Origin of the sequence: Pseudomonas mendocina (assembly GCA_037482215.1) — a bacterium.
Lineage (GTDB): Bacteria > Pseudomonadota > Gammaproteobacteria > Pseudomonadales > Pseudomonadaceae > Aquipseudomonas > Aquipseudomonas mendocina_E.
Genome location: CP148074.1, coordinates 1,267,129 through 1,324,799, shown reverse-complemented (window position 1 = coordinate 1,324,799; position 57,671 = coordinate 1,267,129). Strand labels below are relative to the sequence as shown.

The window sequence follows — 57,671 nt, the reverse complement described above, 5'->3', positions numbered from 1 at the left end:
GCGCTGGCTATGACTTCCTGCTGCTGCGCGAGAGCGCCGGGGAACAAACTGGCGGCTTAGGTGACTGGTGGACCCGCTATCAAGATGTCAGTGATAGCGAACGCCGCAACATGATTCGCGACCTGAGCAGCAAAGACGAATCCGCCAGCGGCCCACGCAAACGCAAGCGCAGTAACAACAAGCGCAAGCGCAATCCAGCCAGCGATAACAGCACCAGCAGCGGCGAATGATGGAACGCGTTTATATCGGTCTGGGCAGCAACCTGGAAACCCCGTTAGAGCAGCTGCGCAGTGCGCTGGCTGCTCTGGCCGAGCTGCCGCAAACCACCCTGAGCGGGCAATCCTCCTTTTATATAAGTGATCCGCTCGGCCCGGCAGACCAGCCGCGCTACGTTAACGCCGTTGCGGCCCTCGACACTGAACTGAGCCCGCTGCAATTGCTCGATGCCCTGCAAGGTATTGAGCAAAATCAGGGCCGCGTGCGCAAAGCCGAACGCTGGGGGCCCCGTACACTGGATTTGGATATTTTGCTATTTGGCCAGCGCCAACTGAACGAGGCGCGCTTGGTGGTACCGCACTACCATATGCATGCCCGTGCATTTGTCTTGTATCCACTGGCGGAGTTGGCCCCACAGTTACATCTGCCAGACGGGCGCGCCCTGGCAGAACTCCTTGCAGCCTGCCCTTTTGAGGGGCTGGAACGACTGAACTCAGGCCCACAAAGCTAGTTTCAGTACCTTTTAACAACGTGACCGCCACACGCGGACGTAACGCTTACTATGTCAGTAATCAGCAACAGCAGTACCCAGTGTGTAGCGGGTAACGCAGTAACAAGCCGGTAACACTCGCAATTGACTTACTGTGCCCCCATCAGGACTATAGGCGTCCCGTTGCACTTAACTGGCACAAAAAGAGGCCCATGCAGGCCAATTTGAAGCATAGCGACTGCTGACTGAATGCCTGAACGAGGACAGTTTTCATGCCTGATGTAACCCTGACCACCCTGCAAAGCCTCAAGCAGAGCGGCGAAAAAATCGCCATGTTGACCTGCTATGACGCCACGTTTGCTCACGCCGCCTGCGAAGCCGGAGTAGACGTACTGTTGGTGGGTGACTCCCTCGGCATGGTCTTGCAAGGCCATGACAGCACATTGCCAGTCACCGTAGATGACATGGCCTACCACACGGCCAGCGTAAAGCGCGGTAACAAGGGAGCCCTGATCCTCACCGACCTGCCCTTTATGGCTTATGCAACCACCGAACAGGCACTCGAGAACAGCGCCGCATTGATGCGCGCTGGCGCACACATGGTCAAACTGGAAGGTGCTGCCTGGCTTGCCGAGCCCATTCGCCTGCTGGCTGAGCGCGGTATTCCTGTTTGCGCTCACTTGGGTCTTACCCCTCAAGCGGTCAACATCCTGGGTGGTTACAAGGTGCAAGGCCGCCAGGAGGCTCAAGCACGCCAAATGCGCGCTGATGCCATGGCCTTGGAGCAAGCTGGGGCCGCGATGCTGCTGTTGGAATGTGTGCCAACTGAGTTAGCCGCTGAGATCAGCCAGGCCGTTAAAATTCCAGTTATCGGCATCGGTGCAGGCGCTGGAACCGATGGCCAGGTTTTGGTACTGCACGACATGCTGGGTCTGTCCCTAAGTGGCCGCACGCCTAAGTTCGTCAAGGACTTCATGCACGGCCAAGGCACCATAGGCGCTGCGATTAGTGCTTACGTAAAAGCCGTCAAAGATCAAAGTTTCCCTGCAGCCGAACACGGGTTTTCTGCATGAATACAGTAAAAAGCGTGCGTGAATTACGCGCCGCTGTTGCTCAGGCACGCGCCGAAGGCAAGCAAATCGCCTTAGTACCAACCATGGGCAACCTCCATGAAGGTCACATCGCGCTGGTCGAAAAAGCTGTGCAGCGGGCTGATTTCGTTGTCGCCAGTATCTTCGTGAACCCCCTGCAATTCGGCCCCAGCGAAGACCTGGACGCCTACCCGCGTACCCTGATCGCCGATCAGGAAAAACTCGTCAACGCTGGCTGCCACCTGCTGTTCACCCCAGATGTGGATGAAATGTACCCACAAGGCATGGGCAACCAAACCCGTGTCAGCGTACCCGGCGTCTCGGAGGGCTTGTGCGGCCAGAGCCGACCTGGTCACTTCGAAGGTGTAGCGACTGTTGTGAGCAAACTGTTCAACATGGTGCAACCTGATCTGGCCTTCTTCGGGCAGAAGGATTTTCAGCAACTGGCTGTGATCCGCACCCTAGTTCGTGACATGAACATGCCTATTCAGATTTTCGGGGAGCCAACCGTGCGTGCCGAAGATGGTTTGGCGCTGTCTTCACGCAACGGCTACCTCAGCCCGGAAGAGCGCGCGAAAGCACCGCTGTTATACCGGACACTATGTGAAATGGCTGAGGCCATTCAAGCGGGTGAGCGTGACTACGCAAAACTGATCCAAGAGACCCAAGCCAAACACAGCGCAGCCGGTTTCCGCCCGGACTACCTGCAAATCTGTGAGGCAACAACACTGAAGCCTGCCACTGCAGATGACCAGCAACTGGTCATTCTGCTGGCCACCTATTTGGGTAAGACGCGTCTGATCGATAACCTGACTGTCGACCTCAGCCGCACCGTCCAATAGACGAAACTGACAGGCTATTACAGGCTCTCAGCTACAGTTAAACTCGGAGGCCCGGACCACATGTCCGGGCCTTTTTGCAGACATTGCACGCCAGGACAAGGAACTAGCCCCATGGCTTATTACCAACAGCCGCATGACGTTACCCGCTTACCGGCATGGCAAGCACTTGGGGAGCACCGTGCGCGGATGAACGCTTTCAGCATGCGTGAGGCATTCGCCAATGACCCTCAACGTTTCTCACGCTTTTCTCTGAATCAGTGCGGCCTGCTGCTCGACTATTCAAAGAACCTGATTGATGACACCACGGTTCAACTGCTGATCCAGCTGGCCGAAGAAGCCGGGCTTAAAGACTCTATCGCGCGGCTGTTTAACGGCGAGCAGGTCAACAGCACAGAGCACCGTGCAGCTCTGCATACAGCCCTACGCAGCCCAATTGGCCGCAAGCTGGAACTGGATGGCGTCGATTTGATCCCTCAGGTTCACCGTGTGCTGAACCAAATGACCGAGCTGGTTACCCAGATTCATAGCGGCTTGTGGCGCGGCTACACCGATAAACCCATTACTGATGTGGTGAATATCGGCATCGGCGGCTCCTTCCTAGGACCAGAGTTGGTCTCTGAGGCACTGCGCCCCTTTACCCAGCGAGGCGTTCGCTGCCATTACCTGGCGAATATCGACGGCAGCGAATTCCGTGAACTGACTGCCGTGCTTAACCCGGAAACCACGCTATTTATCGTGTCCTCCAAGTCCTTCGGCACGCTGGAAACGCTGAAAAACGCACTGGCAGCTCGGGACTGGTATCTGGCCTTGGGCGGCCCGGAAAACGAGCTGTATAAGCACTTCATCGCGGTTACCAGTAACCCCGAGGCGGCCATTCAGTTTGGCATCAAAGCCAAGAACATCTTCCCGATGTGGGATTGGGTAGGCGGACGCTACTCGCTGTGGTCCGCCATCGGCCTGCCGATTGCTCTGGCGATCGGCATTGCCAACTTTAAAGAGCTGCTCGCTGGCGCTTACGCAATGGACCAGCACTTCACTCAGGCGCCGCTGGAACAAAACATGCCGGTGCTGATGGCCTTGCTCGGTATTTGGTACGGCAACTTCTGGGGCGCTAAGAGTCAGGCGATTCTGCCCTACGACCACTACTTGCGTAACTTCACCAAACATCTGCAACAGCTGGATATGGAGTCCAACGGTAAGTCCGTGCGACAAGACGGTACGCCTGTCGACTTCAGTACAGGCCCGGTGATCTGGGGTGGCGTGGGCTGTAACGGCCAGCACGCCTACCACCAGTTGCTGCACCAGGGCACAGAACTGATACCGGCTGATTTCCTGGTACCGGTCAACAGTTTCAACCCGCTGGCCGACCACCACCAGTGGCTATTCGCCAACTGCCTGTCGCAAAGCCAAGCGCTGATGCACGGTAAAACCCGTGAAGAGGCGGAAAAGGAATTACGCGACCAGGGTATGGACGAAGCCGAAGTGCAACGTTTGGCACCGCATAAGGTGATTCCGGGTAACCGTCCGAACAATATGTTGGTTCTCAACCGGATTGACCCGTCCAACCTCGGTGCCCTGGTGGCGCTGTACGAGCACAAAGTGTTTGTGCAGAGCGCTATTTGGGGCATCAATGCTTTTGACCAATGGGGCGTGGAATTGGGTAAAGAGCTGGGCAAAGGGGTCTATCAGCGTCTCACCGGCCAGCTCGATCAACCGGCCAGCGATGCCTCCACACAAGGGCTGATTGACCACTTCCGTGATCGCCATCGCGGTTAACGACGAGGTAGCTCTCAAGCAGCTATCACTCAGGGCTTGAACCAAGCATTCGCTTGGTTCACCCTAACGAACATCGCGGAACACAACAATAAGGACACCGCCATGTTCGAGATAACCCGTCACCCTGTGACTGCTGCCGTGCGCCAGCGTGCCCATCTGAACAACGATGACTACCTGCGCCTATACCAACAATCCATCGAGCAACCCGACTCATTCTGGGCCGAACAAGCCTCAAGCTTTCTCAACTGGTACAAACCGTGGGACAGCGTGCGCAGCGGCGACCTGCTGCAAGGTAACGGTGCCTGGTTCAAAGGCGGCCAACTCAACGTCAGCTACAACTGCATCGACCGCCACCTTGAAAAGCGCGGCGATCAAATCGCCTTTATCTGGGAAGGCGACAACCCCAGCGAATCAGCGCATATCACCTACAAAAAACTGCACCACAACGTCAGCCGCCTGGCCAATGTGCTGAAAAGCCGTGGCGTAAAAAAAGGTGATCGCGTGTGCATTTACATGCCCATGATCCCGGAAGCCACCTACGCCATGCTCGCCTGTGCCCGCATCGGTGCAGTGCACTCGGTCGTGTTTGGTGGGTTCTCTCCAGACGCCTTGCGTGACCGCATTCTGGACGCTGACTGCCGCACAGTGATCACCGCCGATGAAGGCGTACGCGGCGGTAAACATATCCCGCTCAAGGCCAATATCGACAAGGCCCTGCTGAGCTGCCCGGACGTCTCCACCGTTGTTGTGGTCGAGCGCACCAAGGGCCAGGTCGACTGGGTCGAAGGCCGTGACATCTGGTACCACCAAGCGCTGAGCACTGCGTCTGATGACTGCCCGCCAGAGCCGATGGACAGCGAAGACCCGCTCTTCATCCTCTATACCTCCGGCTCCACCGGCAAGCCCAAGGGTGTGCTGCACACCACCGGTGGCTACCTGCTGATGGCTGCCATGACACACAAGTACGTGTTCGACTATCACGAAGGTGACGTGTACTGGTGTACGGCTGACGTCGGCTGGGTCACCGGCCACAGCTACATCGTCTACGGACCACTGGCCAACGGTGCTACCAGCCTGATTTTTGAAGGTGTGCCGAACTACCCAAGCGCTTCGCGCTTCTGGGAAGTGATCGACAAGCACCACGTTAATATTTTCTACACCGCCCCAACAGCCCTGCGCGCCCTGATGCGCGAAGGCACCGCACCTGTCGAGAGCAGCTCACGCAAGAGCCTGCGTTTGCTCGGCAGCGTCGGTGAACCGATCAACCCAGAAGCCTGGGAATGGTATTACCACGTGGTCGGCGAATGCCGCTGCCCGATTGTGGACACCTGGTGGCAAACTGAAACCGGCGCCATTCTGATCACCCCACTGCCCGGCGCAACCGACCTCAAACCCGGCTCAGCAACCCGACCATTCTTCGGCGTGCACCCTGTACTGCTTGACGAACAAGGCAAGGAAATAGAAGGGCCAGGTGCGGGTGTACTGGCGATCAAGAGCAGCTGGCCAAGTCAGATTCGCAGCGTGTTCGGTGACCACCAGCGCATGATCGACACCTACCTGAAGCCTTACCCTGGCTACTACTTCAGCGGTGATGGTGCTCGTCGTGATGAGGATGGTTATTACTGGATCACCGGTCGGGTGGATGATGTGATCAACGTCTCCGGCCACCGCATTGGTACCGCCGAGGTCGAGAGTGCACTGGTCCTGCACGATGCTGTTGCAGAAGCGGCAGTGGTCGGCTATCCCCATGACCTTAAAGGCCAAGGTATCTACGCGTTTATCACCCCGATGAAAGGTGTAGAGCTGACCGATGAACTGAAGAAAGAGCTACTCACGTTGGTGGGTAAAGAAATCGGCAGTTTCGCCAAGCCTGAACTGATCCAATGTGCCCCCGGTCTACCGAAGACTCGTTCGGGCAAGATCATGCGCCGCATCCTGCGTAAGATCGCCTGTAACGAGTTGGAAAACATGGGTGATACCTCGACCCTGGCTGACCCAAGTGTCGTCGACAGCCTGATAGAACAACGCCTGAACCGCTAAAACATGCCGGGTAGCCCCGGTGGTTGATCGAGTCTGTTTGGAATGGAAGTGCTACGCCGCCGTATCGAAAGCCAAGTGTTAAGCCTCAGCGGTGTTGCACTGGGGCAAATAGATTTCGAAAACCCTAAGGGTGATCCGGGCCTGTTCGGGCCGGACTCAGTGTGCTGGAAAGTCCACGGCGACTTTTCCAGCATGCTAATCGGCGGCATCAGCGCCCTGCTCTTACAAGCCTTACACCCACTGGCTCTGGCGGGTGTTTGGGATCACTCCAACTTCCGCGAAGACTTGATCGGCCGCTTGCGCCGTACCGGCCAGTTTGTCTCTGGCACCACATTCGCCGCCCGCGCAGATGCAGACTGGCTGATCGACAAGGTGAAGACCATTCACCTGCGTGTTACCGGCACCGCACCGGATGGCCGGCCCTACGCGGCCAGTGATCCTACCCTGCTAACCTGGGTGCACGTGGCCGAGGTATACAGCTTTCTGCAAGCGCACCTGCGGTACCGTAACCCACACTTGTCCGGTGCTGACCAAGACCGCTACTACGCTGAAATCGCGCTGGTTGCCGAACGCCTCGGTGCCACCGACATACCCCGTTCGCGCCGGGAAATTGAGGATTATCTGAGCCGCATGCGCAGCGAATTGCTATGCGATGAGCGTTCTCTGGAGATTCTGCGCATTTTGCTCAATGCACCGGCACCCAGTGCACTGGCTGCACCAATGGGCAAACTGTTCATGCAAGCAGGTATCGACCTGTTGCCCGCTTGGGCACAATCTATGCTCGACCAGCAGATCAGTCCGACCCGCAGCCGCCTTATCCAAGCAGGTGTGAACCGCTTGGCGCCAATACTGCGCTGGGCCGTTCGCAGTGGCGCTATTCACCGTGCACGAACTCGCATGGGCATGGCCGCTTACGACTTAAGTTAGCCATCAAATGCTGGCTGCTGGCCAAACCCATATGCCAACATAGTTGTCTTTCGCGCCTGGGGGCGCATTTCACTGTAAGGATTGCGTTATGCAAGACGTCGTTATCGTTGCTGCCACACGAACTGCTATTGGTAGCTTTCAAGGTTCCTTGGCGAACATCCCTGCGCCAGAGCTGGGAGCTACGGTGATCCGTCGCCTGCTGGAACAAACCAAGCTGGACGGCGCACAGGTAGACGAAGTGATCCTCGGCCAGGTACTGACGGCTGGTTCGGGCCAAAACCCGGCGCGCCAAGCGGCCATCCTCGCAGGTCTGCCCCATGCCGTCCCGGCCCTGACCCTGAACAAGGTCTGCGGCTCAGGTCTGAAAGCCCTTCATCTAGCGGCCCAAGCCATTCGCTGTGGCGACGCGGACGTAGTAATTGCAGGCGGCATGGAAAACATGAGCTTGTCACCCTACGTCATGCCGGGCGCCCGCACCGGTCTGCGCATGGGCCACGCTAAAGTGATCGACACCATGATCACCGATGGCCTGTGGGATGCCTTTAACGACTACCACATGGGCATCACTGCCGAGAACCTGGTGGACAAGTACAGCATCAGCCGCGAAGAACAAGACGCCTTCGCTGCTGCTTCTCAGCAGAAAGCCGTAGCCGCCATCGAAGCGGGTCGCTTTGCTGATGAAATCACCCCGATCATGATTCCACAGCGTAAGGGCGACCCTGTTGCTTTCGCCACCGATGAGCAACCACGCGCAGGTACCACCGCAGAGTCCCTGAGCAAGCTCAAACCAGCCTTCAAAAAGGACGGTACCGTCACTGCCGGTAACGCCTCTAGCCTGAACGACGGCGCCGCCGCCGTACTGCTGATGAGCGCCAGTAAAGCCGCTGAGTTGGGTCTGCCAGTCCTGGCTAAAATCGCCAGCTACGCCAATGCCGGTGTCGACCCAGCCATCATGGGCATAGGCCCGGTTGGCGCTACGCAGCGCTGCCTGAGCAAAGCTGGATGGCAACTGAGCGATCTGGACCTGATCGAAGCCAACGAAGCCTTCGCGGCTCAAGCGCTGGCTGTAGGCAAAGAACTGAACTGGGATGCCAGCAAGGTCAACGTCAACGGCGGCGCCATTGCCCTGGGCCACCCGATTGGCGGTTCGGGCTGCCGTATTCTGGTCTCCTTGCTGCACGAGATGATCAAACGCGACGCCAAGAAGGGTCTGGCCACCCTCTGCATCGGCGGTGGTCAGGGCGTAGCACTGGCGATTGAGCGCTAATCAAGCCCAGTCGCAAAAATGCCGGCCTTAAGTGCCGGCATTTTTTATTTGCTCATTGCTGAGCGTTATAGACAGTCCGCGCCTGACTCGAAACAGCCCGCATCTCAGTCCACACAGCCGGCACTCTGATAAACTTACCCACCTCTCCTTTTCCAGTCCAAGGCGCCTCGCATGTCTTCCTTGAATCAGGCGCTGCGCGCCGCCCTGCATAATCGTGACAACCTGCTGGGTGAGCTGCACGCACAAGGTACCGACTGCTACCGCCTGTTCCACGGTAGCCAGGAGGGTGCAGGTGGGCTAACCGTTGACCGCTACGGCCCGCAACTGATGGTGCAGAGCTTCCACCAAAGCATCTCCAATGACGAACTCAGCCTGATTGCTGAAACCTGCCGCCAGCACCTCGACCTGCCACTGCTGCTGGTCTATAACGACCGCTCGCGCAGCAACTCCCGTATCGACCGCACGGACAGCGTCTACCAGCCTGAGCCAGCGGCACTGGACGATATGATCGGCCATGAGTGGGGCCTGAATTACCGCGTGCGTGGCCGTCACGCAGGGCAAGACCCCCTACTGTTTCTCGACCTGCGTAATGCCCGAGGCTGGGTCAAGCAAAACAGCGCGGGCAAATCCGTACTCAACCTATTCGCTTACACCTGTGGCGTCGGCTTAAGTGCTGCGGCAGGCGGTGCCCGTGAGGTGGTCAATCTGGACTTCGCCGAGGGCAATCTGGCTGTGGGCAAAGAGAACGGCCAGCTCAACCCCGAGTTGCCTGCGATGCAGTTTATCCAGTCCGATTACTTCCCAGCGATTCGCCAATTGGCCGATCTGCCGATCAATGCACGGCGTGGACAAAAGCTGCCGCATTACCCACGTCTTGCAGCCCGCCAATTCGACTTGGTGTTCCTTGATCCGCCAGCCTGGGCCAAGAGTGCATTCGGTACTGTCGACTTACTGCGCGACTATCAAAGCCTGCTCAAACCAGCCATCCTCGCCACCGCCGAGGACGGCGTACTGATCTGCTGCAACAACTTGGCAAAAGTGCCTATGGATGAGTGGCGCACGCAAGTACTGCGCTGCGCAGAAAAACTCGGCCGCCCTGTGCGGGAATGGCAGGTTATTGCCCCGGCCAGTGACTTCCCATCCCTGGACGGTCAGCCGCCGCTGAAGACACTGATTCTTAAATTCTGAACCCATCCGCACCGAATACCCCAATAAATTGGGGCATCACATCTGGCAGAGGTCGTGCCATACTCCGTGCAGGTTTAGTACAGGAGTGACGACGTCTTATGCCAAAAGGATTGAAACGCGCCGCCAGCGCCCTCGCCATCGCAGTCGGTTTATACAGCCTGCTGGGGTTTCTGATTCTGCCTGGTATTGCATTGCGCATCGCCAATCAGCAACTGGCTGAATACGCCGCTGTACCGGCATCAATACAGCGCATCCAGCTCAATCCCTTTACCCTCGAACTGACTGTTTGGGGGCTCAACATAGGCGAAGCGGACAAGCAGCAAGTGGCCTTCGAGCGCCTGTACGCTGACCTGCAACTGGACAGCGCCTGGAAGCGTTTCTTGCACCTCGCCAACATTGAGTTGGACAGCCCGAAAACAGAAGTGCTGTTCGACAAAGACGGCACACTGAACCTGACTAAGCTGTTCAATATTCCGCCGAGTGAAAACACTGAGCCTCAAGAGCCCAGCGAGCCTTTCCCGATGCGCATCGAGCGTATCAAACTCACCACCGGCAACTTGCACTTCCAAGACCTACGCCCCAGTGAGCCCATCGAATTTCTCTACGACGACCTGAGCTTCGAGCTGTTCAACCTCAGCACCCTGCCAGACGACAACGCTGAAATGAATCTGGTTGCCCGCGGCCCTTATGGTGGACAAATCGACTGGTCCGGCACTCTGAGTCTGGTGCCATTTAAATCCAGCGGTAACCTGAAAATCACCGACGGCAAACTTAAAGGTGTATGGCCCTACGTGCGTGACGCTGTACCGCTTGTCCTTGAGGACGGCTCGGTAGACCTGAGCAGCGACTACACCCTGGATCTGTCTAAAGGCACCGAATTACTGCTGAATAACACTCAGGTAAAAGTAAGCTCCTTTGCCATCAAGAGCCCGGCTGACAAACCTCTTGTGCGCCTGCAAAGCCTTGAGGTCAGCGAAGCCAGTGTTGATCTGGCGAAGCAGCAAGTCATCCTCGGCAAAATCCGCAGTAACAAACTAGAAACCTGGGCTGCCCGCGAGGCCGATGGCCAGCTGGATTGGCAGAAACTGTTCGCCAGCCAGCCCGCCAAACCCGCCGCAAAACCGGCAGCCAAAACCGAGGCAAGTGAAGCAACCGAACCGGTTAACGCCGACGCCACGGCCACCGCTCAAACAGAAGCATCACAAGCCCCTGCTGAACCGGCTACCAACGAGCCTGCAAAGCCTTGGCAAGTCATCCTGCGAGACGTGCAGATGCGCGACTACAACGTGCACTTGGCTGACCGCGCTGATGGTGCGAAAACCGCTGTAGACCTGTACCCGCTGAACATCGACATCACCGACTTCGACAGCCTTGGCACCTCGCCTTTCGGCCTCAAGATCGACACCGGCGTCAACAAGACCGGCAAACTAAACGCTGAAGGTCAGGTACAGCTCACCCCAACCACCGCCAAACTCAAAGTCAGCACCCGCGATATTGACCTGCGTGTGGCCCAGTCTTACATCAGTCCATTTGTCCACCTTGAGCTGCGCAGCGGCATGCTCAGCAGCGACCTCAACGCCACTCTGCAAAGCACCGATCCGTTGGCGTTCAGTGTAGATGGCCAGGCTCAGATCAACCAACTGCACACCCTCGATACCCTGAAGGACCGCGACCTGCTGAAGTGGCGCCAAGTGCAAGTGGATGGTATCAATTACCAACACGGTAAAGGTTTGGTCATCAACCAGATCAAGCTGCAACAACCCTACGTGCGTTTCATCATTAATGAAGACATGACCACCAACCTCAGCGAGTTGGTCGTCGAGCAAAAAGGCTCCGGCTCTGCACCAGCACCTGCGAGCAACAAAGCCAGCGCAGAAAAGCCGATGCCGATCCGCATAGGGGGGATCAGCATCCAGGACGGTTCGGCCAACTTTGCCGACTTCAGCCTGCAACCTAACTTCGCCACAGCCATCGGCCAAATGAACGGCCAGATCGGCACCCTCGACAATCAAAGTCCTAAAGCCGCCGCTGTGGATATCAAGGGTAAGGTCGACAAGTACGCGCCGGTGACCATCAAGGGCAAACTGACGCCATTTGACCCGATGAACAGCCTGGATATCGCCACCAACTTCAAAAACGTCGAGCTGGCTAACCTGACGCCCTACTCTGGCAAGTTCGCCGGGCTCAGCATCCGCAAAGGCCGTCTGAACCTGGATCTGCACTACCAGATTGAGCAAGGCAAACTGAACGCCGAGAACAAGCTGCTGCTGGAAAACCTCCAGCTTGGCGATAAAGTCGAAAGCAAGGACGCCATGGACCTGCCGATCCGCCTGGCCGTCGCTTTGCTCAAAGACACCAAAGGCAATATCGAAATCTCCCTGCCGGTGACAGGCGACCTGAACAACCCCGAGTTCAGCGTGATGCCCATTGTCTGGCAGACCCTGCGCAACTTAGTGCTACGTGCTGCTCAAGCGCCGTTTAAATTCATTGGCGGGCTGGTAGCGGGTGGTAACGACGTTGACCTTGGCAGCGTTAACTTTGCCGCCGGTAGCACCGAGCTGGATGGCAGCGCACAGAAGTCCCTCGACACCCTTGCCAGCGCCCTCAAAGAGCGCCCTGCACTGCGCTTGGAAATCGAAGGCAAGAGCTCTGCCAGCACTGACGGCCCACTGGTTGCTTCTGCCCGTCTTGAGCGTGAATACCAGAACACCTGGTACAAAATGCTCCAGCGCCGTGGTGACAAGGTCCCGGCCAGTGCACGTGAACTCGTCGTGGATGAAGACGACAAAGAAGTGCTCCTTGAAGGCATCTACCGCAACCGTCTTAAGCAGCAACCGCCAGCTGAGTGGAAAGAACTGCCAGATGAAGAGCGCATCGCCAAAATGCGTGATGCCGTAGTGCAATCTTGGGCACAGAACCAGACGCTGCTACGCCAGCTGGGCGTCGCTCGTTCTTCTGCAATCAAGGACTACCTGGTAGAACGCGGCGGCCTGCCGGATACGCGCCTGCTGATTATTGAATCAAGCCAAACCGAGGCCAACAGCGATGGCAGTGTTTCCACTTCGCTGCATCTGGACAGTGAATAAGTCTTGCGGGCTGATGTTGCTGCTGGCCGCCGCCAGCGCAACATCGGCGCAGGCCGACACCTTGCGCTGTGGCAGCCAGTTGATCAGCGTCGGCGACCGCCGTTTTGAAGTCGAGAAAAAATGCGGAAAGCCGGCTTACCGTGATGTGGTCGGCTACACCCTCGGCAATTACGATAGACGCGAATCGCCCATTGAAGAGTGGGTGTACGGCCCGGATAACGGCATGCTCACCATCCTCACCTTTGAAGGATCACGGCTGCGCAACATCGAACGCAAACGCAGCCGCTAGCAGTTGGAGAACTGAACATGAAACGCCTGCTCTGCACCCTGTTGCTTTGCCTGCCGTTGGCCGCACAGGCATCATCGACTTTTCGCTGCAACAGCGGCTTGGTGAGCCTTGGCGACTCAACGGCCAAAGTCTTTAATCAATGCGGCGAACCAGTCAGCCAAGACCACGTGGGCTACAAGGAAATCAGTGACGAGTATGGCTTTCGGACCGAAGTTAAAGTGGAAGAATGGACGTATGGCCCGCGTAACGGCATGTACCACTTCCTGCAATTCGAAGGCGGCCGCCTGAGCAAGATCAGCAGCAAGCGCGGCAACTGACCCTCAGCCCACCTTGAACTCCGGCGACATCAACCGGCTGATGCCCACGGCTGCGGCGCTACTGAGTTTGCGCCGCAACGCCGAGCTACGCGGATCAGCCAATACTGCATCCTCATAACTGAATGCCGCGATCACCGCGCTATAACCCAGCCAACGAAAAGGCTCCGGCTCCCAGCTGCGCAATGCCTTACGCAAGCTCTGATTACGCACAACCCAGGGAGCGCGGCTGATTAACGTATCGCGTTTAAGGATCAAATCAGCCAGCGTGCGCCCAGCCAGGTAGCTGGCACCAACACCCTCGCCACCGTAACCACCGGCACAAGCCACGCCACTGGCCTCATCACAGAGCATGTAGGGGCGGAAATTCCGGGTCATCCCCAGATTGCCGCCCCAGCCATGGCTGATCGGGGTTTTCGCCAGCTGCGGAAATAGCTCCAACATCAAGTTGCGACGAAAACTCAGCTCAGCCTCAGTTAACTGAAATTGCTCCCGCAACTTGCCGCCAAAGCGATAACTGCCCCGGGCGCCAAACACCAAGCGATCATCAGCACTGCGATGAAAATACGTGACCTGCCGACTGCACTCATGGGCCGCCTGGCCGTTATACAGACCGATTTCATCCCACTGCGACGCGCTGAGTGGCTCAGTGGCAATCTGCAGACTTTGCACCGTCAACTGATAGGGACGCAGCGCTTTACTTTCAGCCGCATAACCCTCCACACACGGCACGACCCACCGTGCCGAAACCGGATGCCCGGCAACCGTCAGAACGCCCTTGCCCCACGCCTCGACCCGGCTGTTCTCAAAGATACGCACGCCCTTACGCTCAAGACTGGCCGCCAGCCCCAGGGCCAGCTTGGCTGGGTGAATCGTCGCGCAATGCGGTGAATAAATCGCGCCGTATACCTGATGCATGCGCAGCTGCTGGCTCAACTCGTGGGCGCTGAGCAGGCGGTAATCCTCCTCACTGTGTCCGTGAGCATAAAGAGCCTTTAAATCGTCCAGCAGCCATTGTTGCTGCTCAGGGTAGCGAGCCGCACAGGTCAACACACCGCCCTTGCGGTAGCCACAGTCGATGCCCTCCTGCACCAGCACCTGCGCCACCCTGTCCGGAATGCCCTTCAGCTCCGTCATCAAGGCACTACGCTCAGGTTCTGACCAGCCTGCCAGCATCTTCTCCTCTCCGAGAATCCGCCCCAACAACCAGCCGCCATTGCGCCCCGACGCACCATAGCCAACATGCCGCGCCTCGAAAATCGCAATATTCAGCGCAGGCGAATGCTGCTTCAGGTACCAAGCCGTCCACAGCCCCGTATAACCTGCACCAATAATCGCCACATCCACATCATGAGGCCCTTCCACCCTCTTACGCGCTACACGCAAGTGCTCGGCCTGATCCATCCAGAGGCTGACAGTGGGGGCTAGCATAGTGATGGCTCCATAAGGGTTTGGAACCAATTTAATAAAGGACCACTGCCCAGTCTTACGTCCGGGCCCGGATGGAATCCTTTAGCGGTAACAGAGGTTGATAGAGGCTGGCTGGCCGCAGCTTCCAACCCCTGATTTGCTAAGCAATTGATTAGCCGTAAAAAAAATCGCAAAAGACTGTTGACAGCCCCCCTCCAGATAAGGAAAATGCGCGCCACTCGGCTACGTAGCTCAGTTGGTTAGAGCATAGCATTCATAATGCTGGGGTCCGGGGTTCAAGTCCCTGCGTAGCCACCAAACAAAACAAGGGTTTACCGAAAGGTAAGCCCTTTTTTGTTTTAGCGGGCTATCACCGGGCTAGCACTGCCGAGAAATCTAGCCGAATATCTGCAACCCCTCCTCCCGGCGCATCACGCGCCATCTCAACGCTAAGCAGCCAAGTCTCGCGCTAATTCATCAAGGCCTATACGGCTCAGCCCTAGCCTCAAAGAATCATTCCCCAGCCCTGCAGGGCGCTGGGGGGCCATTGCAATTCAGGGGCATCCCTTATCCCTTGCTCGCACAATTCACCAAGAAAATTTTTCGGCTGTATCAATCTGTCCGCTTGTCTGCTTACGAAATCACTCCGGGGAAACCACTTGCCGATAACGCAAACTGCGTTACATTGTGATTACATCGTGTAACGAGGCTTTCAATGAAAACGGCAACACTGAATCTGCGCATTGATCCGGTATTGAAAGAGGCTGCACGGATCGCGGCAGCCCAAGAGCATCGAAGCATTGCCAATCTGGTCGAGGTGCTGATTCGTCAGCATTGCGAGCGCATAGGGGTGTCGATACCTGATCAGGCCGAGCTTTTCCCCCAAGAGGATAGAGATGATGAATGGCGCTCGATTGACTCGTGTGCCAAATGGCTGAGAAAAGCTGGCGTAGGCAAGGCTGAGCTAGATTTTCAGAATTGGCATGTCCGCCAGATAGAAATTTCCGTCTGAATCCCACACTAAATTTTTAATATGGAGCGATTAGATGCTTGGATGGATTAAAGAAAAAACCACTTTTGCTAAGATTGCCGGAAAGTGGTTTGACGCTACTAAAATGAATCCAGGGGATAACGGTCAAATATCAATCTTCGCATCCAGCTTGATCAAGAATCAATATTTTAGACTTGAGGATGCGTGGCTTACTTCCTTGGTGAACTGGACGTTTCACTCGCCGCATCCAGAATTTAAATTCTTACTTGCTAACGGCATTATAAGATTCTTAGACATCTATGAATTTACTATACCGTTTGATCCGGAAGTAAGAAAAGCATCACGTCAAGTTGCCGAAAGTATAGTTCAAGATGGCGTTTTAAGTGGTTATCCTGATTCAACTTCTAAAAACTACTTTGCCCACAGTCAAAATGACTCGGATGCAGCCTTACTCAAACGCCTTCCTGCAGGCACTAGGGTGTCTTTGGCATCAGACTCAGCGAGGGATGATAAAAAACCTCTTACAGGCCTTGCCAAGGAAATTTATGACGACATGCAAGATAATTTGCATCCAGCCCCCGCAGCACGCCGCAACGCGCCCATAGAAATGAAAACTTGCTGCTACTGCGGAAGAACAATAAGGTTTGATTTAGAAATTTGTGGATATCCGGATTGCGGTTTAGATCCCGATCAGAAGGTAATGGAAAGGTATGGAATAATATTTGAGGGCGGAAAATATAGGTTTCTCAACCATTACTTTTCCAAAAGAATAGATGCAATAAAATTTGCTAAAATGAAACTCAAAAGTGTTTGAACCCTCGACAAATATCTGAACTATTTTGGTGGAAGCCAAACCCTCAGATACCGCCCCTGCCCCTTGCTCCTTTCAAACCATACTCGTTTGCGCAGCCAGCCTGCGTCCAGCAGGGTCTGGCTCAGTTCGCGGGACGCGATCTGCAATGCACTGGCTATCTCGTCTATTGACCAGTGCCGGTGCTTGGATGCCGGGGGCAGGCTGGCAAACCAAGCATCGTGTTTTTCCCTGAACGTCTCTGCCTGGCTGGGTGCTGGTTTTTGTTGCATGTGCTGAGCGGCTATCTGCTTTAGCAGTCTTGAGGTGTATGCAGACACGGCTTTGCTCCTTCCAAAATCATTATTTGCAGGTGGTGGTTACAGGTAGCGCTTGAGTTTGTGGCCACATCCAGGCCTGAGCGTTGAATGCCTGCCGACTACTGCAGACCGTGCAGATTCCGCTGAAATCCCCGTAACTGCTGGACCTCGGGCTGCAGACTGATTGCAGAAGCGTGCAGATTGTTGACTGGGCTTGGCGAAGGTCTGCATGCGCTAGCCTTTCTCTGCAGTGATCTGCACGGGGTCTGCACTGCTTGCCCCCGGTGTAATGGGCCTTTCAGCACTTTCTGCACAATCTGCAAGGGGGTGTGGATTAACTTCAAAATTCCGCCCGTCCGCACTGCGCATCCAGCCTGCTTCAAGAAGGATACCCAACAACTTGTCACGCTGTTTGGCTCTACCGCGAACGGGGCCGCTGGTGCCCAGCTTGTCGCGATGAAGTGATTCAAGCCCCTTTGCTTTGAGCCAGGCCAGCAAATCGAGTGCGTCCCTGTTGTCTCGGGTTTCCGCACCACTGCCGCCCAGCCAGCGCGCCCACTCGCCCAGCGAGTGCTCGACTACTTCACAGGCAGCAGTCATGGTTGGGCCGCTTATCTCCTGCTCGCCAATAAACAGGGCAAAGACTGCCGCAACCCTGCGGGCATTTTCGCCGCCACGGCTGGCAAAGGGTTTGATGGGGCCGGCATATTCACCGCCCCGGCTCTGCTCAGCTTCTACCCTGTTGTAAAAATCCAGCCAGACGTTCAGCGCGTCCGCCGCCAGTGCAATCACGGGCGGGCGAACTGCGCCCATCTCGGCAACGTATCGGGGCGTTGCAGCAATCTCCTTTACGCGCTGCCAGTAACGCTGGATGGCGGGATTTCTATAGGCCGAGTTTTGCAGCGTCTCGGCGCTGATAAATCGGGTGCCGGCAAGCGAAGGTGCCGAGGTCAACAAGAAGCGCGGCAGGAAGCCTTGCCCCTGCAGCAGCGGGTCATTAAGCGCATCCCTGACGGTCACGGCCTGAGCCATCAAGTGCATGGTGAATCGGCGATCATAGGCAATGCCGCCACTCTCTCCGGCTCGGTCGCGTTCCACCGTTCCATCGTCGTACAGCTTGACCAGTCCACCCAGGGTAGCCGCCCGAGTTTCAGCCTGCATGCTGTGACCGCCTAGCACCCTGCCACCTTCATCGGTTGCCCAGGATGCGGACGGCATACCTGCCACAAAGTCCTTGGCGATTTTCTCAAAGGTTGAATCGGTGTACATGGTGCGCGGGTTGGCTGGCAGCCGGTTGTTGTTCTCAAAATCCTGCAGGGCTTTGCCTTTCAGCAGGCTTGCCCGGAGGTTGTGCTCTGCCTCGATAGCGGCGTACCGGTCGCGCTCCTGTCGCTCTGCTTCCATCAGCGGCTTGAAGGCCAGACGGTAGCACGCGCTCTTACGGTCGCCAGAGTCGGCCAGCGCCATCTGATAGAGCGAACAAGGCATGCCATCGGGGTAATGAATATGCGGCGCGTTGACCCGCGTTTGAGCCAGGTATGCCGCTGCCGCTATTACGCACTGCGCGGCCAGGGCTTCGGGCGCGGCAACGTGGAAAGCAATGGCTTTAACTGCCTCACGCATTAGCGTTGGCAAGCTCGCTGTTGGATAGGGCGCAGGCTGTGGCTCAGTAAGCAGGGTATCCGGGGTGCGCCATGGGTGCGCAGCATGGGCGGCATCTGTCCAACCGGACTGTTTGGCGCGGTGAAATATTGTGCCTAGTGTGATTGCTGACGCTGGTTGGCCTGAGGTCGCGAAGCTGGCCCATTTATCCTGGCAAACCTGTTCGCTGAATTTCTCGGTGCTGGTTGCCGACCAATCCAGCCAGATTGTGTAAGCCTGTTGAGGTTCAAGCGTGGATCGGTAAAGGGCCAGCCCCGTCTGCCACCATGCGTCATAGTCATCGGCAGGCAGCACGGCAAGGGCGCTGCGGATTCGTTCTGGTTCATCGCTGCTGCCGGCAGTCAGGACGCCAGCGGCCTCGACGTTCAACTCGGTTGAGCCGACTAGGTGCAAATGGGGTGGGAGTGGTCCCAGTTGGCCGAATTGCTGTGCCGTTGGTGCCGCTTTGCAGTTGAAGGTCGCCGCTAACCATTGGCTACCAGCGTGCAGATCAACCAAACCTGCAGCCTTCGACTGTGGCATTACCTTGCCGGTAATCAGTATGGCGCGCTTGCTGGTGTAGAACTCAAGGCCATCTACCGTTTTGAAAAACTTGCCCGAGCCATAGCCCCAGATGTGCAGGCCTGTGTCGCTCATACTGCGTTCAACCCAGCCGGGCATTTTTTGCAGGATTTCGGCTGCACGCTGCTCGCGCTCAGGGTTGCCGCGCACCTTGTCCAAGTCAACGCAGCAGATGCAGTCATCCTCCACGATGCTGAAGCCCAAGGCGAAGCAGCGGCCGGCAAGATAGCCGTCGTGCGCTGCCTCAAAGGTTTTATGCCGGGTTGTGTCGGTATGATTGATTCCAATGCCTTTAGTTGGGTCCACAGGCACCTTTGCGGCGGTGAAACCGATCCAGCGTGGCAAGCGCTTCATTGCTTCGGGCACTTGGCTGTAGTCGAACCTTGGCGCCGTCGCCTGCTGCTGAGTCCCGTCGAGTGGCTGGCTCATTGCGCCCCCTCCTCTTGGCGGCGCATCTGTAAAACTCGCTGCGCTGCAGAGTGGAACTCCTCTCCTCGGCCGGCATTTGCATACGCTATTTGAACGACATGGATTGCATGCGCTGCCAGGTCGCGGTCTGATCGGGTTGTGCCGTTTTTGATCTCATGCAGCAAAGCCATGACTGCTAATCCCTCGATGCTACCTAGGTCAATCCATAGCCTGAGTGGCCAGGGATTCGTCTGATCTGAGTCGGTCAGTACAAAGCTTGTTGATGTGCAGGGCTCGTTTCCTTTCAGCTCGCGCACCCCAGCGAAACCGCCGTCAAGCAGCGCAAAAATGAAACGTAGCAGTGCGTCGTCGGAGGGTGTGCCGCATGCGCAGGGCGGCAGGCGATCTAGGAAAACTACGGGGCTTATCCGATGCGCTGCTGGGTCATTTTCCAGCCAGTAGAATGCAGTGCCGTCGAACAGTTGGGAGTCGTCCATTACTTGGCCTCCCCTGTGTACGAGGTGGTGCGGCGAGCAAGGAATTCGGCAAGATCATTAAGTCGATACTGCACTTTCCTTCCAATTTTCAGGTAAGGCAGTGAGTAACGTCCCGCCGTGCGCCAGCACGCTAATGTGTTTGCCTGAACGCCAAGCACGACTGCTGCCGTCTTGTCGTTGACATGTATTGGTGGGTGTTTGGGGTCGAAGTTCAACTGCGCCAGGATCTCGGCCTTGATGACTTCGATGTTTGCTGCGTGAGTGGTGTCCATTGAGGTAGCCCCTTGCTCGTTGAGAGTGACGGGGCCAGGTGTGTTAGCCCCGTAGCTGCCGATGAAGAACAATCCATCAGGCGACGAGACCACAGTGCTGCAAAAAATTTAGTGAATCACGGAACTGCGATGATGTTGCGATGAAAGCGTGGAAGGTTGCGATCGCAATGAAATTTTCAAATGTCGTTATGAATCTGCCACTGTTTATTGGCGGCCGCGAGCATCTTCTGGATATTGCTTTTGCTTATGCCTACCACGCTCAATCGCAGGCCCTCAGCCTTTTCGATGATTTCGTTTTGCAAACCGCTACTGCTACCGCGATCAATTTCCAGAAGCTTGAGCAAGAGGCCTATCAGCAGCAAGTGAGAAGACTGCGGAGGAATATCTGAGCTCTCTATAGTGGCCAGTATCTGTTGTGCCTTTGGGAACTCGTTTACAACAGTCTCGTGCAGCATTTCGTTTGCCCTGCGCCATGCATTCGCAACTGCATCTAGGCTCGTTGTGTCATTTCCCTTGGCTCTCTGCGTAAAAGACGCTGCATCTGTGGCGCGGATTTGTTCTTCAAACAGATGGCCAAGATAGACCTCCAAGAGCGACCCGTTGTGCTCTTGCTCAACGGCTAGGGCGTGTTCTAGCTTTTCAATTTTGTCATGCGCCTTTTCTAGCTGCTTATCTACCGATTCCGCTGCGTTTGCTGTGCTCACTGCCTGTCTCCTATGCTCGCTTGAAGTCGCCTTGAATAATCGTGGCCGAGCCTTTTAGGCCGGCCGCATCCAGCATGGCTTGCGTCGCGGTGTTGACGGACTGCCGCACTGGATCAAGATCCAGACGAGCATAGATCGCCGTTGCCTGGTGGGTCTTGTGGTTGAGGCTCTTTCCAATGATCGCCATCGAGGCGCCTGTCTTGGCCTGCCAACTGCCCAGCGTGCGGCGCAAGTCGTGAATGCGTAGGTCGGTCATGTCGTAGGTTGCCGGGTCAATTCCCAGCGCGGCGGCGATGGCTCGATAGCGCTTTGCTGCGGCTGCAGGGGCGGTCATCACCTCATAGCCAGCCTGCTTTCGCTCCTCGGCAGTCAGCTTGCCAGCAAGCTCCAAGTTATCGAGTAAGCGGCGCAAGCTGGCGCGCAGCAGAATGGCAGCCCATGCCTTTTTCGGCTCGACTAGGTGGCCCGTCTTACCCTCGCCTGGGAAAACGAACTGTGATGTGACTGTCGTATTCTTGCGGGCTTCCAGAGCTGCCACGGCTTCAGGCGATAGCGTGACATTCTGCGGTGTGCCGTTCTTGGTCATGCCGATACGCCAGACACGGGCCTCTAGATCTATGTCACGCCAGGCCATCGACTGAACGTTGGCGCGGCGCGCGCCGGTCAGCAGCGCCAGCATAAAGAAGTCGCGCAAGCTCGACTCGGCAATTGCGGCGAACAGGTATGGCAGTTCAACTCCTTGAGCAAAGCGGTCACGCGACGGTGCAGGGTTCTTCTGAATGCGACTGGTCGGGCTGGTGCCGGTGAATATCTCCAAGTCGGCTGCGAAGTTGAAAACCGAGGAAACAACGGCAAGGGCGCGGTCAGCCTGGGATGCGCTTATCTTTGTGGTCTTGCTGTGGATCGCCTTCACTTCGCCGCGCGTGATGTGGGAAAGTTTTTTCGATTTGATAGGCGCTAAGTAATCACGCAGCACTACCCGGTAACCCTGCTTGGTGGACTCAGCCAAAGGGGTGCCGTCACGCTTTTTCTTGCCGGTGAGGAACTTATCAAACACCTCGGAAAAAGTCGGCTCCTCTCGAATGGCGCGACGCGCTGCGGCTGGATTGGCTCCGGTGGCGAACTCGGCAAGGATCTTTTGCGCCTCGCCGCGTGCCTGCTCGACAGTCATCTCAGGGAAGGTGCCCAGCTTCACCCATGCCATTGAAGCGCCTGCACGCTTCACTACGTAAAAGGTGCGGCTACCTGCTGCGGTAATACGCATGGCGAGCTTTGGGGTGTCGGTGTCATAGACGGCAACTCGCTTGCCCGCCTCGGGCAGAGCGACCGCCATCAGTGCCGTTTTGGTGAATCTCAGCTTTACCATGCCCGCTCCTCAGAATCGCAGAGGATTGATTGGGCTAGCGACGGGCTATCACCGGGCTAGCACGGGCTATCAAAATTGATCGAATTTGGTGATAGCCAGCAAGGTAGAGGATAGGCTGAAAGCCTTATTATGTATAGGCTTATAAAAGATCATAAATGCCAGGGCATTGCCGGACCCTAGCATTCATAATGCTGGGGTCCGGGGTTCAAGTCCCTGCGTAGCCACCAAATAAAACAAGGGTTTACCGAAAGGTAAGCCCTTTTTTATTGCCCGAGCAGACTACAAACAGACTACATCCAGACCACGCCCTCATCCGAAGGCGCGTAATGGTTCCACATCCTGCTCAATTTCCTGCCAGCTTTCAGCCAGCGCTACAGCCAGTGAATAATCACGCTGTAAGTTCATCCAGAATTGCGCTGACGTATCAAAGTAACGCCCCAACCTGATAGCCATATCCGCAGTTACACCACGGCGTTCACGCACGATCTCATTCACGGTCGGAGCGGACACATGCAGTGCTCGGGCCAGTGCAGCCGGAGTTATACTCAGCGGTTCCAGGTATTCCTCGCGGAGGATCTCCCCTGGATGAATAGGGCGCATCCCGTTAGTTGTCATGGCATGGCCTCCTTAGTGGTAATCGACTATCTCAACATTAATCGGCCCGCTTTCTGTCCACTCGAAACAGATACGAAACTGATCATTGATCCTGATGCTGTATTGGCCAGCACGGTTGCCCTGTAACGCCTCAAGCCGGTTACCCGGTGGCGAACGTAAGTCCCTTAACTCCGTCGCAGCATGCAACATGGCCAGCTTGCGTGTTGCGACATTCAGAAAACTTCGCCACCGCCGAGAATCGCCTGTTTCAAACAGAGCCTGAGTCTCTGGGCATTTGAAGTTAATGATCACGCTTTAATCCTTAACGTTAAGCGTTAAAAACATCCTACACCAAGCAGACAGTTATTCAAGAGAGCAAGTGCCCACTCTGCTGTTGGGGCGACAAACGTAATGCTGATTCAAGATGGTCTGGCGACAAGTGCGCATAGCGCATGGTCATAGTGATAGATGAATGCCCGAGAATCCGCTGCAAACCGAGGATGTCCCCTCCCCCCATCATGTAATGACTGGCAAAGGTGTGCCGCAGGATGTGGGTCAGTTGCCCAGGTGTATTGAAGCCACAGCGTTCATATGCCCCTCGGAAGGCAGCCCGGCAGGACATAAGCAAACGGCCTGTTCCAGGCATCGCAACTTTCAGCGCCTCTTCCTCGACCTCCTTTGGAATCGGGACCGAACGAGATTGGCGGTTCTTGGTTCGGTGAAAATGCACCTTACCGGCATATAGGGCTGATCGGGTCAGGCTCTCTGCTTCATCCCAACGCGCACCAGTAGCCAGACAAATCAGTGCCACAGGGTAAGTGTGGTTGTTGCTTGACTGCTTACACTCTTCCAGCAGCCGGTTGATCTGCTCCAACGTCAGAAATGTCAGCTCGGTCTGGTCGGTTTTGATCTGACGAATATTGGCCAGCAGGCTTACGAAGTCTCCCAAGAACTGTTCCACGTTTTTGCCGGAGAAGCCGCGAGACGTCTTGTAATAGCGCTTGTACTCAGTTTCACCCAACAGAGAATCAACCGGCAGATCGACCATCACATCGTCACGCATCATGGTCCAAATCGGCTCGAAGCACCCAGGGCGGGCCAGCAACTTGAACTGCCCCAAACCCTAACGCCACAGGCCTTCTAAATGCCCGGCAAAAGCTGCATAAGAGCGCGTATCGATAGTGATGCCGATTTGCAGATCAAACGAGTCGCTGGCGAATTGAGGTTTGCGTATCAGACAGGGTTTCTAAGGTGAGCTTAGGGGCACTGAAGAACTGCTGCCCCGAGGCGCGGCGCAGCATGATCATCTCTCGCTGGTTGTCTGGGCGGCCCTGCTGGGCGTAGCCCACACTGATTACCACCTTATTAGTCGGTGTCAGTACACACTCCATACGGCGCGCAGGGTGAACGGTAGAATGATCCGGCCATACTGCGACTGTTTGAAGTCAGCACGCAGTAAATCTGTGATAGACCATAAAAAAACGGCAGTCTGGGAATGGTTATCCGTATTCACGCGAGGCTCCGGAGTATCAATAAAAGCCCGAGTTTTCCCCGCCAGGCCCTCGCGGCTTTATTAGCACTGATTTTGGTTTGCCAGCGACTGCACCGTTGCGGCCAGCGCCAAGTAGCCGACCCTCCGTGCGCCCAGGCTTTCCAGGCGCTTAAGGCTGATCTGACGCTGCGCACCGACCTGCTCATTCAGGCTACTGGCGCTCAGGCAATAAAAATCCCACTGATCCAAATTCAGAGGATTGACGGCTTCTTTATCCTGACTGGTGAGCACACAGAACACGTAGACCTGCGCAGCACGAACCTTGGTTGGTGAGCGTTTTTGAGTCAGTGCATCCCAAACTGCTGCCGGGGCAATGGAAAACTGAATGGCTGACAGTCCCTTCTGCCCCCACGACTGCAAATAGGCAGCGGACTTCACTTCTATCCGGATGCCTGATGCCGTCTTCAGGTCGTAGGCATCCCACTGGGTTCTCACCCCATGATTGCAATCCAGCGCGCTGGCCACGATGTATTCAGCCAGCACGCCGCGTAACGCATTGTTTAGGACATCCGAGAAGGCCCAGCGCCAGAATGACTGAAGATCACGACCGACAGGCTGACCTCCAGCAGTGAATGGCTCAGTGCCGGTTTTGAGGGTCAATTTCACAGGAGGGAGGTAGCCGCTGCTCAAAAGTCATTATCCATATATGAGTATTGAGTGGATTAATCCGATAAAAAGGGCTTCTACAAGCTAATGGTTTTCCTCTGCAAACGTAACATTACGACAAGCGTTAGGGATGCCATTGGTACGAAACGCCATCACTAGCAGCTATCGCGGATTAACCTGCAGGCAAAACTGGTTATCAATGCGTTGAGTACTTGTCATTCCCGACTGTGGTTTGAACTAACAGCGGTTGATGTGATTTGTAGCTTTATGGATAAAAGGAGTTGCGAATGACGCTCAACTGACTGACAGCTTGAAATATGCAGGCGCCACGATGGCGCTGACCAGCCTGCCATTAGGCAGCTTCCGGGTCATGAATGGTCCAAGGCAAACCAGTGCGACTAACAACGCCGGCCGCTTTGCTGATATGGGTAAGTGGTGTTGGCGAGGCTATACCACTCAATGCCGGATTGAGCAGGATCACCTGTATCTGATGGCGATCAATGCCACTTGTGAGGACGACACACAGGCGGCCTTCGACGACTTCTTTCCCGGCTACCCGGAGTGGGTAGTTGCGAACTGGTTCAGCGGTGAGCTGCACTGCCCTTCGGACACCTGCAGGATGCCTGGCTGCGTTTTTACCAGCAGCTGCAGGAAGTTGAAGGATACGCCCTGCTGTGTGACGGCAAGATCTGCGCCGAGTTCTACGCTCGGATGGACTGACCTATCCGGCCCACTGCCTTGCATCTGAGCGGCGGAAATACCATTTGTCGTTTTTATAGCGCCGTTACAGCTACTCAAAAACAACCTGTCAAAAGACTCAGGTACAGCCCAAGCAGCCGGTACCTTGTATGCCAGGATGTATACATTCTGATATTTGATCGTGAAAAATATTGCTAATACAGCGAGTTACAAATCGAGTTCAAATGATTGCGTACCTAAAGGTAAGCCTTTTTTATTTGTCCCGGTGACTACAAAGTGACTACAGCCTGTCTACCGGGTCTTATGTGTTCCAGGGGTTTACCACCTGAACACCTAAATAGTCGAAGTGACGGACATTGCGCGTAGCAACTCGCGCATCATGCAAAGCAGCAATCGCCGCTATTTGTCCGTCAGCCATTCCGACCACCTTCCCTTTTGCCTCACTATCTGCTGCCAAGCTCGCGTAATAAACCGCAGCATCCGCATCGAATGAAACGATCCGTCCGGCAAAGTCCTGATCGAACATCAACTTAGCCATATTGAAAAAGCCCTGTTTGCGTTTACCTTCAGGCATCCGGGCGATTCCATACAGCACCTCAGCAACACTGATCGAACTGATAAACAACTCACTCACAGGCTGAGCATTGATCCAATCGAGCACCGCAGGTTCAGGCTTTGCCCGCATAAGTTCAGAAAGGACGTTTGTATCCAATAAAATCATTCGTCAAAACTCGCGGCCCGGGCCTTATCCGTACGTGCTGGAATTTCCAGATCAACACCGCCCAATGCAGCAAAACGTGCATTGATACGACTTCCCAAACCACTCTCTTGGTTCGGCTTAGTCAAAACGCTGCGCAAAATCACACGCACCTCTTCTTCCATAGAGCGACCATGATTGGCAGCTGCAATGCGCAGTTGAGCTTTAAGGTCATCATCGAGATTCCGAATAGTGATGCTCGCCATAAATCCTCCAAAGCAATCAGTGAAATCATTGATTGCAGTATACACAATACGCAAAGCTACTCTCTTACAGACTGACGAACTACAAATGCCCACTCTGAGCCAAAGGCGATAAACGCAGTGCTGACTCCAAATGATCCGGCGACAAATGCCCTAGCCCATCAATATCTCAATCAGCGCATGCGTCATGTTGCTGAGCTCAACGCCTCTGCGGGTGACGATTTCGTAGGGCTCGCTACGGGACCGGATATGTAGCGGGAGTTGGATGAGCATCCCTTGCTCGACGGGCACCCGAGCGACATCCCACGGCATCAGGGCGACCAGATTTGTGTCCTGAAGAAGCATGGCCAGGGTGGTGAAGGTTGAAGAGGTTTGGATGGGGTACTGCGGGAAGCTCAGGCCAGCCTCGCGAAATTCACGCTCCAGCGTCAGGCGCAGAGGCATGTTCACCGGAAAGACAATCCAGCGTGATGACACCAACTGCCGTAACTCCAGGGTTTCACTGCCTGCAAGCGGGTGACCGGGATTAGCGACCAGTATGAGTTCTTCTTGGTGGTTGCCACGGCTGTCGTAGGCATCGGGCCTGCGGCTGACACTCGTCCGGCAGATGACCAAATCCAGCCGCCCCTGGTCCAGCAAGTTGAGTAACCGTGCGCTAGTGTCTTCGACCACGCTCACAGACAAATCTGGCTGTTCCTGCCGCAGCCGCGCCAAGGCGTCCACCAGCATCGGCACAGCTCCCATGATGGTCCCCACGGATAGGCGCCCGCCGTGGCCTTGCAGGATGCTGAGCATTTCTTCGCGCAAGTGTGCCATGTCCGTGCTGATCAAGCGCGCATAGCGCACTACACAACGCCCTAAATCGTTGGCCTCTAACCCTTTACTGGTACGAACAAAGAGCACAGCACCGAGGGCAGATTCAATCTCACTCAGGGCTTTGGTCGCGCCCGGCTGGGTGATGGACATCGCATCAGCGGCCTTATGGATCGAACCCAGCTCATCGAGGCTGATCAGCAGTTGCAACTGGCGTAGGCGCAGGCGAGAAACCATAGAGGTGAGAGAAGGCAGCAAGGGATCACCAAAAGTTATCGCGAGGGTATGAGGTCTCATTAGGCAGCGGCAAAGGGGAATTTTAAAGTGCCTTAAGTCGATTCCATGAGCCCAACCCGGAGACAGCATGCGCCTCATCCAGTTCGAAACCGCAAACGCTCAACGTGGCGTGGCGGTGGTTGAAAACAACCTGCTTTACCCTGTCCTCAACACCACCTATACGCGCGAACTGGCTCTGGCGGCCGTTAGCAACCAGCGAGACTTGAAAAACGAGATTCAAGCTCGCGGGCTGGACACCCGTACTGAAAGTTATCCCCACACACTGGCTGAAGGACGCATCCTACCACCGCTGGATCATGAGGACCCAGCCCATTGTTTGGTCAGCGGTACAGGTCTGACTCATAATGGAAGCGCCTCTACCCGTAACAAGATGCATCAGCACAACACCGAGGACACGGCGCCACTCACAGATACCGCGCAGATGTTTCTGTGGGGTGTAGAAGGTGGCCGCCCTGCGCCGGGTACAGCAGGCGCTCAGCCTGAGTGGTTTTACAAAGGCGACGGCAGCTGTGTGGTCCGTCCCGGACAAGCATTGAGCAGTCCAGTATTTGCGGAAGATGCAGGCGAAGAGCCTGAACTGGCAGGCCTGTATGTAATCGGCCCAGAGGGTCGGCCCTATCGCCTCGGTTTCGCGATCGGTAATGAGTTTTCCGATCACCTGATGGAACGCCGCAACTACCTGTACCTGGCCCACTCCAAACTGCGTAACTGCTCATATGGTCCTGAACTGCTTGTTGGCGATCTGCCTCGTCACCTTGAAGGTGTCAGCCGAATTCGCCGGGACGAAACAGTGGTGTGGGAAAAGCCCTTCCTCAGCGGTGAGGACAATATGTGTCACTCCCTGGAAAACCTGGAGTTCCACCATTTCAAGTACAGCCAGTTTCTGCGCCCTGGTGATGTACATATCCACTTCTTCGGCACCGCCACGCTGTCGTTTGCTGACCAGTTCAAGACGGTCGAAGGTGACCTATTCGAGATCGAGATACCAGAGTTCGGCGCCCCACTGCGCAACAGCGTAGGGCGGGCCAAAGCGCCGCTCAAGCCAGGCTCGGTAAGACCTCTCTAATCCTGATTCAACACCGCAAGCAGCCCACCTAAATGCACCGTCGCGTCATAACAATCATAAGAGTGAGATGAGCATGAACAACAGTTCCTATACCGCTGCCCTTTCATCCACCGTGCCTGCCTCCGCGACGACAAAGCCCAGCGCAGTGCGATGGCGGATTTTCCTGATCCTGCTGCTGTTGGCTGCAATCAACTACATTGACCGCGCATCACTGTCGGTCGCAATGCCGCTGATCTCCAGCGAGTTTCAGCTAACACCTGCGCTTGAAGGCCTGATGCTCAGTGCCTTCTTCTGGTCGTACGCGTTGATGCAAATCCCCAGCGGCATGCTGCTGGATCGCTTGCCCGTACGGCATATCGTCGGTGTGGCTACCGTCAGTTGGGGCGCGTTTCAGGCGTTAGGCGGGGCAGCGCACAACTGGATCACTCTGCTGATAACGCGCATAGGCCTGGGCGTTGCTGAATCGCCGATCATGCCCGCGGGGGCCAAGCTCAATGGATCTTGGCTGACCCCGAACGAACGCGGCCGTGGTGCCACCCTGGTGGACGGCGGCGCGCCACTAGGTACGGCGCTGGGAGCCATCATAGTGACCGGGCTGATTACTTGGTTCGACTCCTGGCGTATGGCTTTCATAATCTCCGGCATTGGTACAGTCGCGGTAGGTATCTGGGCTTGGTGGTATATCCGCAACCATCCCAGCGAACACCCTCAGGTGAATGAAGCCGAGCTGACCTACATCACCGATGCCAATCAGGCGGCAAGCGACTCCAGGAGTAACCGCAAAGCCGTCCTCAAAGAGCTGCTGAAAAGCCGCTCCGTGCTATGCATGTTCGCCGGTTACGCCTGCTACAACAGCGTGTTCTACGGCCTGCTGACCTGGATGCCGAGTTACCTGCACCAGACCCAAGGCTTCGATATCAAGGCCATGGGCGGTGCGACCTTTCTGATCTTCATGTGCGGGTTTATCGGCGAGTTGGTCGGGGGTTGGATCGCTGATAAATGGCGTAGCAATGGCGGTCAACCCAATACGGTGATGCGCAGCATGTTTGCCGGGTCTTCTGCGATGGCCGCGGTGTGCATCCTGTTGGTGGCCTATGCCTCCAACACCACCCTGACCATCACGCTGCTGTGCGTGGCGCTGTTCTTTATTCGCTGGTGCGGGATGTACTGGTTCCTGCCTGCAACCCTTGGCGGCAAGTCCAAAGCGGGTGTGCTCGGCGGCGGCATGAACTTCTGCGGAAACATGGTGGGTGTCATCGTGCCGATTCTGATCGGCCTGATCGTGCAGTTCACCGCCTCCTATTTTCTGGCACTGATCTTCTTCGTGGTGATGGCCTTCGGCCTGATGTTGTTCTCCAGCCTGATCGACTATCGCGAGCGTGGGCTGGCCTGAGCCCCGCTGTTTTAAGAGGTAAACAGCATGCAACTGATCACTAAGACTGGCGGTGAAAACGTGGCGTTAGCCGCGATCCGCCTCAACCCGTTGGACGACGTGCTAATCGCCCGCCAGGCGCTGCCCCCTGGGCTGCAACTGCCAGAGGGGTTCCAAGTCCGTGAGGCCATCCCGGCCGGGCACAAAGTCGCCACACGGAACATTGCCGCGGGTGAAGCCCTGCGCCGTTATGGCCAGATAATCGGCTTTGCCAGCCAAGCCATCGGAGTCGGCCAGCATGTGCACGTGCACAACCTGAGCATGGGCGACTTCAGTCGTGACTATGCCTTTGGAGTAGATGCCAAAGGCACTCACCCAACGGCAACTGACAGCTTTATGGGAATCGTCCGGGCGGATGGCCGAGTGGCGACCCGCAACTACATCGGCATTCTGACCTCGGTGAACTGCTCCGCCACCGTAGCCCGTGCCATTGCTGATTACTTTCGCCGGGATATTCACCCCGAGGTCCTGGCCGACTACCCCAATGTCGACGGTGTAGTGGCCCTGACCCACGGCACCGGCTGTGCGGTGGACCCCAACGGCGAGGCGCTAGCAATGCTGCGCCGCACCCTGGGAGGTTATGCGGTACATGCCAACTTCCATTCCGTGCTGATGATCGGCCTGGGTTGCGAGACCAACCAGATCCCCGAACTTCTTGCGGCGCAAGGCCTGCAAAGCAGCCACAACCTGCGCACGTTTACCATTCAAGGCAGCGGCGGCACCTCAAAAACCATCGCCAGCGGAATCACCCAGGTTAAAACCCTGCTGGCAGAGGCCAATCAGGTCGAGCGCGAGCCCGTCAGTGTTCGCCACCTCACCGTCGGCCTGCAATGCGGCGGCTCGGACGGTTTCTCCGGCATCACAGCAAACCCGGCACTGGGTAATGCCGTGGACCGTTTGGTGGCGGCTGGAGGTACCGCCATTCTCTCCGAGACACCGGAAGTTTATGGTGCCGAGCATCTGCTGACGCGCCGCGCCGTCAGCCAACAGGTGGGAGAAAAACTAATCGAGCGCATCCGCTGGTGGGAGTCCTACTGCCAACGCATGGGTGCCGAGCTGAACAACAACCCTTCTGCCGGTAACAAAGCGGGCGGCCTGACCACCATTCTTGAGAAGTCCCTCGGCGCCGTGGCTAAGGCAGGCTCCAGCGACTTGGTCGATGTCTATCAATACGCCGAGCCGGTACGCGCCCATGGTTTGGTGTTTATGGACACGCCCGGCTACGACCCGATTTCCGCTACCGGTCAGGTCGCCGGAGGGGCCAATCTGATCGCCTTTACCACCGGACGTGGCTCCGCTTACGGCTGTGCGCCGTCACCCTCGATCAAGCTAGCGACCAACACCCGTCTCTGGCAAACCCAGGAAGAAGACATGGACGTGAACTGTGGCGGCATTGCCGACGGCAGCATGACCATCGAGGAACGCGGTGAACACATTTATCGGCTGATGCTGGACATCGCATCCGGGCAACGCAGCAAAAGCGAGCAGCATGGCTATGGCCAGAACGAGTTCGTGCCGTGGCAGATCGGTGCCATTACCTGATCATTAATCAACCTTTGGAGCTTCAGATGAGCCGAATCCTCGGTCACAACTATATTGGCGGGCAGCGTTCGGCGCTGGGTAATGTGCACCTGCAAAGCCTTGATGCCAGTACCGGTCAAGCGCTGCCAGGAGTGTTCGCTCAGGCCACCGAGGCCGAAGTGGATGCCGCCGCCAAAGCCGCTGCCGCCGCGTTCCCGATTTACCGCAGCCTACCCGCTGGGCGCCGAGCCGAGTTTCTTGATGCCATCGCAGATGAACTGGACGACTTGGGGGAAGCATTCATCGCCACCGTCTGCCGGGAAACCGCCCTACCCGCCGGGCGCATCCAAGGCGAGCGCAGCCGCACCAGCAACCAGATGCGTCTATTCGCCAACGTACTGCGTCGCGGTGATTTTTACGCTGCCCGCATCGACCGCGCGCAACCAGACAGGCAGCCGCTGCCAAGAGCCGATCTGCGTCAGTACCGAATTGGTATTGGCCCAGTTGCGGTATTCGGCGCCAGTAACTTCCCTCTGGCGTTCTCCACAGCCGGTGGTGATACAGCATCAGCCCTAGCAGCAGGCTGCCCAGTGGTATTCAAGGCTCACACAGGCCACATGGCCACGGCTGAATGGGTCGCCGATGCCATTCTCCGGGCCGCAACACGCAGCGGTATGCCGAGAGGGGTCTTCAACATGATTTATGGTGGCGGCGTGGGTGAGTGGCTAGTGAAACATCCGGCGATTCAGGCCGTGGGTTTTACCGGCTCGCTCAAAGGCGGCAACGCCCTGAGTCGTCTGGCGGCGTCTAGGCCGCAACCGATCCCGGTCTTCGCCGAGATGTCCAGCATCAACCCGGTATTCGTTTTACCCGAAACCATCAGGGTTCGCGGGGAACTCATTGCCCGCGAATTAAGTGCATCAGTCACACTGGGGTGTGGCCAGTTCTGCACCAAACCCGGCCTGGTTATCGGGTTGCGCTCCACAGCTTTTAGCGAATTTATTGACCAGTTCAAACGGCAGATATCCGATCAACCCACACAGACCATGCTCAATCACGGCACGCTGGCCAATTACCGCAAAGGGCTTCAGCAGTTGTTCAACCATCCCGGTATTCACCACCTGGCCGGAGCACCACAGGGGCCGGATCAAGCCCAACCACAGCTCTTTCAAGCGGATATCAGCTTGCTGCTCAACGGCGATGAGTTGCTACAAGAGGAAATTTTTGGCCCTGCAACAGTCCTGATTGAAGTGGAAGATGAACAGCAACTGGCCGCCGCCTGCTCTGCCCTGCGCGGCCAATTAACCGCCACTGTGATGGGGGAAGCAGAAGAGCTAATCAACTGGAACTGGTTACTCGAAGACTTGCAGGACAAGGCCGGACGCCTCCTCATCAACGGTTACCCGACAGGTGTGGAAGTCAGCGATGCCATGGTCCACGGAGGCCCCTACCCTGCCACATCGGATGCGCGTGGCACGTCGGTCGGCACGCTAGCCATTGATCGTTTCCTACGCCCTGTATGTTTCCAAAACTTCGCGGATGACCTGCTGCCTGCGGCCTTACAGAACAGCAACCCGCTGGGGCTGTTGCGTCTGGTCGATGGGGAGTTTACCCGCAAGGCCATCGACTAACGCATAGGCCTGCTCCTTTGCGTCCATGGTTTGGTTGCTGACCATAGGGGTATCCCGACTTAGAAAACGCCCGATTACTCTCATCCCACCATGCTTTCAGCAAGGAGTCGCTCATGCAGCGTCAGACGGAAAAGACGATACAGCCACGCAGGGTACGCTCATTTATGGCAGCCACATTATTGGCCTGTGCAGGTATGGCGACCCACGCCAACGCCGAGGTTCACTCAACCCAACAACCCGACCAGCCCGCCATCAATTACGCCACAGTATGGGCGGATGACACCGGAGCGACTCATGTCAGCCGGTGCAGCATTGAGGGGCTGGACTTCAAGAGCTACGCCCCACCTGCTGCGCCGCAGTGGATTGGTGTTTCGCCGGATGAGGTGGAGAGCCTTGCCTATGCGGTTTTACCGCCCGGTTATGTAGGCGATTGGCATCACGCGCCCGGCCCGCAGTGGGTGATCACGCTCAAGGGTAAATGGTCGGTGGAAACAACCGACGGCACGGTGCTGACGCAAGGCCCCGGCGAGATGCAGTTCAATGCTGATGCCAGTGCCAAGGCCCGGCCGGGGGATGATCGGGTCGGCCATATCAGCCGTACGGTTGGCGATGAGCCCAATGTGCAGCTGATCGTAAAACTCAAACCCAACGCCAAGCGTACCCGTGGGCCTTGCGCGTATTGACGGTGTAACACCCTGCCTCAAATGGCAGGGTGTTAGCTCGGCTTAGACAGCCTCTTGCAGGGCGCGGGGACGATGGCTGCGCGCTTCGTCCTCACCACTGCCAGCAGGCTGTAGCTGGAAATTAAAGTTGATTGTGGCGTGACGCCCTTCAATCCCAGACTTGCTGTCCCCTTCAGAGAACTCAACCTCGCCGATCAGCCCGTCGCGGGTGGCGTAAGCAAAGTCATCCCATAGATACTCATCGCCCGAAAGGTTGATCTGAGTAGTCAGGTGGCGGTGGCCCGGTGCGGAAATAAAGAAGTGGATGTGGGCCGGACGCTGACCGTGGCGGCCCAATTGGTTGAGCACCTCCTGAGTGGTCCCCGCTGGCGGGCAGCCGTAGCCGCTGGGCAAGATGCTGTGAGCGCTATAGCGGCCGTCTGCGTCCGTCAGGATGCGGCGACGCAGGTTGTATTCAGACTGGCTTTGATCAAAGAAGGAATACAGCCCCTTGGTGTTGGCATGCCACACGTCCACCGTGGCGCCTGAAATAGGCTTGCCATTGAGGTCGACGACCTGGCCTTGAAGCAACATGGGAGTAGCGACGCCCGCCTCGCTGCCGTCGTCCATGCGCGCATGGCCGTGTGTGATCGGGGCGCCCGCCACATACAGTGGCCCTTCGATTGTGCGAGGCGTTCCGCCGGTTTGACCCGCCTGCTCATCACGGGCGTCCTGCAGTAGATCAAGAAAATGCTCCAGCCCCAGCCCTGCTACCAGCAGCCCGGTCTCCTGACTGGCCCCCATGCGGTTGAGGTAATCGACAGCTTTCCAGAATTCATCATCGGTCACTTCCAGGTCTTCGATGATAGTTACGGTCGCCATCAGGATGCGGTGGATGAGCGCTTTAACGCGTGGATTACCTTGCTCGCTGTCGTAACCAGCCGCTTTTTTGAAAAACTGTTTGATGTCTTCACGATCGGAAATTTTGAGTGTCATAGGTGTTACCTCTGCATGGGCCATCAACGGTCATCGGTGTGGATTGAGGAGGGATGGCGGCATAGGCCATCGATGCTTATCTGCATGTAGGGGAACAGCGGCAGTTGCATGAGGGTGTCGTGCAGCTCCTCGACACTGGCGAGGTCAAACACGCTGTAGTTGGCGTACTGCCCGGCGATGCGCCACAAGTGGCGCCACTTGCCCTCTCGCTGGAGGCGCTGGGCGAGTTGTTTTTCATCGGCTTTAAGCTGCGCGGCTTTGGCCGGGTCCATGTCCGGGGGCAGCTGCACAATCATCTTCACGTGAAAGAGCATCGGTGTTCTCCTTTACTGGCGGGCGAAGCGCTTCAGGCGCTCTTCGTCGAGCTCCAGGCCAAGGCCGGGGGTGCGGGGGATGTGCAAGTGGAAGTCGCGGTACACAGGTGGGGTGGTGACGATTTCTTCGGTCAGCAGCAGCGGGCCGAACAGTTCGGTCGCCCACACCAGCTTTTCCAGGGTGATAAAGGCGTGGGCGGAAGCCAGGGTGCCGACGCTGCCTTCAAGCATGGTGCCGCCATACAGGGCAATACCCGCCGCCTCGGCGATATGAGCTGTGCGCAAGACGGCTCGGGGTCCGCCGTTCTTGGCGATTTTCAAGGCGAAGATGCTCGCAGCACCGTCTGCGGCAAGGCTGAAGGCATCTGCCACGCTCTCAATGGACTCATCAGCCATGATCGGCGCCGGGCTGCGCTGATTCAGGCGCTGCTGGCCGCCACGGTTGATCCGCGAAATGGGTTGCTCAATCAGGTCGATGCCGTTCTCGCCCAGCACCTGACAGCCACGAATGGCCTGTGATTCGTCCCAACCCTGGTTGACGTCAACACGAACACTGGCACGCTCGCCCAACGCCTTTTTGATGGCGACAACATGCTTTAGATCCTGCTCCAGCGGGTTAGCGCCGATCTTCAGTTTAAAGATTCTGTGGCGGCGCAAGTCCAGCATCTGCTCGGCTTCGGCTATGTCCCGCGCTGTGTCGCCGGAGGCTAACGTCCAGGCGACCTCCAAGCTGTCACACACTCGCCCGCCCAGCAGCTCGCTAACAGGCAGGGCCATACGCTTGCCCTGAGCATCAAGCAACGCGGTTTCAACCGCTGAACGGGCGAAGGTATTGCCTTTGATGGCCTTTTCCAGACGCTGCATGCAGGCGTTGATGTTGCTGGCATCCTGGCCGACCAGCAGCGGGGCAAAATGCGCATCGAGATTGGCCTTGATGCTTTCCGGACTCTCGTTGCCATAGGCCAGACCGCCGATGGTGGTGGCCTCCCCTATTCCCTCAATTCCGTCTGAGCAGCGCAGCCGCAGGATGACCAGGGTTTGCTGCTGCATGGTGTGCATGGCCAGCTTATGGGGGCGAATGGTGGGCAGGTCGACGATGATCGACTGCAGAGATTCAATGACGGCGCTACTCATAAAGGTCTTCCTTGTTTTGGGCGCGAACAGGGGCTAGCCCAACGCCTGCCGAGACAGGTGCCGAAGCTGTGTACAGTCAGGTGATTGAGCCGGGCTTAAGGCAGACTCGGCGTGAACTTTTCGTAGTAGAAGTTCGCCGGGGTGATCGCCTTCTCGCGCAGGTAGGCGCTGACAGACTCGACCATCGGCGGAGGCCCACAGAGGTAAACGTCTACATCACCGTCATTGAGGTAGTGCGGATCAAGGTGATGAGTGACATAACCCTTGTTCGGGTAACTGCTGTCTGGGCTGGATACGCAGGCGCGGTAGGAGAAGTTGGGGATACGTGCGGCAAACGCCTCCAGCTTGTCTACTTCGACCAGATCGAAGTCATGGCTGACGCCGTAAATCAGGTGCACGGGATGTTCTGCAGCCTGCTCTTCGATCTGTTCTAGCATGGCGGTAAATGGCGCTAGCCCTGTACCACCGGCGAGCATCAGCAGCGGCCGCTTGATCTCGCGCAAGTAGAAACTGCCCAGCGGCCCGTCCATGTTGAGCACATCCCCTTGCGCCGCTTGGCCGGTGAGGTAACTGCTCATCAGACCGCCCGGCACGTTGCGAATCAGAAAGCTGACTTCGCCGTCTTTGGGCAGAGAGCTGAATGAGTAAGAGCGTGTCTGATCGCTACCGGGTACCTGTAAGTTGACGTACTGGCCGGGGAGAAAGGCCAGCTTAGTTAATGACTCCCCCTTAACCGATAGGGCGATGGCGCTTTCTGAAAGTTGCTTGACCGCACTGATGCGAGCCTCGAAGCTCGACTTCGAGGTATTACAGACTTTCGAGGATGCCGGCACACGAATGACACAATCACTTTGCAAGCGCATCTGGCAGGCCAGAACAAAGCCTCGTGCAGCTTCATCCTCGCTCAGGGCCTCCTCAATGTACTCATCGCCAAGATCGTAACGGCCCGACTCGGCCTGACATTTACAGGTGCCACAGGCTCCATCACGGCAGTCGATAGGGATATTGATGCCCTGCCGGTAGGCAGCATCGGCAACGGTCTCATCAGGAGCGACATCAATGAAGCGGGTTACGCCGTCTTCAAAGTTGAGCGCGATTTTGTACATGGGGAGCACCTCAGCATCTAATACATTGCGAAGCGCTGCGTGACAGCGAATATCCGCAGGCTCAAACGGTATGAGCCAAGGCTAAGGCTGCGAAGGATGTGAGTAATATCCGCTTTATAGGCAGTGTTATCCGTTTAGTCGTAATGGCGTTTAAAAACCTCTGCTAGCCCCTCCATGCATCTCAGTACACTGCCCGTCGCGCCGATGCACGGGCAGCCGTAGCGCTTGGCGTTTCATTGAACCGTTTGCGGTAATCGCTGGAGAAACGGCCCAAGTGATTGAACCCCCAATCCATGGCGATCACTGAGATATTGCGCAAACTGCCATCCTCAAGCAGCTCGCGGTGTACAGCGTCTAGACGGTACTGCTTGAGGTAGGCCATGGGTGATTTCCCCAGATACTTGCGAAAGCCCTCAAACAACTTAAAGCGGGTAACGCCTGCCGCACGCTCGATATCCTCCAGACACACTTCTTCACGGGCATTGGCCTGAATAAACTCGCGCGCCCGCTCCAGATAGTGAGGCAAGCGGACCTGCATGCGCTGATGCAGCTCTGCGGAGTAATTATGGGACTGCGCCAGCAATAAGCCCTTAATCAACACCGCTTCCATGTCACGGGCAAAGAACGGCTGCCCATATAAATCTCGACTCCACTCCAGCTCATCAAGCATGTAGCGAGCCATCCGCCACCATGAAGCTGTTGCACCGGAAACCGCATCCATCACAGGTTCGAAGGACAACGGGGTGTCCGGGCGACGCTGCAGCAGTTGCTCCAACGTACGCTGAACAGCACTGTTTGGAATGACGACCTGCAGCTTGCGGCAGTTGCCTGCAATCTCCAGAGACTGCACCTCATGCGGAGAAACGATCACGCCTTTGTCAGGATCTGAAACCAGCATTTGCCCGGATTTGCTCAGAGCCTGTTCACCACACAGCGGCAAGCTGAGGCTGTAGCAATTAAGCAGGGACTCATCACCAATACCGATACGCACATCCGTACCGTACTCCACATAGCCCAACGTGGTTTCTGTGGTAGGTAGGACACTGGCTAAGTGATGAAACTGAATACGCTCCGGCCGTGAAGCATCCAGCCGGTGGGGACCGCAAATATCAGACATCCACGATCGCGCACCGGCAAGGTCATAGCGATCAGCAGAAATATCCCGAAAACGGGAAGTGTTTTTGACTCTCATCGCACGGTTCTCAAGGAATTATCTACGCGCTCTGATGGCGCCTTTTGAACTGGATCAGCAATCGCCATGCCATTTGGCAAGAAGACGCGAACACCGCTCAAACCCGCTAAATACCTGACTTCCTTGCTACAAGCGGTAATGAATCCGCTAGAGACAGACAGCCCAGTTTCCGAGTTACTGGATTACTTATAGCGCGACAATGAACAGCAAAGATCAAAGCAGCCAGAATTTTCGGACAAAAAGCTCTTAATAAGTGGATAGCACTGCACCAGCAACAAATGTCAGCACACGCCCTTGCTGTTACCGAGCCGCTCAAATCCCCCTCAAACGTTACCTACCCTCACAAAAAAAGCGGCGCGAGTTCGCCCACTTTCGGGATAGCCCGAGTCTCAGCCGGTGCATCTAATGCTGGGTACCCTGAACTGGCCTACGTGGAGCTGTCATGAGTACGACAAATAAAAGTAATGATCAGTGGCATGACTACATCAGTGGCTGCCTGGATTTCCGCCCAGAAGACGGTGTGTATCGCATTGCCAGAGACATGTTCACCGAACCGGATCTATTTGATCTGGAGATGGAACTGATCTTTGAAAAGAACTGGATTTACGCCTGCCATGAGAGCGAAATCCCAAATACCAACGACTTCATTACGCTGCGCGCCGGTCGCCAGCCCATGATCGTCACCCGCGATGCCAACGGTGACCTGCACGCCCTGATAAATGCTTGCCAACATCGAGGCACCACACTGACGCGACTAAGCAAAGGCAACCAGTCGATGTTCACCTGCCCTTTTCATGCGTGGTGTTATAAAAACGACGGACGCTTACTGAAAGTGAAGGCGCCGAGTGAATACCCAGAAACATTCGATAAATCGGCCCACGGCCTGAAAAAAGCCCGCATCGACAGCTACAAGGGGTTTGTCTTCATCAGTTTGGATAATCAAGCGACGGACACGCTGGAAGACTTCCTCGGCGATGCCAGAGTTTTCTTCGACATGATCGTGGCCCAGTCGCCCACCGGTGAGCTGGAAGTCCTGCCGGGCAAATCCACCTATACCTACGACGGCAACTGGAAGCTGCAAAACGAGAACGGCCTCGACGGTTATCACGTCAGCACCGTGCACTACAACTACGTGGCCACTGTGCAGCACCGCCAGCACATCAACGCCTCCACTGGCGGCGCAAGTGCCACGCTGGACTACAGCAAACTCGGGGCGGGCGACGCCAATACCGACGATGGCTGGTTCTCCTTCAATAACGGCCACAGCGTGCTGTTCAGTGATATGCCCAACCCCACTGTACGGCCCGGATATGCCACGGTAATGCCGCGCCTGACCGAAGAGTTCGGTCAAGCTAAGGCGGAGTGGATGATGCACCGTCTGCGCAACCTGAACATCTATCCCAGCCTGTTCTTTATGGACCAGATCAGCTCTCAGCTGCGCATCGTACGCCCGCTGGCGTGGAACAAAACCGAGATCATCAGTCAGTGCATCGGCGTCAAAGGCGAATCGGATGGGGATCGTGAAAGCCGTATCCGTCAGTTCGAGGACTTCTTCAACGTCTCCGGCATGGGTACGCCCGACGACCTGGTGGAATTCCGTGAAGCACAGCGCGGCTTTCAGGGACGACTTGAACGCTGGAGTGATATTTCCCGTGGCAGCGAAAAGTGGGTCAGTGGCGCAACGCCCAACAGCCAGGTGCTCGGTATCTCACCGGTCATGACCGGCACCGAATTTACCCACGAAGGCCTGTACGTCAATCAGCATGAAAACTGGCAGCGCTTCCTGCTTGAAGGCCTGCAAGCCAAGGCTCTGAAACTCAAGGAGGTGCAGGCATGAATGCGCAACTTCAGTACGAAATTGAACAGTTCCTCTACCGCAAAGCTGAGCTGTGCGATGCACAGAACTGGGATGAGTATCTGGATCTGTTCGACGAGCAGTGTGAGTTTCACCTGCCGCAATGGGACTCAGAGCACGAGTACACCACCGACCCACGTCGCGGCATGTCACTGATCTACTACAGCAATCGCTCCGGCCTTGAAGATCGCGTGTTCCGTATCCGTACCGGCAAAGCCGCATCGACCATCCCGATGCCACGCACGCTACACCAGATCAGCAATGTCCGCCTGAGTGAACGCAGCGACGGGCAGCTGGAAGCCAAGGTGTACTGGCAAACGCTTTACTACCGGATGGGCCAGGCAGATACCTTTTTTGGCTATGCCACGTACCACCTGCGCCCTATAGACGGACACTGGAAAATCACCCGCAAGCATATCGTCCTGCTGAACGACACTATTAATTCGGTGCTGGACTTTTACCACGTGTAATCGACGCAACCCGGCCCTATCCACGGCGCCGGGTTAACCCAGACCATCTGTCTTATTCATGTCAAATCTGGACTGACAGCCACGCATTGCGCCCTATCTATACAACTTAGCGATATTAAAATATTGTTCAACATGGGTAACAAACTCGATAGAAAAAAGCTGCAAGTGTCGCTAGAAAAAATCTACAAATATAAGAAAAATAAAATTATAACCACACAATCACAGCACGCCACTCACTTACCTTGAATGCGCCAACCGTAACTCACAAGCTTACTTTAAAATCAAAAACAGCGCCTCGCTCCGACCGAAAACTTTCCCGAACGACCAACCGATCTTATTAGAAAGCTTAGCCCTGCCTCGACGAATAGCTAAAGTCCAGCACCAGCTTATTAAAATCAATCAATCGTATAAAAAATCAACCTTCAGAAATAAAAAATGGCTAGCCAGTCAAAACAACCGGCTAACCACCACCTATACCCCCTAAAGAATTATATTAGAAATATCAGTTAACACCCACCTCGAATTACCCCCCAACAACTCGCAAAGGTTTAACAAGAAACTTATATGCCAGAACCAACAACAACATAAATGGGACGCCAAACACCATTGTCATTCGGAAATCTGGTGTAAACACTGTCGCCAACAGAATCGCCACAATCATTGCTAGGCCGAACAATGTCCCCCAAGGATACCCCCACATACGAAACTTCAATGGCAATCCATTACGTTGGTGATGTCTTCGAAAACGATAGTGAGTCAAAAAGATCATCATCCATGCGAATAAGCACCCGAAAATCGAGATCGACATCATCAACATGAAGGATTGCTCGGGAAACATCAGGCTGATGAGCATCGCCAGAACCACACCCGTACAGGATAACGCTAATGCGTTTAAAGGTACGCCAGAGCGGCTCAGTCGCCCCACCATGCGGGGCGCATGCCCTGCCCGCGAAAGGCTGAACATCATCCGAGTTGTGGTATAGAGCTGGCTGTTCATGGCTGACAAGGCCGCCACTAAGACAACAAAGTTGATCACTCCCGAGGCGCCAGGTATACCAACTTGCTGCATCGCCCTAACAAAGGGACTTTCACCGCCAGCACCAACTAAGTTCCAAGGAATCATGGCAAGAATAAGCATCAATGTCAGAAGGTAAAAAAACAGCAAACGTACCATCGTCACGCGAAAAGCTTTTCTTACAGCATTTTCAGGATCCTCAGCTTCCCCAGCAGCTACTGCGATCATTTCAATGCTGAAGTAACTAAACAGGGCAATAATTAAGGCAATCCACACCCCGGACAATCCATGGGGAAACAAACCACCATGTTCCGTGTAGTTGTGGAACCCATACGCTGGATTATCCGCCCCAAAAACCAGCCAACTTCCGAGAATAATAAACCCCAGAATGGCGCCAATTTTCACGGCAGAAAAGACATACTCAAAGTGCCCGAAAGCCTTCACACTAATGGCGTTCGTAGCGATAAGCAAAGAAGAGAAGAGCAGAATCCAAACCCAACCAGCCACCTGAGGAAACCAGTACTTCATGTAAAGAGATATCGCTGTAACTTCGGTGCCTATGGCCAAAACGATAGCCGCCCAGTACGCATAGCGAACCAGAAAACCGGCCAAGGGGCTTATATAAAATTCCGCATATGCCCCAAATGAGCCCGAAGTCGGATGAGCGATGGTCATTTCAGCCAAACACCCCATCAGCAGCATGGCGATGAGTGCTCCGATTGCATAGCTGAGCAGCACACCGGGGCCCGCAAAGCCTATGGCGTAACTACTGCCCATAAAAAGGCCGGTGCCAATAGCGCCACCGATAGCAATCATACTCATCTGGGCGGACGTCAAATGCCGTTTGAGTCCCTGTTCACGCGCCGTGATAGCGGTAAAGTCCTTATTATTTTGCATTGTCATGCCTCATGAATCTTGTCGTTGTAATGGGCATCGTCAATTAACTGCGCACGATGAATGAGAGCGGGACACGCATTCAACCCGCTCTTAAGGCACTCAGGTCACCTGTTTACGAGTCATAAAACGCTCGTCTCGCCATAGACCCGAATCAAGAACCTGCCCAAGGATTTCTGCAGCATCCCAAGCATCAACAAAACGGCTATAAAGAGGCGTGAAGCCAAAGCGCATGATGTGTGGCTCGCGGTAGTCACCGACCACACCGCGCTCTATCAAAGCCTGAATAACGGAATAACCATGTGGGTGTTCAAAACTCACGTGGCTGCCGCGATAAATATGCTCACGCGGTGTTATCAACGTCAGTGGATGTGATGAGCAACGGGCCTCAACCTGCTTAATAAAGAGATCAGTTAGAGCCAGAGACTTCTCACGAAGAGCTTGCATGCTGGTCTTGTGAAATACATCCAGACCACACTCAACCATTGCCATCGAGATCATCGGTTGCGTGCCGCAGAGATACCGAGAGATGCCCGGAGCCGGCTCGTAATGTGACTCCATCTGAAATTGCCGCGCATGCCCCCACCAACCGGAAAGGGGTTGCCAAGTCATATCCCTGAGCGCAGGTGAAACCCAGACAAATGCTGGAGCACCAGGACCACCGTTGAGGTACTTATATGTGCAGCCGATAGCGTAATCAGCCCCAGCTGCTTTCAAATCAATGGGGAGCGCACCTACCGAATGACACAAATCCCAAATGGTCAGAGCGCCCTTCTCATGGCACAGACGAGTCAACTCAGACATATTGTGCAAATAGCCTGTTTTGTAATTGACTTGTGTGATCATCACTACGGCAGTGTCATCACCTACAGCGCGCTGTAACTCATCAGGACTATCTACCAAACGTACGCTGTATCCTTGATCCAACAGCTCGGCAAGCCCCTCGGCAATATATATATCCGTAGGAAAGTTATTTCTTTCTGTAAGGATCACTTTACGTTCAGGTGCCCGTTGGGCTTGTACACGCAAGGCTGCTACGAGAACCTTGTAGAGATTAGTGGAGGTCGTATCTGTGATAACGACTTCATTCTCACCGGCCCCAATCAGACTCGCCAGGCGATTACCCAACCGCTCTGGTAATGCCCTCCAGCCAGCACTGTTCCAGCTAGTCACCAACCCTTCTGCCCATTCAACTTTTACAACTTGATGGACCCGTTCCAAAGCAGCGTTCGGACAAACGCCAAGAGAATTACCGTCTAGGTATATCAATTTCTCAGGTAAAGAAAATTCGTTACGCAGTGAGGCCAAGGGATCTTGGGCATCAAGCTCAAGACACTGCTCTCGTGTACTCATGATTAATCCTTTCATGCATAGGGATACTGAGTGGTACTTGCCACACAGTCATTTCCAAATTGGCATCTGAAATTATGTAGAGGGAAAATTCAGCCTGTCCTTGCCGAACAGTTCACAGCACGTAACTGGTGGAAAAGACAATCTCTACCCGAAAGAATGATGAACGAAGATCAAATGAATTTTCGTGCTAAATAAAAGACTATTCACCAAGAACTAACAGATAGTTCAAATAAATACTTAATTATTGGAATTTTCTTCGAATGCAACTAGACACCATCGACTTACGCATATTGCTTTACCTCCAACGCAACGCTCGCATCACTAACCAAGAGCTTGCAGAAAAGGTCGCCCTCTCTCCATCGGCTTGCCTGCGTAGACTTCGACTGCTCGAAGAGCAAAATTTCATACTGGCGTACCGCCCGGTTTTGAATGCTGAGTTACTGGGCATAGGGCTCGAGGCCTTGGTTCACGTTTCGATGGGAAAAATTGATACTGACTGGCATGAGCGGTTCGTAGAGCAAGTCAGCAACTGGCCAGAAGTAACCAAAGCCAGTGTAGTGACCGGCCATAGCAATTACGTGCTGTGGGTGAAAGCCCGTAATCTGAAACACTTCTCTGATTTCATTGTAAATAGCCTTAACCATGCCCGCGGCATCACGGATATCCGCTCTGAAATCATCCTTCAAACGATAAAAGACAGTGATGGTTCACTTGAGCTCTTCGACAGGCGCTGAAAGTCGAGGGGGCTAGCCTCAGTAATAGCCACAAGCGCTATCGCACCAAGTTGATACTTTCATATTGCAACGCCTTATTGTTTTTTGAACCTCATCACAAGCGCTATTCACCCAAACCCCCTTTTAACAAAAGGGTTAGGCATACCACCACATCTGGCCCAACTCTTGCTCTAGCACTATCTGCGCACACTAGGCTCCGTGGTTTATACCAGTGCCACACGTGCGAAACATTGTTTCTGCATCCCACTGCATTCGCATATCAATAAGGAATAAAACGAATGTTCAGCGAAAAAATGTTGCTGCTTACCTACACCCCTCGGGCTGACGCCGAAAGCCGTGGCTATAACCCTTGGCTAAGGGAGATCGACACGCCGTTTTTTAATTCGGTGAAGAAGATTGCGCACTATGGCAACTGGAAGGTCACGCCTCCTTCCAGCCAGCAGGTGAACTGGACGCATTTTGACTTTATGCACCTGGCTACTGGAATCGAAGCAGAGGAGATTCTGGTGCAGCCTGATGTGGCGGAGTTTGCCGCAGGTTGGACCCGTCAGTGGGGGCTTGATCCCAACGCCGAAGACATGTCCGTGAACTACCGGGTACACAAAGCTGAACGCGTGCGTCAGGGCCAGATGAAGCGCGGCGGGTTGGTTGCACTGATCCTGAATCCAAACCTGAACCACCTGCCTGTACAAGCGGAAATCTGGAAAGTCACCGGCATGGTGCTCGGCAAACAAGAAATGAGCGACACCTTTGCGGTGATGCCTCTGGCCTATGTCGACACCGTGGTTGACCCGAAATGGGGCGAGTTGGTGCTGGTCGGCGAATGCATCGCCCAACCGGGCTTCTGATGCTTTAAACCCGTGAGTGCCTTCCTTTTGGGAGGCACTTTCGTTTATCGACCTGAATCAACGACCTTACGCGTTGCCAGCAGCAGGCCGCCAAAGATCAGACCGCCACCAATCCAATGGAAACTCTGCAAATGCTCATTCAGCAGAACCCAGCCGAGAATGGCAGTGAAGACAGGCATCAGGTAGCTGGTCATAGAGGCGGCTGCAGCCCCCAGCACCTTCACCCCATGGTTCCAGGCCAAGTAGGACACCAGTGATGCAAACACTGCCGTGTAAGCAATAGCACTGAGGTTCGGCAACGTGACCGTCAAACGTGCGCCCTGGCTGTACTCATAGAGGTACAGCGGCAGCAGACACACCACCCCCAAACCAATGCTCACCCCCAGCAGCGCCAGTGGCGGTATCGGCTGAAAGAATGTCGACCAGCGCCGCAGCAGCACTGAATACAGGGCCCAGTCTGCAACGGCGATCAGCATAATCAGATCCCCCGGCGCGAAAGACAGCCCCAACAGCATCTGCGGATCGCCTTTACTGATCAGCACCAGCAGCCCGCCGACCGCCACCGCCATGCCCAGCCAGGCATGGCGAGCAGGCCATTCCTTGAGCAGCAAGCCAGCGGCAATAAAGGTCATCAGCGGGATACAGGTGTTAACCAGGGTGATATTGATCGCCGCAGTGGTATGCGCCGCGCTGTACAGAAACGAGTTGTAACCTGTAATGCCCAGTACAGCGATAACCAACAACCGCCAGCCTGCGTTCTTGATATGTTCACGGTTGTTCCACACCGGCAATGCCACAAACGGAAACAGCAGGAGGAATGCCAACACCCAACGCCAAAAGGCCAATGTCAGCGGCGGGATATCGGCAGCAAAGGCACGGGCAACCAGAGAGTTACCCGCCCAACACAGAATGGCGACCAACAGGCCCGCCAGCGCCAGCGAGCGTGAATGATTCATGGATTGTCTCGATCGTTTATTGCGGCAATAGGCGGTATTGCGCGGGGAGTTGCTCGATCCCTGAGACGGTCACATTGAGGTTTTTCCAGCGGCCATCCTTGATCCCGTAGATGCAGCCATGTATCGACAGATCCTGGCCACGATGCCAAGCATTCTGGACGATGCTGGTGTGGCTGACATTAGCCACCTGCTGGATGACATTCAGCTCACAGAGGCGATCAACGCGCTCTTCTTCGGTGGCAAAGGTAGCTAAGTGATCGCGGTGCTCGTAGGCCAGATCCCGAATGCTGCGCAGCCAGCCGTCAATCAAACCAAGCTGGTTGTTCTGCATCGAAGCGCGCACGCCGCCGCAGCCGTAATGACCGGTGACGAGGATATGTTTGACCTTGAGCGCATCGACCGCGTACTGAATGACCGACAGGCAGTTCAGGTCGGTATGCAGCACCACGTTAGCAACGTTGCGATGCACGAATAAATCGCCCGGCAGCAGGCCGACAATCTCATTCGCAGGAACACGGGCATCCGAACAGCCAATCCACAAATACTCCGGGACTTGCTGTTGAGCGAGCTTGGTGAAGAAGTCAGGATCTTCCTCTTTGATCGACTCAGCCCAGCGTGCGTTATTGTCGAACAGGTGTTGCAGATCGCTCATTATCCGGCTCCTTTTTGGGCTGGGCACAATAGAAATAGCGCTGAGCTTTGACAAGCATATTTCCGCCAGCGCATGTTGCATGCAGACCTCAATCAAACAGCGGGCAGACCATCACCAGCGCATCTTCACGGCCGCCGACCGCAGGGTAATAACCGCGACGACGACCGACTTCGTTAAAGCCATAGCGCTCATACAAGCGGTAGGCCGTCTGATTGCTGTCACGAACCTCAAGGAAGCAGTCTTTAGCCCCTTGCGCTTTGGCTTCATTCATCAGGTGTTCAAGCAACTTGTAACCCAAGCCGCGGCCCTGGCTTTCGACTTTCACCGTGATGTTGAGCAGATGAGCTTCATCCATAATCACTTGAATCACGCCGTGACCTACTTGCTGACTGCCTTCAAACATCACCCAGCAGCTGTATGAGGTGAGGCTGTCAGTGAAGATGCCTCGGGTCCACGGGTGGCTGAAAGCGGCGTATTCGATCTTCAGTACAGCGTCTAGATCCGCCTCGGTCATGGGGCGGAAACTGATTGCATCACTCATTCGGTTTGGCTCATCCAGCGCTGACGCACACGCTGCATGGCATGCCACAGCTCGCGCTTACGCTCAGGTTCTTCCATCAGCAGTTCCAGACCCGGCAGTGCCCAGGCAGCGCCCAGACCTTCGATCTGCAACTCACGGTTGTAGTGGTCTTCATTTACATCGCCACAGAAGCGCATCGCAGGCAGACCGACCAGCCACAGGCAGACGCAGGGCTCTTGCTCTTCAAGTCGCGCCGTAACGAAGGTCTGCACGTAGTCCAGCGCAGCTTGTGGGCCCTGATCCAACTGACCACGCGCCAGCAATGGCCACCGCACTGGTTCGCCGATGGGCTTCGGGGTGTCTTGTAATCCGGCAGCGCGGAGCATGTCCTTAAGCAGCAGGAAGGCAGGATCGCGACCTTGCAGCGGCTCGCCCGTCGGCAACTCAACCAACACGGCACAGGCGCCGACGCGCATCAGTTGCAGGGCGAAACGCGGTGGCGGAACAGGTGCGACACGCTCAACTTTTGCAGGCGATTCTTCAGGCTGCTCAGCAGCCACTTCGCGCAACGCTGGAGCGGGCTTGGGCGGTTCAATCTTGGCCCGCACCTCAGCGATAACCGACGCGCGCCCTTGCGGGGTTTCGCTGCTGGCCTGGCTGTCGTTGGCTGCACCAGCAGACGCACTGGCGGTAACGGGGTCAGCAACCGGCTCATCAGCCACCGGCGCTTGCGGCTCAGGCATTGGTTGCAGCAGTTCAGGGCGAGATGGCGCGGCAAACGGCAGCTCCACACGCGGCAGCCAACTGGCAACCTGCATGGCGCTGAGGTAAGCACGGCGGCGTAATTCGCTGATCAAACCTTACTCACCTTGTTCTGTGTGCTGATACGCGGCACAGCGGCGGTACAGCCGTGTGCAGTATATTCAGCAAGATTGAGGCAGTGGTTACGACTCATGAAGGCTCTCGTGCTGCTCCGGGAACTCCGGTTCAGCTCTATTGGCAATAGCCGTTGATTGTCGCGTGAAATGCTCTGTGCGGGAAGCGTTGCGACGGGATAACAGTCGTGAGGCACCTTCGCCAAGGCGTCAATTTAGGAATACACGCTGACGCTACGAATCATACGGGATTCGTCGTTCAGTAGGGAGGATAAAACTCTGCTTATCCTCTAACGAGTAACACCGAACATCCGCCCCACCCGACTTGCCACACGCAAAAATGACAACGCCCGCCAAAGTGGCGGGCGTTGCTGGAAAGTCTACGTCACGATTGAACGTGACATTAACTCAGGCCGATCAGGCGGGCTGATCCCATGGACGGTCGCCATTGGCGTCCTTGATCCGGGTTGGCAGGCCCATCACGTCCAACAGCTTGAGGAACGGCTCGGCAGGCAGTTGCTCAACGTTGGCCATGTGTGCCACATCCCAATCACCACGGGCTACCAGCAACGCGGCTGCAACTGGCGGAACGCCTGCGGTGTAAGAGATGCCCTGGCTGTCGGTTTCAGCATAGGCTTCTTCGTGGTCCGCCACGTTGTAGATAAACAGCTCTGCAGGCTGACCATCTTTAGTGCCTTTAACCACATCACCGATGCAGGTTTTGCCGGTGTAACCCGGTGCCAGCGATGCCGGATCAGGCAGAACAGCCTTCACCACTTTCAGCGGCACCACTTCCAGCCCTTCGGCGGTTTTCACTGGCTGCTCAGAGAGCAGGCCGAGGTTTTTCAGCACAGTGAACACGTTGATGTAGTGCTCACCGAAGCTCATCCAGAAACGCACATTCGGCACGTTCAGGTGTTTCGACAGGGAGTGCACTTCGTCATGCCCTGTCAGGTACAAATTCTGTACACCAACGACCGGCAAATCGTCGGTACGTTTGACTTCAAACATTGTGTTGCTGGTCCACTGGCTGTTTTGCCAGCTCCAGACTTGGCCGGTAAATTCACGGAAGTTGATTTCCGGGTCGAAGTTAGTGGCGAAGTATTTGCCATGGCTGCCAGCATTAACGTCGAGGATGTCGATCGACTCGATGCTGTCGAAGTACTTCTGCTGGGCCAATGCGGCATAGGCGTTTACAACACCTGGATCAAAGCCGACGCCAAGAATGGCCGTCAAGCCTTTGTCCTTACACTCTTGCAGGTGTTTCCACTCGTAGTTGCCATACCATGGCGGGGTCTCACAGATTTTGCCCGGCTCTTCATGGATAGCGGTGTCCAGGTACGCAGCGCCGGTATCCAAGCAAGCACGCAGTACGGACATATTCAGGAACGCTGAACCGACGTTGATAACGATCTGCGATTCAGTCTCACGGATCAAAGCCTTAGTAGCTTCGATATCCAGCGCATTGAGGGCATAAGCCTTGATCTCCGCAGGCTGCTTAAGGCTGCCTTTGGCTTTTACGCTGTCGATGATGGCCTGGCATTTGGAGATGTTGCGCGACGCAATACTGATACGACCGAGTTCGTCGTTGTGTTGCGCACACTTGTGGGCCACCACCTTGGCGACACCTCCTGCACCAATGATAAGAACGTTCTTCTTCAATTTCTCTATCTCTCCTTATCTGCCAGCTCAGGACAAGCTGGACAGGTAGTCGTCGAAGCCAAATTCCCGCACCAGCTCGACATTCCCGTCGAGTTGACGCACTGCAATGGCTGGCATTTTTAGTCCGTTGAACCAGTTTTTCTTGACCATGGTGTAGCCTGCTGCGTCGATAAACGACAGCCGATCGCCGATGGCCAGCGGACGATCGAATTGGTACTCACCGAAGATGTCACCCGCCAGGCACGACTTACCGCACACCATGTAAGTGTGCTCGCCGTTGCAGGGTTCCATCTTGGCGTTGAGGCGGTAGATCAGCAGATCGAGCATGTGTGCTTCGATGGAGCTGTCGACTACAGCCAGATTCTTGCCGTTGTACAGGGTGTCGAGGACGGTCACTTCCAGCGATGAGCTGAGGGTGATGGCCGCTTCGCCCGGCTCCAGATACACCTGCACACCAAAGCGCTCGGAGAAGGCTTTCAGGCGCGCGCAGAATTGATCAATCGGGTAGCCCTCACCGGTGAAGTGAATACCGCCACCGAGGCTGACCCAGTTCACTTTGGCCAGCAGGTGGCCGAAGCGTTCCTCAATGGTGGTCAGCATCTTGTCGAACAGCTCAAAGCTGCTGTTCTCACAGTTGTTGTGGAACATGAAGCCGGTGATCTTATCCATCACCGCTTCAATCTTCGCCGGGTCCCACTCGCCCAGACGGCTGAACGGACGCGCCGGATCAGCCAGCAGGTAATCGGAGCTGCTCACCTGCGGGTTGACGCGCAGGCCGCGAATTTTGCCTTCGGTCTTGTCGGCAAAACGCTCCAGCTGGCCGATGGAGTTGAAGATGATTTTGTCGCAGTTCTCGACCATCTCTTCGATTTCATCATCAGCCCAAGCCACGCTGTAGGCGTGAGTCTCGCCGGCAAACTTCTGACGGCCGAGCTTGAGTTCATACAGCGACGACGACGTAGTGCCGTCCATGTATTGCTGCATCAAGTCAAATACCGACCAAGTAGCAAAGCACTTTAGCGCCAGCAGCGCCTTGGCCCCGGAGTTCTCGCGCACGTAGGCGATCTTTTCCAGGTTGACCAGCAGTTTCTGTTTGTCGATGAGGTAGTACGGCGTTTTGATCATCTGCGTGCCCGTGCAAAAAGTAAGCAAACAGGAATCAGCAAGCTGACCCCTCTGAAAAAAATGGAGGCGAATTGTGCCTACGCTGGGCGATTATCGAAAGGGGTAATGCCCTCCCCATCGAAAACTGGCTCTTACGTGCTAAAAATCAAGAGTATCTAGCCTCAAGAATGAGCACGCACAGTGAACAATGAATGACAGCAGACCAGATGATTCGACCGCCCGAAGTACGCGACTTGATAGACAGATACCACCTGACGGACCTAAGCACTTTACCGCTGGTCAGAACTCAGAGTTCAACAACACTGTACTTGTCGAAGCCCAATCAGTGTTTGTTCTGTCAGTGATCCCAAATAAGCGGAGATAAGTGGCCCCTGTAACTCATTCTGTTGCTAGTGCCTCCCAATTGGGCGGATAACGAGGGTACGCTCCGGACTGAGCCGCCTAATCTCGAGGCGGCTGTCTCCCACTAAATACAAGCGCTGGCCAGTAGAACACTTCGTAAACAAGGGTGGATAAAACCCAATAGCATCACGCGTCGTCATGCGCACCAACCAACTATATGCAATCACTCACAGCAACCATCCCAATGCCTATATTGAGATGCTGTTCATCGACGATCCACACAAGCATAAAAACGCTGCGCGTCATGCAGTACAATCGCTCCCTTTAACTGGCCTGGAACCTGCCAATTCAATGATTGAGCCAAAGCGCGTTTTGCGCGCCCTTGCCGAACACTGGACGTTACTGGAGCCGCTCTGCGAGCACTTCGACACAGGCACACTGAGCCTGATTGAATTGCGCAGCCAGCTGAATGCCCAGCTTCCGGATGGCACGCCCACCGACATCACCAGCCTGCTCGACCAGTGGATCCGTCTGGATATTCTGGTGCCGGTCGCTAAGAGCCCGAACCGGTTCGAGCTGAACGCGCAGATCCACGATTTCCTCTCCTACCTGCGGCGTGAACACCGCTTGGGCCTGTGCCTGGAGATCGAAGCCTACCTGCGCCACCTTGAACGTCTGGCTGAATACATCCGCGAAGCCTTCGAAGTGCGTGACCCGGCTGATCTGGCCCGGCAACTGCGCCTGCTCGACATGCGCGTGCGTGACGTCCTTAAAAAGCTCAACAACGACGAGCAAGCGCTGATCGCTGTAGCCGAGCGAGCCAAGACTTCAGACCGGCAGATTCCACTGCGTCAGCGTTACGCTGAAGTGCTGGCCACCTGGGACGAATACGTCGAGCCGATGATCCAGCTGGTGGCCGCCGACGGAGCTTTCGAGCAAGGCGTATACCGCGTTGAGCACGTTCTGCTGCGTCTGCTCAGCGAACAGCAGCGCCTCGGCCAACTGGTCGACGACGACCTGCTGCTACGCACCCACGCCCGTATTCTGGAAATGCAGACCACCGCCCAGCTCACCCTGCGTCGCGCCCGCGAACTGCTGTTGCCGCTGCGTGAAGAAGCGCGCCGGCACAACGCCGTAACCCGTGGCGCCGCACTGGCCCTGTCGGTGATCCGCAAAAAAGGCCTGGATGCCGTACCGCAAGCGGCCATGCCATTGTTTACCCGGCCGCAAAGCACCTTCCTCGGCACGGCCTCGCAAGTTGAAGCTTACGTCTACGCCTTGGCACGCTTTGAGCCGAAACCGGCGCAGTTCCCCAAATCCCATGGCAGCCGCAAGGGGCCAGGGCCAAGGGCACCACGCACCGCACGGGAGATGATCGAACGTTGCGAACAGGCCCTGCCATTGCCGGATCTGATGACCTGGCTGCTGGAGCAGGAGCCGGAAGGCGCCACCGACGAGCTGCTCTACTGGTTCTCGCGCCTGTCCCGCGACGGCCGCTTCCAGCGTGACCGCCTTGAGCGCAAGACCTACCTAACCCGCGAGCATCAGGTCAGCCTGAGCTCATACGCCCTGATCAAGCCGGCCGGGAACACCGCACAATGAATATCGACCTGAAAGAACTCTCCCACCTCGCCCCTATCTTCCGCGAGTTGTTCAAGGGCTATCACATCAGCCGTAACACCCCCGAGCTGTACACCCAGCTGACCAATTTTCAAGACCAGTACCGAGCGCTGTTCAAAGCCCTAGGTTATGAACTGACCTGCGACAGCCGTGGTTTTTATTACTTCATCCCGGAACAAATGGGTGCTCAGGTCAACAAGACCGCTCAGCGTCTGGCCCTGTTTACCTTCATTCTGGTGGAGCACCTGGCCGATCAGGGGCGCGACCCGCTGTCTGTACTGGATGGCGGCAGCCTTGGTCGCGACGAACTGCCTCCGCTGCTGGAGAAATACCGCGACTTGTTCCTGCAGGCCGAAGTCACTACCCAAGACGAGCTGGAAGAAAAAGTCATGCGCCGCCTGACCCAGCTCGGTTTTGCCGGTGAAGAAAACGGCGTGTACCGTTTCCTCGCCCCCATGCACCGTTTCCTTGATGTGTGCCTGAGCGTGCAGCAAGACCGTGACTTGGCCGCCAGCCTGCACAGCAGCCTGCCGCTGCCGACACCTGTACTGCAAACCGAAGACGATGAAGACGAGATCATCCGCCTGGAAGAGCCAGAGGATGAATCCGAAGAAGACGCTCTGGCCCGCGCCATGGCCGAAGAACGTGCCGCCCAAGAGGATGATGTATGAGCCAGGAACGCTTTGGCATTCGCCGTTTTGCCCTGTTGAACACCGCCGGTTACAGCCTTGGCCTGTTCCCGCTGGAAAACCCGTTGTCGGTGTACGGCGCCAACAACCTGGGTAAATCCGCCTCGATCAACGCACTGCAATTCCCGATTCTGGCGCGCATGTCCGACATGAGCTTCGGCAAATACAGCCTGGAACAGTCACGCAAATTCTACTTCGCCAGCGATACCAGCTACATCCTTGTCGAAGTCGCCCTGCCCCACGGCCCTCACGTGATCGGAGTAGCCGGTCGCGGCCCCGGCGGCGGTTTCGGTCACCAGTTCTTCGCCTACCAAGGCACGCTGGATCTGGATCACTACCAGAAGAACGGCACCTGCCTGCGTCAGCGCGAGCTGTTCAACAACCTTGAGCGCGAAGGCATCAAAGCCTACGAGCTGAAGCCCGAAGAACTGCGCCGCCTGCTGGTGGGCGGTCACACCAGCATCCCCCTGGACCTGACCCTGATTCCGCTGCGTTCCACCAGTGAACAGAGCCTGAAGACTTTCCGCGCCCTGTTCATCAACCTGCTGCACATGCGCGAAATCACGGCAGCTAAGCTCAAGCAGTTGTTCCTTGATGCCTTCGAACACAGCCTGCGCTCCGGCAGCGTCGACTACATCGCCGCCACCGAAGAAGCCTTCCGCGACGTGCGCCGCATGGAACAGGACTATCAAGCCCTGGTTACCGCCGGGCCGCTGATTGAGGCGCTGTCCTCCGGCGTTGCCCAGCGTGATCTGCTGCGCGGTAAGCTGCATCGTCTGTCACCTCTGCTCGACTCCCTGCTCGGCACCTGGCACGACTACGCCGGCGCCCGCCGTGAAGAGCTGGTGATTCAGGCCGAACACTACCGCAACGAACAGGACAGCCTGCAAAACGAGCAGCGCGGCGGCACCCAAGAACTGATGCGCATGGAGCGGGCTATCAGCGACATCCAGCGCTGGCTGGGTGAACTGGCTGTGCTGAAAAACCGCTTTGCGCTGGTTGAGGACGCTAAGGTTCTCGAAGCCCAGTTGCTCGCCGCCAAAGATGCCCACGACGAACTCGCCGGTGCACTGGCTCAGTCCCGCCAGTTCTCTGCCGAAGACCTCGACGAGCGTCTGCGCGATCTGGAAAAACGCCTCAAGTCGGTCAAGCAGCAGCTCGACCACGCCGATAACAACAGCTACTCGCGCCTGCGTGAGGAGTTCAGCCAGCAGGATGTGGATCGCCTGATGCGCCTGTTCAACGGCCAGCTATTTAGCCTGCCACTGGGCGAGAAAGGTATCCAGATGGATGAAGACGGCGCTTGGGTTAAGTCGCTGGAGCAGATTCTCGACAGCTTCAACGGCGACCAATTTGAAGTGCCCGGCCTGTCCATCAATCTCTCGCAGATCGAACCGCCGACATTGCAAGCCCTAGCTGACCGCGCCGCCCTGCGCGATCAGAAAGACCGCCTGGAACGCGAACTGAAACAGCTGAAGACTCAGCAAAGCGTCGCCGCCGACCGTGCCGCCAGCAAGGCCCAAGCCGAGCAGCTGTACCAGGCTGTGCTGGATGCACAGAAGGCGCTGGAAGACTTCCGCAAATCGCAAACCCTGACCGCTGAAGAGCCCTCGAAACTGGAGCAGCTGGCTGAGCTGGAAGCCGCTCAAGACGAACTCAAGCGTTCCTCCGATGCCTTTACCGAGCGCGTTCAGCAGCTGTCCGCCAAGCTGCAACTGGTGGGCCGCCAACTGGCCGATCTGGAAGCCAAAGAACGCACACTGGAAGACGCCCTGCGCCGCCGCCAGTTGCTGCCGCAAGACCTGCCATTCGGTACGCCGTATATGGACCCGGTCGACGACAGCCTCGACAACCTGCTGCCGCTGCTCAATGACTACCAAGACTCATGGCAAGGCCTGCAACGCATCGACGGGCAGATCGAAGCGCTCTACGCACAGATCCGCCTGAAAGGTGTGGCCAAGTTCGACAGCGAAGACGACGTCGAGCGCCGCCTGCAGTTGCTGGTCAACGCCTATGCCCACCGTCAGGATGAAGCCCTGACCCTGGCCAAGGCCCGCCGTGCAGCGGTCACTGACATTGCCCGTACCCTGCGCAACATCCGCAGCGACTACGACAACCTGGAACACCAGTTGGCCCTGTTCAACCGCGAGATCAACAAACGGCAGGTTTCCAACCTGGAAAGCTTCCGTATCGTCCTCGCGCCAAACAAGGATGCCCTGCGTCATATCGACCAGATCATCCACAGCGCCGGTCAGTACGAAGAAGGCGAAACCCTCTCTGTGTTCGACCTGCAACAGAGCAGCGAGCAGGACAGCAAGAACGAGGAAGCCAAGGAGTACCTGGCCCGCCTTGTAGCCGCCAACCATAACCAGCTTGGCCTGAAAGACCTGTTCGAGCTGGCCTTCGAAATCACCAAAGTCCACGGTCAGCCGGTTATCCACACCGACATTGATGGCGCCGCCTCTAACGGCACCACCATGACCATCAAGGCGCTGACCAACATGTACCTGTTGCTGCACCTGATGGATCGCGACCAAGCCGGTAAAGTGCGCCTGCCGTACTACCTCGACGAAGCAGCAGATATCGACGAGAAGAACCAGCAAGCGCTGATCGAAACCAGCCTGCAGTTGGGCTTCGTGCCGATTCTGGCCTCGGTGAAACCGCAGGTTTCTGCCCACGTCGCCATCGACCTGGAAGGCGGCAGCGGCCCGAATGGCATCTACATCGACGAGGCGGACTGGAAATACATTCGCCGTCGCGACGACGTAACCACTCCGGAGCAAACCGCTGAGGCAGAGCCTGCCTGATCCGGTGTTACCGCTGAAACCAAACAGGGCCGCAATTGCGGCCCTGTTTGGTTATGCAGGCATTACTGATCCAGCTTGATCTTTGGTGCCCACTTCAACCACTCCTCATTCACATCCTCGTGTAATGCGAATGTCTGGCCCGGCAGTGCTGGCCCCCCCATATCTGGGTTAT

Annotated in this window: 54 protein-coding genes, 1 tRNA gene and 3 pseudogenes (2 of these 58 only partly in view); 27 read left to right on the top strand and 31 right to left on the bottom strand. The window is 56.1% G+C overall.

Annotated features, from left to right (window positions below; all coding sequences use genetic code 11):
• The 12 genes from WG219_05985 to WG219_05930 form a co-directional block, all read left to right on the top strand.
• Positions 1-230, top strand: the final stretch of a protein-coding gene (locus tag WG219_05985; protein WXL27007.1) for a polynucleotide adenylyltransferase PcnB. It extends 1,168 nt beyond the left edge of the window; the window shows 230 of its 1,398 coding nt (coding positions 1,169-1,398); the start codon falls outside the window, past its left edge; it ends in the stop codon at positions 228-230.
• A complete protein-coding gene (gene folK / locus WG219_05980; protein WXL27006.1) occupies positions 227-727 on the top strand; it encodes a 2-amino-4-hydroxy-6-hydroxymethyldihydropteridine diphosphokinase in 501 nt (166 codons plus the stop codon). The genes WG219_05985 and folK overlap by 4 nt, the downstream gene beginning before the upstream one ends.
• Positions 728-978: 251 nt before the next feature.
• Positions 979-1,779 carry a 3-methyl-2-oxobutanoate hydroxymethyltransferase gene (gene panB / locus WG219_05975; protein WXL27005.1) on the top strand — a complete coding sequence of 267 codons (801 nt, stop codon included), beginning with the start codon at positions 979-981 and terminating at the stop codon, positions 1,777-1,779.
• Entirely contained in the window at positions 1,776-2,639 is an 864-nt protein-coding gene (gene panC / locus WG219_05970; GenBank protein ID WXL27004.1) for a pantoate--beta-alanine ligase, read from the top strand. The genes panB and panC overlap by 4 nt, the downstream gene beginning before the upstream one ends.
• A 111-nt stretch (positions 2,640-2,750) precedes the next feature.
• Complete coding sequence (gene pgi / locus WG219_05965) at positions 2,751-4,415, top strand: glucose-6-phosphate isomerase (protein WXL27003.1); 1,665 nt, start codon at positions 2,751-2,753, stop codon at positions 4,413-4,415.
• Between the two features lie 102 nt (positions 4,416-4,517).
• Positions 4,518-6,455, top strand: coding sequence for an acetate--CoA ligase (gene acs / locus WG219_05960; GenBank protein WXL27002.1), 1,938 nt, complete (start codon positions 4,518-4,520; stop codon positions 6,453-6,455).
• 42 nt (positions 6,456-6,497) lie between these two features.
• Entirely contained in the window at positions 6,498-7,382 is an 885-nt protein-coding gene (locus tag WG219_05955; GenBank protein WXL27001.1) for an oxygenase MpaB family protein, read from the top strand.
• Positions 7,383-7,470: 88 nt separating this feature from the next.
• The gene (locus WG219_05950) at positions 7,471-8,649 is read left to right on the top strand and encodes an acetyl-CoA C-acetyltransferase (GenBank protein ID WXL27000.1); all 1,179 of its coding nucleotides are present in this window, start codon (positions 7,471-7,473) and stop codon (positions 8,647-8,649) included.
• A 171-nt stretch (positions 8,650-8,820) separates the two neighbouring features.
• Positions 8,821-9,837, top strand: a complete 1,017-nt coding sequence (locus WG219_05945; protein ID WXL26999.1) for a class I SAM-dependent methyltransferase — start codon at positions 8,821-8,823, stop codon at positions 9,835-9,837.
• A 98-nt stretch (positions 9,838-9,935) separates the two neighbouring features.
• Entirely contained in the window at positions 9,936-12,923 is a 2,988-nt protein-coding gene (locus WG219_05940; protein WXL26998.1) for a DUF748 domain-containing protein, read from the top strand.
• 13 nt (positions 12,924-12,936) lie between these two features.
• Positions 12,937-13,212: a DUF2845 domain-containing protein gene (locus WG219_05935; protein WXL27949.1), complete on the top strand. Its 276-nt coding sequence runs from the start codon at positions 12,937-12,939 to the stop codon at positions 13,210-13,212.
• Positions 13,213-13,229: 17 nt separating this feature from the next.
• Complete coding sequence (locus tag WG219_05930) at positions 13,230-13,529, top strand: DUF2845 domain-containing protein (GenBank protein ID WXL26997.1); 300 nt, start codon at positions 13,230-13,232, stop codon at positions 13,527-13,529.
• Between the two features lie 3 nt (positions 13,530-13,532).
• On the opposite strand, the gene WG219_05925 is transcribed toward WG219_05930, so the two are convergent.
• Entirely contained in the window at positions 13,533-14,957 is a 1,425-nt protein-coding gene (locus WG219_05925; GenBank protein ID WXL26996.1) for an FAD-dependent oxidoreductase, read from the bottom strand.
• A 220-nt stretch (positions 14,958-15,177) separates the two neighbouring features.
• Between WG219_05925 and WG219_05920 the strand changes: the two genes are divergently transcribed.
• The 3 genes from WG219_05920 to WG219_05910 all read left to right on the top strand — a co-directional run bounded on the left by WG219_05920 (position 15,178) and on the right by WG219_05910 (position 16,741).
• Positions 15,178-15,254, top strand: a tRNA-Met gene (locus WG219_05920).
• A 397-nt stretch (positions 15,255-15,651) separates the two neighbouring features.
• The gene (locus WG219_05915; GenBank protein WXL26995.1) at positions 15,652-15,948 is read left to right on the top strand and encodes a hypothetical protein; all 297 of its coding nucleotides are present in this window, start codon (positions 15,652-15,654) and stop codon (positions 15,946-15,948) included.
• 34 nt (positions 15,949-15,982) lie between these two features.
• Positions 15,983-16,741: a hypothetical protein gene (locus WG219_05910; protein ID WXL26994.1), complete on the top strand. Its 759-nt coding sequence runs from the start codon at positions 15,983-15,985 to the stop codon at positions 16,739-16,741.
• Positions 16,742-16,761: 20 nt separating this feature from the next.
• Here WG219_05910 and WG219_05905 read toward each other — a convergent pair whose 3' ends face one another.
• The 16 genes and pseudogenes from WG219_05905 to WG219_05830 all read right to left on the bottom strand — a co-directional run bounded on the left by WG219_05905 (position 16,762) and on the right by WG219_05830 (position 27,989).
• Positions 16,762-17,058, bottom strand: coding sequence for a hypothetical protein (locus tag WG219_05905; GenBank protein ID WXL26993.1), 297 nt, complete (start codon positions 17,056-17,058; stop codon positions 16,762-16,764).
• A gap of 213 nt (positions 17,059-17,271) precedes the next feature.
• Positions 17,272-19,689, bottom strand: coding sequence for a DUF3987 domain-containing protein (locus WG219_05900; GenBank protein WXL26992.1), 2,418 nt, complete (start codon positions 19,687-19,689; stop codon positions 17,272-17,274).
• Positions 19,686-20,165 carry a hypothetical protein gene (locus WG219_05895; protein ID WXL26991.1) on the bottom strand — a complete coding sequence of 160 codons (480 nt, stop codon included), beginning with the start codon at positions 20,163-20,165 and terminating at the stop codon, positions 19,686-19,688. The genes WG219_05900 and WG219_05895 overlap by 4 nt, the downstream gene beginning before the upstream one ends.
• A complete protein-coding gene (locus tag WG219_05890) occupies positions 20,165-20,437 on the bottom strand; it encodes a helix-turn-helix domain-containing protein (protein ID WXL26990.1) in 273 nt (90 codons plus the stop codon). Before WG219_05890 ends, WG219_05895 begins: the two co-directional genes overlap by 1 nt.
• A 176-nt stretch (positions 20,438-20,613) precedes the next feature.
• Positions 20,614-21,141 (bottom strand): hypothetical protein, encoded by a 528-nt coding sequence (locus WG219_05885; GenBank protein WXL26989.1) that lies wholly within the window; start codon positions 21,139-21,141, stop codon positions 20,614-20,616.
• Between the two features lie 10 nt (positions 21,142-21,151).
• Entirely contained in the window at positions 21,152-22,507 is a 1,356-nt protein-coding gene (locus WG219_05880) for a tyrosine-type recombinase/integrase (protein WXL26988.1), read from the bottom strand.
• Positions 22,508-22,816: 309 nt separating this feature from the next.
• The gene (locus WG219_05875) at positions 22,817-23,122 is read right to left on the bottom strand and encodes a HigA family addiction module antitoxin (GenBank protein WXL26987.1); all 306 of its coding nucleotides are present in this window, start codon (positions 23,120-23,122) and stop codon (positions 22,817-22,819) included.
• Positions 23,123-23,134: 12 nt separating this feature from the next.
• Positions 23,135-23,413, bottom strand: coding sequence for a type II toxin-antitoxin system RelE/ParE family toxin (locus tag WG219_05870; GenBank protein ID WXL26986.1), 279 nt, complete (start codon positions 23,411-23,413; stop codon positions 23,135-23,137).
• Positions 23,414-23,468: 55 nt separating this feature from the next.
• Positions 23,469-24,029: pseudogene (locus tag WG219_05865) on the bottom strand (tyrosine-type recombinase/integrase).
• Positions 24,024-24,323 (bottom strand): annotated as a pseudogene (locus WG219_05860) (hypothetical protein). Before WG219_05860 ends, WG219_05865 begins: the two co-directional pseudogenes overlap by 6 nt.
• Positions 24,322-24,614, bottom strand: a pseudogene (locus tag WG219_05855) (type I restriction-modification system subunit M N-terminal domain-containing protein). The pseudogenes WG219_05860 and WG219_05855 overlap by 2 nt, the downstream one beginning before the upstream one ends.
• 60 nt (positions 24,615-24,674) lie before the next feature.
• Positions 24,675-25,259, bottom strand: a complete 585-nt coding sequence (locus WG219_05850) for a hypothetical protein (GenBank protein ID WXL26985.1) — start codon at positions 25,257-25,259, stop codon at positions 24,675-24,677.
• Between the two features lie 352 nt (positions 25,260-25,611).
• Positions 25,612-25,857 (bottom strand): hypothetical protein, encoded by a 246-nt coding sequence (locus WG219_05845; GenBank protein WXL26984.1) that lies wholly within the window; start codon positions 25,855-25,857, stop codon positions 25,612-25,614.
• 402 nt (positions 25,858-26,259) lie between these two features.
• A complete protein-coding gene (locus WG219_05840) occupies positions 26,260-26,679 on the bottom strand; it encodes a type II toxin-antitoxin system VapC family toxin (GenBank protein ID WXL26983.1) in 420 nt (139 codons plus the stop codon).
• Complete coding sequence (locus tag WG219_05835) at positions 26,676-26,921, bottom strand: plasmid stabilization protein (GenBank protein ID WXL26982.1); 246 nt, start codon at positions 26,919-26,921, stop codon at positions 26,676-26,678. Before WG219_05835 ends, WG219_05840 begins: the two co-directional genes overlap by 4 nt.
• Positions 26,922-27,071: 150 nt before the next feature.
• Positions 27,072-27,989 carry a LysR family transcriptional regulator gene (locus tag WG219_05830; GenBank protein ID WXL26981.1) on the bottom strand — a complete coding sequence of 306 codons (918 nt, stop codon included), beginning with the start codon at positions 27,987-27,989 and terminating at the stop codon, positions 27,072-27,074.
• Between the two features lie 106 nt (positions 27,990-28,095).
• Between WG219_05830 and araD1 the strand changes: the two genes are divergently transcribed.
• The 5 genes from araD1 (at position 28,096) to WG219_05805 (ending at position 34,361) form a co-directional block, all read left to right on the top strand.
• Positions 28,096-29,094: an AraD1 family protein gene (araD1, locus tag WG219_05825; GenBank protein ID WXL26980.1), complete on the top strand. Its 999-nt coding sequence runs from the start codon at positions 28,096-28,098 to the stop codon at positions 29,092-29,094.
• 73 nt (positions 29,095-29,167) lie between these two features.
• Positions 29,168-30,487: an MFS transporter gene (locus WG219_05820; GenBank protein WXL26979.1), complete on the top strand. Its 1,320-nt coding sequence runs from the start codon at positions 29,168-29,170 to the stop codon at positions 30,485-30,487.
• 27 nt (positions 30,488-30,514) lie between these two features.
• Positions 30,515-32,068: an altronate dehydratase family protein gene (locus WG219_05815; GenBank protein WXL26978.1), complete on the top strand. Its 1,554-nt coding sequence runs from the start codon at positions 30,515-30,517 to the stop codon at positions 32,066-32,068.
• A gap of 26 nt (positions 32,069-32,094) precedes the next feature.
• The gene (locus tag WG219_05810; protein ID WXL26977.1) at positions 32,095-33,678 is read left to right on the top strand and encodes an aldehyde dehydrogenase (NADP(+)); all 1,584 of its coding nucleotides are present in this window, start codon (positions 32,095-32,097) and stop codon (positions 33,676-33,678) included.
• A gap of 194 nt (positions 33,679-33,872) precedes the next feature.
• Positions 33,873-34,361, top strand: a complete 489-nt coding sequence (locus WG219_05805) for a hypothetical protein (GenBank protein WXL27948.1) — start codon at positions 33,873-33,875, stop codon at positions 34,359-34,361.
• Between the two features lie 42 nt (positions 34,362-34,403).
• On the opposite strand, the gene catA is transcribed toward WG219_05805, so the two are convergent.
• The 5 genes from catA to WG219_05780 all read right to left on the bottom strand — a co-directional run bounded on the left by catA (position 34,404) and on the right by WG219_05780 (position 39,082).
• A complete protein-coding gene (catA, locus tag WG219_05800; GenBank protein ID WXL26976.1) occupies positions 34,404-35,336 on the bottom strand; it encodes a catechol 1,2-dioxygenase in 933 nt (310 codons plus the stop codon).
• A 23-nt stretch (positions 35,337-35,359) separates the two neighbouring features.
• Entirely contained in the window at positions 35,360-35,650 is a 291-nt protein-coding gene (catC, locus tag WG219_05795) for a muconolactone Delta-isomerase (protein ID WXL26975.1), read from the bottom strand.
• A gap of 12 nt (positions 35,651-35,662) precedes the next feature.
• Positions 35,663-36,784: a muconate cycloisomerase family protein gene (locus WG219_05790; protein ID WXL26974.1), complete on the bottom strand. Its 1,122-nt coding sequence runs from the start codon at positions 36,782-36,784 to the stop codon at positions 35,663-35,665.
• Between the two features lie 95 nt (positions 36,785-36,879).
• Positions 36,880-37,890: a benzoate 1,2-dioxygenase electron transfer component BenC gene (benC, locus tag WG219_05785; GenBank protein WXL26973.1), complete on the bottom strand. Its 1,011-nt coding sequence runs from the start codon at positions 37,888-37,890 to the stop codon at positions 36,880-36,882.
• 181 nt (positions 37,891-38,071) lie between these two features.
• Positions 38,072-39,082, bottom strand: a complete 1,011-nt coding sequence (locus WG219_05780; GenBank protein ID WXL26972.1) for an AraC family transcriptional regulator — start codon at positions 39,080-39,082, stop codon at positions 38,072-38,074.
• 442 nt (positions 39,083-39,524) lie between these two features.
• Between WG219_05780 and antA the strand changes: the two genes are divergently transcribed.
• On the top strand, positions 39,525-40,919 hold the full coding sequence (gene antA, locus WG219_05775) for an anthranilate 1,2-dioxygenase large subunit (GenBank protein WXL26971.1): 1,395 nt from the start codon (positions 39,525-39,527) through the stop codon (positions 40,917-40,919).
• Positions 40,916-41,407 (top strand): anthranilate 1,2-dioxygenase small subunit, encoded by a 492-nt coding sequence (gene antB / locus WG219_05770; protein ID WXL26970.1) that lies wholly within the window; start codon positions 40,916-40,918, stop codon positions 41,405-41,407. The genes antA and antB overlap by 4 nt, the downstream gene beginning before the upstream one ends.
• A gap of 523 nt (positions 41,408-41,930) precedes the next feature.
• Here the strand turns inward: antB and WG219_05765 are convergent.
• Together WG219_05765 and kynU are read right to left on the bottom strand one after the other, a co-directional pair.
• Positions 41,931-43,319, bottom strand: a complete 1,389-nt coding sequence (locus WG219_05765) for an amino acid permease (protein ID WXL26969.1) — start codon at positions 43,317-43,319, stop codon at positions 41,931-41,933.
• A 99-nt stretch (positions 43,320-43,418) separates the two neighbouring features.
• Positions 43,419-44,669: a kynureninase gene (kynU, locus tag WG219_05760; GenBank protein ID WXL26968.1), complete on the bottom strand. Its 1,251-nt coding sequence runs from the start codon at positions 44,667-44,669 to the stop codon at positions 43,419-43,421.
• Positions 44,670-44,929: 260 nt separating this feature from the next.
• On the opposite strand from kynU, the gene WG219_05755 reads away from it, so the two are divergent.
• On the top strand, positions 44,930-45,403 hold the full coding sequence (locus WG219_05755; protein ID WXL26967.1) for an Lrp/AsnC family transcriptional regulator: 474 nt from the start codon (positions 44,930-44,932) through the stop codon (positions 45,401-45,403).
• A 278-nt stretch (positions 45,404-45,681) separates the two neighbouring features.
• On the top strand, positions 45,682-46,251 hold the full coding sequence (locus WG219_05750) for a hypothetical protein (protein ID WXL26966.1): 570 nt from the start codon (positions 45,682-45,684) through the stop codon (positions 46,249-46,251).
• A 44-nt stretch (positions 46,252-46,295) separates the two neighbouring features.
• Here WG219_05750 and WG219_05745 read toward each other — a convergent pair whose 3' ends face one another.
• From WG219_05745 to WG219_05720, 6 genes are all read right to left on the bottom strand, one after another.
• Positions 46,296-47,207, bottom strand: coding sequence for a DMT family transporter (locus WG219_05745; GenBank protein ID WXL26965.1), 912 nt, complete (start codon positions 47,205-47,207; stop codon positions 46,296-46,298).
• 16 nt (positions 47,208-47,223) lie between these two features.
• Positions 47,224-47,859: a carbonate dehydratase gene (can, locus tag WG219_05740; GenBank protein WXL26964.1), complete on the bottom strand. Its 636-nt coding sequence runs from the start codon at positions 47,857-47,859 to the stop codon at positions 47,224-47,226.
• A gap of 88 nt (positions 47,860-47,947) precedes the next feature.
• Positions 47,948-48,400 (bottom strand): ribosomal protein S18-alanine N-acetyltransferase, encoded by a 453-nt coding sequence (gene rimI, locus WG219_05735; GenBank protein WXL26963.1) that lies wholly within the window; start codon positions 48,398-48,400, stop codon positions 47,948-47,950.
• Entirely contained in the window at positions 48,397-49,236 is an 840-nt protein-coding gene (locus WG219_05730; protein WXL26962.1) for an energy transducer TonB, read from the bottom strand. The genes rimI and WG219_05730 overlap by 4 nt, the downstream gene beginning before the upstream one ends.
• A gap of 435 nt (positions 49,237-49,671) precedes the next feature.
• A complete protein-coding gene (locus WG219_05725; protein ID WXL26961.1) occupies positions 49,672-50,916 on the bottom strand; it encodes a saccharopine dehydrogenase family protein in 1,245 nt (414 codons plus the stop codon).
• A gap of 27 nt (positions 50,917-50,943) precedes the next feature.
• Positions 50,944-52,041 carry a carboxynorspermidine decarboxylase gene (locus WG219_05720; GenBank protein ID WXL26960.1) on the bottom strand — a complete coding sequence of 366 codons (1,098 nt, stop codon included), beginning with the start codon at positions 52,039-52,041 and terminating at the stop codon, positions 50,944-50,946.
• Positions 52,042-52,734: 693 nt separating this feature from the next.
• Here WG219_05720 and mksB point away from each other — a divergent pair.
• The 3 genes from mksB to mksF are packed head-to-tail and all read left to right on the top strand — an operon-like array spanning position 52,735 to position 57,499.
• A complete protein-coding gene (mksB, locus tag WG219_05715) occupies positions 52,735-53,985 on the top strand; it encodes an Mks condensin complex protein MksB (GenBank protein WXL27947.1) in 1,251 nt (416 codons plus the stop codon).
• Positions 53,982-54,674: an Mks condensin complex protein MksE gene (mksE, locus tag WG219_05710; GenBank protein ID WXL26959.1), complete on the top strand. Its 693-nt coding sequence runs from the start codon at positions 53,982-53,984 to the stop codon at positions 54,672-54,674. Before mksB ends, mksE begins: the two co-directional genes overlap by 4 nt.
• Positions 54,671-57,499 carry an Mks condensin complex protein MksF gene (gene mksF, locus WG219_05705; GenBank protein WXL26958.1) on the top strand — a complete coding sequence of 943 codons (2,829 nt, stop codon included), beginning with the start codon at positions 54,671-54,673 and terminating at the stop codon, positions 57,497-57,499. The genes mksE and mksF overlap by 4 nt, the downstream gene beginning before the upstream one ends.
• Before the next feature lie 62 nt (positions 57,500-57,561).
• Here mksF and WG219_05700 read toward each other — a convergent pair whose 3' ends face one another.
• Positions 57,562-57,671, bottom strand: the 3' portion of a protein-coding gene (locus WG219_05700; protein WXL26957.1) for an MlaD family protein. 2,194 nt of this gene lie beyond the right edge of the window; only the last 110 of its 2,304 coding nucleotides appear in the window; its start codon lies beyond the right edge, outside the window; it ends in the stop codon at positions 57,562-57,564.

What these genes read in the sequence shown, in the direction of transcription:
- folK (WXL27006.1), top strand. Translation starts at nt 227, where the DNA reads ATGATGGAACGCGTTTATATCGGTCTGGGCAGCAACCTGGAAACCCCG.
- panB (WXL27005.1), top strand. Translation starts at nt 979, where the DNA reads ATGCCTGATGTAACCCTGACCACCCTGCAAAGCCTCAAGCAGAGCGGC.
- panC (WXL27004.1), top strand. Translation starts at nt 1,776, where the DNA reads ATGAATACAGTAAAAAGCGTGCGTGAATTACGCGCCGCTGTTGCTCAG.
- pgi (WXL27003.1), top strand. Translation starts at nt 2,751, where the DNA reads ATGGCTTATTACCAACAGCCGCATGACGTTACCCGCTTACCGGCATGG.
- acs (WXL27002.1), top strand. Translation starts at nt 4,518, where the DNA reads ATGTTCGAGATAACCCGTCACCCTGTGACTGCTGCCGTGCGCCAGCGT.
- WG219_05955 (WXL27001.1), top strand. Translation starts at nt 6,498, where the DNA reads ATGGAAGTGCTACGCCGCCGTATCGAAAGCCAAGTGTTAAGCCTCAGC.
- WG219_05950 (WXL27000.1), top strand. Translation starts at nt 7,471, where the DNA reads ATGCAAGACGTCGTTATCGTTGCTGCCACACGAACTGCTATTGGTAGC.
- WG219_05945 (WXL26999.1), top strand. Translation starts at nt 8,821, where the DNA reads ATGTCTTCCTTGAATCAGGCGCTGCGCGCCGCCCTGCATAATCGTGAC.
- WG219_05940 (WXL26998.1), top strand. Translation starts at nt 9,936, where the DNA reads ATGCCAAAAGGATTGAAACGCGCCGCCAGCGCCCTCGCCATCGCAGTC.
- WG219_05935 (WXL27949.1), top strand. Translation starts at nt 12,937, where the DNA reads ATGTTGCTGCTGGCCGCCGCCAGCGCAACATCGGCGCAGGCCGACACC.
- WG219_05930 (WXL26997.1), top strand. Translation starts at nt 13,230, where the DNA reads ATGAAACGCCTGCTCTGCACCCTGTTGCTTTGCCTGCCGTTGGCCGCA.
- WG219_05925 (WXL26996.1), bottom strand. Translation starts at nt 14,957, where the DNA reads ATGCTAGCCCCCACTGTCAGCCTCTGGATGGATCAGGCCGAGCACTTG.
- WG219_05915 (WXL26995.1), top strand. Translation starts at nt 15,652, where the DNA reads ATGAAAACGGCAACACTGAATCTGCGCATTGATCCGGTATTGAAAGAG.
- WG219_05910 (WXL26994.1), top strand. Translation starts at nt 15,983, where the DNA reads ATGCTTGGATGGATTAAAGAAAAAACCACTTTTGCTAAGATTGCCGGA.
- WG219_05900 (WXL26992.1), bottom strand. Translation starts at nt 19,689, where the DNA reads ATGAGCCAGCCACTCGACGGGACTCAGCAGCAGGCGACGGCGCCAAGG.
- WG219_05895 (WXL26991.1), bottom strand. Translation starts at nt 20,165, where the DNA reads ATGGACGACTCCCAACTGTTCGACGGCACTGCATTCTACTGGCTGGAA.
- WG219_05890 (WXL26990.1), bottom strand. Translation starts at nt 20,437, where the DNA reads ATGGACACCACTCACGCAGCAAACATCGAAGTCATCAAGGCCGAGATC.
- WG219_05880 (WXL26988.1), bottom strand. Translation starts at nt 22,507, where the DNA reads ATGGTAAAGCTGAGATTCACCAAAACGGCACTGATGGCGGTCGCTCTG.
- WG219_05875 (WXL26987.1), bottom strand. Translation starts at nt 23,122, where the DNA reads ATGACAACTAACGGGATGCGCCCTATTCATCCAGGGGAGATCCTCCGC.
- WG219_05840 (WXL26983.1), bottom strand. Translation starts at nt 26,679, where the DNA reads ATGATTTTATTGGATACAAACGTCCTTTCTGAACTTATGCGGGCAAAG.
- WG219_05835 (WXL26982.1), bottom strand. Translation starts at nt 26,921, where the DNA reads ATGGCGAGCATCACTATTCGGAATCTCGATGATGACCTTAAAGCTCAA.
- araD1 (WXL26980.1), top strand. Translation starts at nt 28,096, where the DNA reads ATGCGCCTCATCCAGTTCGAAACCGCAAACGCTCAACGTGGCGTGGCG.
- WG219_05820 (WXL26979.1), top strand. Translation starts at nt 29,168, where the DNA reads ATGAACAACAGTTCCTATACCGCTGCCCTTTCATCCACCGTGCCTGCC.
- WG219_05815 (WXL26978.1), top strand. Translation starts at nt 30,515, where the DNA reads ATGCAACTGATCACTAAGACTGGCGGTGAAAACGTGGCGTTAGCCGCG.
- WG219_05810 (WXL26977.1), top strand. Translation starts at nt 32,095, where the DNA reads ATGAGCCGAATCCTCGGTCACAACTATATTGGCGGGCAGCGTTCGGCG.
- WG219_05805 (WXL27948.1), top strand. Translation starts at nt 33,873, where the DNA reads ATGGCGACCCACGCCAACGCCGAGGTTCACTCAACCCAACAACCCGAC.
- catA (WXL26976.1), bottom strand. Translation starts at nt 35,336, where the DNA reads ATGACACTCAAAATTTCCGATCGTGAAGACATCAAACAGTTTTTCAAA.
- catC (WXL26975.1), bottom strand. Translation starts at nt 35,650, where the DNA reads ATGCTCTTTCACGTGAAGATGATTGTGCAGCTGCCCCCGGACATGGAC.
- WG219_05790 (WXL26974.1), bottom strand. Translation starts at nt 36,784, where the DNA reads ATGAGTAGCGCCGTCATTGAATCTCTGCAGTCGATCATCGTCGACCTG.
- benC (WXL26973.1), bottom strand. Translation starts at nt 37,890, where the DNA reads ATGTACAAAATCGCGCTCAACTTTGAAGACGGCGTAACCCGCTTCATT.
- WG219_05780 (WXL26972.1), bottom strand. Translation starts at nt 39,082, where the DNA reads ATGAGAGTCAAAAACACTTCCCGTTTTCGGGATATTTCTGCTGATCGC.
- antA (WXL26971.1), top strand. Translation starts at nt 39,525, where the DNA reads ATGAGTACGACAAATAAAAGTAATGATCAGTGGCATGACTACATCAGT.
- antB (WXL26970.1), top strand. Translation starts at nt 40,916, where the DNA reads ATGAATGCGCAACTTCAGTACGAAATTGAACAGTTCCTCTACCGCAAA.
- WG219_05765 (WXL26969.1), bottom strand. Translation starts at nt 43,319, where the DNA reads ATGCAAAATAATAAGGACTTTACCGCTATCACGGCGCGTGAACAGGGA.
- kynU (WXL26968.1), bottom strand. Translation starts at nt 44,669, where the DNA reads ATGAGTACACGAGAGCAGTGTCTTGAGCTTGATGCCCAAGATCCCTTG.
- WG219_05755 (WXL26967.1), top strand. Translation starts at nt 44,930, where the DNA reads ATGCAACTAGACACCATCGACTTACGCATATTGCTTTACCTCCAACGC.
- WG219_05750 (WXL26966.1), top strand. Translation starts at nt 45,682, where the DNA reads ATGTTCAGCGAAAAAATGTTGCTGCTTACCTACACCCCTCGGGCTGAC.
- WG219_05745 (WXL26965.1), bottom strand. Translation starts at nt 47,207, where the DNA reads ATGAATCATTCACGCTCGCTGGCGCTGGCGGGCCTGTTGGTCGCCATT.
- can (WXL26964.1), bottom strand. Translation starts at nt 47,859, where the DNA reads ATGAGCGATCTGCAACACCTGTTCGACAATAACGCACGCTGGGCTGAG.
- rimI (WXL26963.1), bottom strand. Translation starts at nt 48,400, where the DNA reads ATGAGTGATGCAATCAGTTTCCGCCCCATGACCGAGGCGGATCTAGAC.
- WG219_05720 (WXL26960.1), bottom strand. Translation starts at nt 52,041, where the DNA reads ATGATCAAAACGCCGTACTACCTCATCGACAAACAGAAACTGCTGGTC.
- mksB (WXL27947.1), top strand. Translation starts at nt 52,735, where the DNA reads ATGATTGAGCCAAAGCGCGTTTTGCGCGCCCTTGCCGAACACTGGACG.
- mksE (WXL26959.1), top strand. Translation starts at nt 53,982, where the DNA reads ATGAATATCGACCTGAAAGAACTCTCCCACCTCGCCCCTATCTTCCGC.
- mksF (WXL26958.1), top strand. Translation starts at nt 54,671, where the DNA reads ATGAGCCAGGAACGCTTTGGCATTCGCCGTTTTGCCCTGTTGAACACC.